Raw genomic sequence first — 57671 nt, 5'->3', positions numbered from 1 at the left:
GAGTCACCAACATTTGCTACACCTACGCCCTGAGGTCCAGTGAAGTTATAATGAGCTCCACCATCTTGTAGAGATTTACCTGCAGATATACAATCATCTACCATAGATGAAAGGAATGGCAGTGGTGCTCTTTCGCCGTGGGCAAGGTCAACGCAGTTATCGGCATTAATGAGGAGTTTTACGAAGTACTCCATTTGTGTCTGATAGGCTTCAAGGAATTGATCAAAGGTTATGAATGTAGTTACATCACCCGTTACAGGTCCAAGTTGTTTTCCATCAATGAAGCCGTTATTAATGGTAAGTTCCAACACCTTAGCCATATTGAAAAATGCTGCATCATGCCAGCCTTCTGTTTTTCCGCCCTTTTGCGGTTCAACACATCCGATAATACCGTAATCCCTTGCATCTCTTAGTGAAATACCGCGGCTTACTAATGAAGGAATCACAACTTCATCATTATAATAAGCTGGCATACCTAATCCTAATCGAGTGACTTCAGCTGCCTTAAGCATTAATTCCTCAGGAGTTTTGTTCCAATATCGAATGGAAATGGACGGCTGCGGTAATTTTGTGTGTGCTGTTGCTTCCAAACAAGCATATGATAATTCATTCGTCGCATCTAATCCATCAGGGGTTTGACCACCAACAATTAAGTTTTGGAACATTGGATATCCACCAAACGCTTTTGTAGAACCCTCATCACGAACTTTGTTGACATCGTTAAATTTTACCCATAGGCAGTCAAGAAGCTCTTGTGCCCCAGTCTCGTCCAAAATGCCATTTGTAAGATCATTTTTATAATAAGGATATAAGTACTGATCAAAACGCATTGGTGAGATAGAATGTCCGTTTGATTCAATTTGGATTACGGACTGTACAAACCAGAATGATTGTAAAGCTTCCTGGAAGTTTCCAGCTGGATTTGCAGGTACTTTTTCGCAAATGCTAGCAATCTGGTATAATTCCTTGATGCGAACTGGGTCAGAGGTCTGAGATGCTAAAGCTCTTGCCTCCTCAGCAAAACGCTGTGCGAAACGAATGACGGCTTTTGCAGTAATCATTACGGCATCAAGGAAGTGTCCTTTTTTAATGGCTTCTGGATCGCCTTTTCCAAGCTTAGCCTTTGCCTCTTCTGCATCCTGAATAATGCCATTAAAACCTTTTTCTAAAACCTTTACATAATCAACACTAATATGGCCTACACCATTAAAGTAATAGTTTCCAACTGTAAATACGTTAGCGTTCATCGCTTCAATTGTTTCCGGAAGCATTAATTCTGTAGCGAGTTCATTCGTTGTTTTTCCATTCCAATATTTAAAGACTTCACGGAGCTGTGTTTTTGTTTCCTCTGAAATTAAGAAAACATCACCAGTACGTTTTGCTAGTGTTTCAAATTCCGCTTCTAGCCATTTATTGGAGAACTCAGGGAAAATCGATGCCGCACGCGGTTTAGTCGTTAAGTTACCAACGATTAATTCATTATCACGAATGACAATTTTCATTTTTGTAAGGATGTTTTCTAAAGCTTTAGCTCTTCTGATCACCATTGGCTGAGCTTCTGTTTGTTTAAATGATTCTGTAATAAGGACTGCTCTTTCTGCTTCAATCTCCGGTGTAACTGAATATAAACCATCAATTAATTTCTGAATACGTGTAGAAGACTGGCTTTGCATATAAATAGCTCCTCTCAGAACAATATATTAGTAGTTTCATAGATTATTTTAGTTAAAAGAAACATGTGTAACCTTTACAAAATAAACGTGATTTTGTATTATATAGATTGATAATTATTGTATTTTTTTGATGTATATCGAATTTTTGCAAGAGATTTTTCCCGAATCTCTTGTTTTTTTATGCAACGCTTTTATGATGACCTTTGTCGGTACCATCACCAGTATTATCGGTACCACCTGTTTTCACATTGAAACTTGGGGCAATCAATTTTTTATAAATGGCTCCACCCAAAATGCCGCCGACGATAGGTCCAAATATTGGAACAATGAGGCCATACATATTTGGTCCAATTGCATCTGTGTTCCATCCAGCTAAAAGTACGAAGATTCTTGGACCAAGATCACGGGCTGGATTCATAGCGAAACCTGTTAGCGGACCAAATGCAAGTCCACAAATTGCGATTGTGACACCAATAGCAACTGCAGGTAACCCAGCTTGCGGGGCACCACCATTTGCTGCGTCAGTTACTGCAAAAATGACCAAAAGCAACAAGGCTGTGATGGACATTTCCACCATAAACGCTTCAAAAAGAGATAAATATTGTGCTGGAAAGGTACTGAAAATCCCAGCGGAGGCTACACCGCTTTCTGAGGCTCTAGTAATTCCTTGGTTACTTTCAAACAAGCTAATGGCATCTCGATAAAGATAATAGACTGCAGAAGCAGCGAAGAACGCTCCCAAAATCTGCGAAATAATATATGGGCCTACCTTTTTCCAACTAAAACCGCCCCAAACTGCTACACCAATTGTAACTGCCGGGTTAATATGAGCACCTGAGACAAAGCCAGCAATATAGATTGCTATAGTAACAGCGAGCCCCCAAACGATCGAAAGTTCCCAAAATGTTACAGTTACACCCGTTGTTACCATAGACGCAACTGCCCCAACTCCGATAAAGATTAGTACAAAAGTACCGATAAATTCCGCAATACATTCTCCCCAAATTTTGTCTTTCATCAGAACCTACCCTTTCTTATTTTGAATGTGTTCCATAAGCATTTAGATAAATATTTCTGATATCATCTTTTGTTGGAATACGAGGGTTAGTACCTGTACATTTGTCCATGAGTGCATTGTCACACATGCTTTCTAGCTTTTGATGGTATTCTTCCGGACTAATGTTCAACTCGCTAATCGTTAAAGGTGTTTTCGTCTCTTTTAGTAAAATTTCGACTGCATAGATTAAACTATGTACACCTTCGGAAACGGATGAAGCAGGGAGGTGTAAAATTCTAGCAAGCTCCGCATATCGCTTTGCTGTTTCCGTTTCAATATCGCTTTCCAGATTTGCATTGTAACGAATGACATAAGGGAGAAGAATTGCATTTGCTCTTCCGTGTGAAATATGGAATCCTCCACCTAAGGCGTGGGCCATACTATGATTAATTCCAAGATAAGCATTCGTAAATGCCATACCGGCAATACATGAAGCATTATGCATCTTTTCTCTGGCCACGATATTTGATCCATCTTTATAAGCCGTTAACAAGTAGTCAAATATGAGCCGTACTGCCTTTTCCGCCAAAGCGTCTGTGTAATCAGATGCCCCAGTTGAAACATACGCCTCAATCGCATGAGTCAAAGCATCTATACCAGTATCAGCAGTTATTATTGGTGGCGCTGTTGTGACAAATCGAGGATCTAAAATTGCCACATCTGGGATTAAGTTATCATCAATCATCGGGACTTTTTTATCCCCAACTGTAATAACTGAGAATGATGTCACCTCTGAACCAGTCCCACTTGTAGTTGGAATGGCAATTAATTTCGGCTTAATCCCTTCTCCTCGTAACTGTTGAGCCAGCGCAATAATACTTTTCGCAGCATCAATTGTTGACCCGCCGCCGAATGCTATGACAATTTCCGGATTAAGATGAAGCATTTTCAATACACCTTCAGCCACGACTTCGACTGGCGGATCCGGTTTAATATTAGAAAAGACTTCATACTCGCTAACGCTGCTTGCCAACACTTGTGTTAGTTTGTCTATAAATCCCGACTGAACCATAAATGGATCGGTGATTACTAGTGCTCTCTCACTTTCTATTGTTGTTAAATATTCGAGAGCACTCGAGGTGAAATATATTTCTGGCTTAATATAAAAGCGTTCCATATCTGTCCTCCTTTCCGAATTCTTCAGTCTACTGCATAATCATTAATCGACTTGAATTTCATCAACGATACCAACAATCGCCATGTCCGCTGAAAGTTTGGAATCCTCGTATATGGAATCTCCCCAATCAACAAGAACAACATCTCCAACTCCAGCTCCAACCGCGTCAATGGCTACCATTGCGGGCTCATCAACTAAGCTCTTTTTTTCATCCAATGTCTTAATAACCATCAGTTTTCCACCGACAAGCTTTTCAACTTTTTGGGTGGAAACAACGCTGCCGATCACTTTTGCTAGAAACATGTCCTTTGGACCCCTTTTCAGTTATTTATCCCTTAAATTAAACTGCAAGTTGTTGTAGTATCATTTTTACTAGATCTTCTACGTTTTGAGTTGATAGATTTAAAGTATTACTAGCTTCTGAATTGCCACCCTTTAAATCCGCTAATTCTTTCACACCGTAGGAAACTTTTCGAATGTTTAATAGATTTTCCGGTCCAACATTATCAGAGGTTGAGCTTCCTCCAATTGCACCACAGCCTAATGTGAGGGCAGGGAATAGATTAGTTGTCCCACCTATACCACCTAATGCACCAGGTGTATTGACCATCATTCTTGAAACAGGCACTTGCAAGGCAAATTCCTTCACCACTTCTTCAGTTTCAGTATGGATGATGAACGAATGACCTTTTCCTTCATTCATTAATAATTCAATTGACCGCTGAAGCGCGGCTTCCTTATTTTCCTCAACATAAAACGCTAGAATTGGTGCAAGCTTTTCACGAGAATATGGGTTTTTCATGCTGACAGTCTTTTGTTCAGAAATCAACACCTTAGTTCCTTCAGGAATCGATAATCCGGCAATAGCTGCAATCGTCTCAACACTTTTACCAACAATTTGCGGATTCATCGTTCCGTTTCCTCTTAGTAAAAATGAACCTAGTTTTTCTGATTGTTCCGGTGACAGGAAGTATGCTCCTTGCTTTTTCAATTCAGCTTTAACTGAATCTTTGCTCTCTCGCTCGACAATAATCGATTGTTCAGAAGCGCATATTACACCGTTATCAAACGTTTTACTTTCGATAATTCGCTTTACGGCTAATTGAAAATTGGCGGTTTTTTCAATGAATGCCGGTCCATTTCCGGGCCCTACACCAATGGCAGGTGTTCCAGAGCTGTACGCAGCTTTTACCATTGCTTCTCCACCTGTTGCAAGTATTAACGATGTATCACGATGGCTCATTAGCTCGTTTGTTCCTTGTAGAGTGAGGATATTCATACAACCAATTAAGCCTTCAGGTGCGCCAGCCTCAATTGCTGCTTGATTTAAAACCTTTACTGTTTCAGTAATACAGTTTTTCGCAGATGGATGAGGTGAGAATATAATTGCATTTCCTGATTTTAATGCGATTAATGCCTTATAGATTGTTGTTGAGGTTGGATTTGTAGAAGGAATCAAACCTGCGATAATCCCAACTGGAACTGCAACTTCCAACACTTTATTTTCCTTATCATCTTGAAGCACTCCCACCGTTTTCATGTCCTTAATTCTGTTGTAAACGATTGTGCTTGCAAACTGATTTTTCAGGACTTTGTCCTGCCACTTACCAAAACCGGTTTCCTCAAATGCCAATTTTGCTAATCGCTCGGCGGCATCATCGGCAGCCTTTGCCATTTTTTCAATGATGGTATCAATTTGTTCTTGTGAGAAGGACTGATATTGTTTCTGAGCTAATTTCGCCTTTGAAATCAAGCATCTAGTTTCTTGAATGGATTGTAAATCCTTATCGATAACATCCATAATCTTTACCTCCTTTTGCAAAGTTCTATGTCGGTTACTTATTTAAATACGAGGGAAATCCCATTTGTTCGAATATAGTCATTTGCCAGAGGGGTAATAATTGCTCCAGTTTTAACCGCAATTCTCTTTTGATTTCCATATCTCTTAAGATCTGCTACTGAGATTATCGAAGAATTGATAACTTCTTCATTGATATGTTCTCGCTTTATTTCTTTTTGAACTGAACTAGCAATCTTGTTGGGTTCAACAATTGTTGGATTCAGCTTGTTCTGGACGACAACTTTAAACTCGGACAAATCAACGATTTTCAAACCAAATGATTGTAATTTTCGCTCATACGTTGACAGCATGTCATTATAGGATTGATTTTTAGCAAGTTCATTTACGATATTCACTGCATTATTTGGATCATAGCTATCACGGACTGCTATGATTTCCTTTTTCATCATAATCGCCCGCGCAATTCCAGTTGTAACAAGATTATCAGCTATCCCTAATGAAACTTTTGCTAGCGTGTTTCTTGTTAAAATCGGAATGAGAATTAGATCCGCAGTAGTAATGGCTTCTTCTAATTCCTGATGGTTGTGGACCAAACGGCCCTTTAAACTTGAAATGGCTGCTTCATTAATAATGGCTCTCGCACTTTCAGACATGACAATGTCACAATGATTGAATTGAAAATCAGTCATTAGCTTTAACAATATTTCAGCATTGACGGATCCACCGCTTAAAAAAATGACTACGCGCCGATTGAATACAGGCATCATTTCTTTAAGCAAGTTTCTAATTAAATCTTCAATATTCACTTATTCGACCCCCAATCTAACCAGCATACATCGCAATTCCAATTGGAGTTACCAAAAGCGGGTTTTCCGGTTTAATGGTTCTAAGTGACGTGTATTTTTCAAACACTTGTTCAATCCCAGTTAAACAACTTGTCCCACCTACTAAGTAAAGCTCTTTAATTTCCTTTGGAATATTGCTCATCGTAATATGGGCCATTTTTTCAATAACAGGACGAACGATTGGTAATATTAATTTTTCATTTTCCTTACTCTTTTTAAATCCTTCAGCTTCAGTAAATGGAAGATTCATATTTCCAGCTACGACAAGTGTTAAATGAGTGCCTCCTGTTGCTTCATCAACTGAATAGGCGACTTTGCCATTATTCATCACTGAAATTCCAGTTGTTCCACCGCCAATATCTACGACTGCCCCTTCTTGAATATTCAGCACGCTCGCAGCTGCCTCAGGCTCATCAACTACTTTTGTTACCTTAAAACCAGCACCTTCCACAACATTGGAAATGACTTTAATATTACCTGACATAATCCCCGGAGGAATTGCAGTTGCCGCTTCATATAGCTCTATACCAAGCTTCGCTTCTACTTGTTGCTTCAGTCTTTTCAAAATATTAATAGCCCCAATAAAATCTACCACAATGCCATCTTTTACAACGTTGGCAGATTCTATTGCTCCAGTAACTGGATTGTTATCTTTATCGAGTACGATAATCACAATATTTGAGGTTCCTAAGTCAACACCGACTTTAAGTTCGTCGAGATTACAAGGACAATCGATTTTCTCTTGTGCCATTTTCATTTCCATATCTTTAATGAGAGCATTCACTTTATCCATCAGGTCTCACCCATTTTTTCCAATGATTCGAACAAGTTCATTGTTTTTGATATCACAAGCATTAGCCTCGTCCATATCTAAATGCAGTTCTAATGCTGAATTGCTTGTTACTCTAATAAGAACATCGTTAAAGATGACTTTCTTATCACCGATTGTTTCTACGTCTACCAAATTTCCGTCTTCTAATCCAAAACTAACAGCATCTGCCTGTGACATATGAATATGCCTTTTTGCACAAATGACCTTTTCGTTAAAAACCAGCATCCCTTTAGGTCCGATCACACATAGATTCTCAGAACCTTCTATTTCACCAGAACAGCGAACAGGAGGTTTAATTCCTAGCGTGAATCCATCTGTTCTTGATATTTCTATCTGACTTTTACTTCGAACCGGTCCAAGGATTCGAACATTTGGAAAACAACCTTTCTTTCCGGCAATACAAACTGTTTCGTTAGCAGCAAATTGTCCAGGCTGTTTTAAAGGCTTCTTAACAGTCAATTCGTAGCCTTTCCCGAATAACACTTCAAGGTCCTCTTGTGACAAATGAACGTGACGGTTAGATATTCCCACTGGTATACGTTGACTTCTGTCTTTGACTTTTGATTTTTTCACGATTTCCGTTACGATATCTTTTAATAACAGTTCATTAACTTGCATTTATATTTCATCCTAACTATTCGTTGTCATTCCCGTTATGGATACACCAGTTTCTAGGCTGACCCTTTTCACGCGGACACTTTGCATCTTTACAAATATTGCATGATGCTTTTTTCTGTTTGCTAACTTTGTCCTCTTGTTCTTCTTGTTCTTCTTGTTCATCGCTTTCCTGAGGATCTTCGATAAATGCATTTATTGGTGAAGGATCAATTTCTATTAATCCCTTATTTTCTTCGTCCATCGTACTGTCTTCAAACTCTATTTCGTTCTTAGTACTGTCTTCCAGCTGTATTTTGTTAGTACTTTCTTCAAGTTCTATTTCTACCTCAGAATCTACTTCTTCGGATTCTTGATTACTTGTACTTGTTTGCCCTGAAATAGATTCCTCTATTTCTGTAGCTCGTTCTATTTTTTCCGAAAAAATCATTGAGCCGATTCCTTCATTCGGACGCGGAATTACAAGGGTATTAAGAACTGTGTTAATTCTTCCTGCACTGATTTTGGCTGCATCAATTGCAGACTTTACCGCGCCTACATCACCTTGTATTTTCACGGTAACGATGCCACTTGTAACTTTTTCATAACCTATTAACTGGACATTTGCTGACTTCACACAGGTATCCGCTGCCTCGAGAGCCGCAGGCATTCCAAGAACTTCTATTAAACCAAGGGCATTTTGAATCATTAGAAAACACTCCTATTTCGGCAACGCTCTGCCAATATATATGCCTACGAACCTGTTACTTGTAACAAAGTTGAGCTAAAGGTAAATCTCTCCTTATTTTTCATATAAAAAGAATTACTAAAGCACGTTCTACCTTTAGCTCTTAGCATTTAAAGGTTTGGCTTTGTTACCGATACTGGATTTTGCCCCATTGAACGTAAAACGTTTAAACCAACCTCACGGGCAGAAAGAAGTGATTGACGAACCGCTCCTGAATCTCCTGTAATCGTTACAATAATTTCATTAGAACGAGCAGTTCCTTTATCGGGGCTCGCATAGGTTACGATATCGACATTAGCCGTTTTCATGGCGGTATCTGCCATTAATAACCCAATGGCAGCCGGAGCACCTACGATGATTCCAAACGCTTTGCCTAGCGGAGCATTAAACGCCTTCTCTAAAGCAAGACTAGCTCTTGCAGTGTAATGCAATTCTAAATGGCCAGCGTCACATCCATACACATCGCCAAACGTTTTTTCTATTTCTTGAAGAGTCACTTCAACCGCTCTTCTTGCATCAGATACATCTTCTGCCGCAAAGATAATGGTTGCCCCATGGCCTGCCCCGCCTTTTGTATCCCTAGCAAGTTCAATTGAAACAATTTCCGTATTAGTGGCTTTAACAGCTTCGTCAGCAGCCATAATATGTGGACCCGCTCCTGTCCGTGCACTAACAAAACCAATCGAACGATATTTTGGATCTAAGCCCATATATTCATGAAGATGACGGTCAACATTGGCAATAACTAAGCCAATCGTATCCCCGATTGCTGTTCCTACGTATTCTGTAACTGGTACCTCAACAGACACTTGATCATCCCTCTTTTCTGTTATTTCTACCGTTTGTTTATTAGATTCGGTATTTGCGATAATTCCTTCGTCTCTTAATTCCTGTTGCGCTCTCTCCAAGACTTTCTGAAATAAATACTCATCCATGTTGATTGCACCTCACTTTATTCTTTAGTGAATTTTGGTAGAATGTTTTCAACATCAACATGTGGTCTTGGAATAACATGTACGGAAACAATTTCTCCTACGCGTTTTGCAGAAGCCACACCTGCATCTGTAGACGCTTTAACTGCTCCCACGTCTCCTCTTACCATAACTGTTACAAGACCTGAACCGATTTTTTCATAACCGATTAACGTAACATTTGCTGCCTTTACCATTGAATCCGCTGCCTCAACTGCAGCCACTAAACCTTTTGTTTCGATCATTCCTAATGCTTCTTGTCCCATTATCGTGCACCTCCGAATAATTTTAATTGTGCTTACATTTGAAATTTTACTATCATACCACTTTGTTTCTTTTTAATATTTCGACCTTAAATTGCAAAAATCACTCATCTGTAAGTTGTACTTTTTTGATTTAAGTCATATTAGTACAATTTTTAAAGAAAGCGTTTCCACTTCAATCAATACTCTGAAATTGAAATTATCAAAAAATGTTCATTGTCAGTTCAGATTATTAAATACAATGTATGTTAAAATTTTCACATACTGCAATTAGCTAGGAGGTCCAACTATGAATAGTACAAAAAATCTCCATTTAACCGACCTCATTGATCAGGAAACATTAAGAAATGTCCAAGATAAATTAGCTAAAGTTGTTGATATACCTGTAATAACCGTTGATGCTAAAGGTGCCCCTGTTGGTAATCAAAGCAATTTTACCCCTTTTTGTAAGTTAATCCGTTCAACTCCTAAAGGCTCTGAGCAGTGTATCTCTTGTGATGCACAAGCTGGACAAATTGCCATTTTGGAAAGAAAGCCAAGGATATATGACTGTCATATGGGGTTAAAAGATTGTGTTGCACCAATTATTATTAACGATCAGTACTTCGGCTCCGTTCTTGGTGGTCAGGTTTTAATCAAAGGAAATCAATCGAAGGATATAATAGATACGAAAAAAATCTCAGAAGAATTTGATTTGCAGATAGAGGAACTTGAAAAAGTAATTGAAAAAGTCCCGATGGTCTCGCAAGAATACTTAGAAAATTGCATTGATTTTTATAACTTTCTGGCCAATCATTTTGCCCAAATGGGAATGAATCGATTGACTCAAGAACGTTTGCTCCAGGAAATTCAGGCAAAACACGTCCTCGAACAAAAAGCAAAAAGCATGGAGCTCAAAACCATTACAGCCCAAATTAATCCGCACTTCCTCTTTAATACTTTAAATTCAATCGCGAGAATGGCGTTAATAGAGGATGCTCCAGAAACTGAGGAACTAATTTATAATCTATCAGACTTGCTAAGATACAGCCTAAAGAATATCGAAGAATTTCCTGTCATTAGGGAAGAGATTAATAACGTAAAACGCTACCTGTTTATACAGACTCTCAGATACAGTGACCGTATTACATATGAAATAGATATTGAAGAGAGTGTGCTTGGATATAGAATTCCTTCGATGGTGCTCCAGCCTATTGTTGAAAATGCCATCGTTCATGGATTAGAAGCCAAAAAAGACGGCGGAACCGTGATGGTTCATGGCAGTAAGGTTTCTGATAATAAAATTGTAATTGAAGTCAAAGATAACGGCGTTGGTATTCAGTCCGATTTATTAAAGACTTTAAACGAAATGAACGAAAATGATATTGGTAAAATTGGTATTGGGTTACTTAATACGAATGAACGTATTAAGCATTACTACGGTATGGATTATGGGTTACATATCAAAAGCATCCCTAATGTAGAAACAATTGTCTCTATTACACTCCCTTGTATTAAAGATTCCCAAAAAGCAATATAATCACGAAAGGAGTAGGTATCACCTATGCTCAAACTAATGATTGTTGACGATGAACCACTAGAAAGATTAGGTTTACGCAAAATTATCCAACGTGATTTCCATAATATTGATCTTGTTGAGGATTCAAGAAATGGTCTTGAGGCCATCGAGAATGTCAGGAAGTACCGCCCGCACATTATCCTTATGGATATTAGCATGCCTGAATTGAGCGGGTTAGAAGCACAACAGGAAATTATCAAGCTTTTACCCAATTCAAAAACGATCATTTTGACGGCACATAGTGATTTTAACTATGCTCAAGATGCCATTAAAAATGGTGTTTTTGACTATTTGTTAAAACCAGTTAAGCCTGTTGATTTAAATAAAGCCATTAAGAAAGCTATCGCTGCATTACCTTCACCAAAAAACACTAACAACAATCCAGACAAATCAGATGACCTTGATGCAAATATATTAAATAGCGCTATAGAGTATATTGAAAACCATTATTTTCAAGAAATTTCATTAAATGCTGTTGCAGAGCATGTTCACTTAAACCCACAATATTTTAGTAGATATTTTAAAAAAGAAACAGGTATGAACTTTACAACCTATGTTTCAAAATTACGAATCGAGAAAGCAAAAACTTTCCTCAGGCAGACGGATAAACCAATCTATCGCATAGCGGTTGATTTGGGCTTTTCTGATGCAGCTTATTTCACTAAAGTATTTAATAAATTTGAAAATCAAACCCCTTACCAATATAAAATGGAAATGAAACAACTTGTTTAATATAGAGAAACGAAGGAACTAGAGTGTGCTGTGCTATGTCGTACTGTGCATCTCCATGTTCCTTTTTTGTTTGTATACGGAAAGGTTTTTTTTGGCCACAGTGGCATGGCACTGGCCAAGTGGGCCCTGGGGACAAGTGGGCCATGGGCCATGGGGACAGGTCCCTTGTCCCAGTAAAACAAAGGATATCATTGGGGAAAGTGAACCTGGGTACACAAGGACAGAGGTGGGCCACAGGGACAGGTCCCTAGGATGGGGGGTGCATATTGGAAAAATTTAGAGAAACGACAGAACCATCCCCTTGTTTCTGTATTACTCTGCTTTTCTTTGCTCCCATTCGCACATTAGATTTTTGTGATATTCCTTTGGATTTTCAATTAAAAACCAATCAACAGAATGGGCTGTCGTTGGCAACCATTTCTTACGACGGATTCTAATCTTTTCGTGGTGCGTATAGTGGGGATAAATAACAGTAGCCTTTGAGAAACTTTCTGTGCTACCTTTAAAAAACTGAATGTCTTCTACTTCATGCCAATAGACCTTGTTTCCATTTAAATCAATGACAATTCCTTCCTCATCCCAATAAAATCCTTTCCCTTCCCTTCTTTTTCTCCAAAGGTGGAAAGACGCCCCTATTATCGACGTTGAAAAAGCAAACATCAATATTGACCAAAATGCTAATCTGAAGGCAAGAAAACACAAGATTAATAATAAGATTCCAACTACCATAAAAAACAATATTGGTACCATTGATATTTTGTACATTCTAGTTGGGGTCAAATTAACAGCTCCTCATAAAAGTCGTTTCCCATTGATGAATTAAAATTATCTATCATTATTTAATTTTATTTTAGATTTGTTTTATTTTTGATAAAGACATTGTCTTTTTATTGACGGTTCGATATGGATTCGGGCAATTGGGGTTTGAATTTACCTGGAGACTGTTTTCAGGGGCTAGGTAAATTCATTTGGAGTTTGAATTTACCTAGGGGCTGTTTTGAGGCGCTAGGTAAATCTAACTCTCTATTTTTCTTTTATGTTGGGAATGCAAAGCTTGTGTGTGGCACGGTTGGCGGGGGTTGTGCATTGGAGGAATTTAGGTAGACGACAGAGCCGTCCCCTTGTTTCGGGAATATTTGGTATGATTAGGAAAAGGGGTTTAATTAAGGGGAGATTTTTGTGTGGAGGAATTTAGAGAAACAGAAGATTCCTGTTCATGTTTGGAAATTGCTGATGTATGTTATGGCGGTTTTCAGCAATAGCCTTCTATATAAATTGTCAGAGAAGTTCGGTTTTGAGTGGATATTTGCTTCATTGACTTTGGGGTTATTTGCGTTGTTTGTTCGGGTCTGGCGGCGATTTACCACGAGTGGATTTGGGCTTGTATTCTTAACGACGCTTGGATTATTTATGGTTAATTCTATTTTTTATTTATTGATGCCTCCCGTTTTTACCATTTCATTTAGTTTGTTATTTGGGATTGTTTTGTTTCCATTTTTCAGGGACAATCGTTATGCGGTTTTAATGTCGTGGTGGGTTGTCATATTTAATGTACTGATGAATTTTAGAGTGCCAAATGAATTGTTGTTTTGGCTTACTTTTTTAACAAGTGGGATTGGGGCATTGATCGGGTTTTATCAAGGGGCGGTTTTGTTTAAGCGTTTTTTCACTGTTATTTTCTCGTTTAGTGCTGGCGGGTACCTGTTAATAATATTGATAAGCAAAGCTTATTTGAATAGTTTGTTCGTATTATTAGCTGTTGGTGCATTCGCTGTGGTTGCTTATTTGTTTAATCAGCGGGCACGGTAGCTCGTTTATCGTTACCGTTCCCTCTTTTTTGAGCAGGGATGGGCACGATAGCTCGTTTACAGTTACCGCTTCGCTCTTTTTTGAGGGGGGATGGGCACGATAACTCGTTTATCGTTACCGCTTCGCTCTTTTTTGGGGGGTGATGGGCACGATAGCTCGGTTATCGTTACCGCTTCTTTCTTTTTGAGGTGGTAGTGGGCACGATAGCTTGTTGGAAAAACAGAACAACCGTCCCCTTGTTTCGTTCGATCCTTGCCTAATCCTCTTTGTATTTGTCCTTCACAGCACCTGAACCAATTCCTGCTCCGACCATTAAGATGAGTGGGCCGAAGTTCCAGATGAACGAGCCGCCCATCAACTCGAAATCGAAAGCAGTAAATTTATTTAGAAGTATGATTCCTATTTTTATTATTAATAGAATGGAACCGATTAAAAATATGATATCAAATAGGGACTTTAATTTCGGATGCGCTAATTGCTTACTATCTTGGATTACCTTCTCCTTCAACTCTTCATCGCTCCTTAACATTTCATCGATTGTGACACCGAAAAGATCACTTAGCTTTATCAGGATTTCAATGCTGGGATAATTTTGACCATTTTCCCATTTTGAAACGGATTGCCGGCTGACAAACAACTTCTCTGCCAATTCTTCTTGCGACCAGCCTTTATTCTTTCGTTCACTTTTCAATTTTTCAGCAAATATCATTTCTGCAATCACCTTTCATCAATCTAGTCCTATTATGGCTTCACAATTTGCAAAAAGTAAAGATAGCGTTAGTTGCATCGCGCCGCAACCGCTAGTTGACATTGATATATCAGCGATTTTGGAGGGTTAGCGTGTTCGTGTGGGGTGTTTGGAAGACAGAGGAATGTTCGACTTTTTGGGGTTCTGTTTAATTAAGTAGCCAACGAGAGTTATTGATTGCTTGGTTTCGATGTCGTTCTGGAAATTAAGTAGCCAATGAGCTTTATTGATTGCTTGGTTTTGATGTCGCACTGGAAATTAAGTAGTCAATGAGACTTATTGATGGCTTGGTTTTGGTGTCGCACTGAAAATTAAGTAGCCAATAACCCTTATTGATGGCTTGGTTTTGGTGACGTACTGAAAATTAAGTAGTCAATGAGACTTATTGATGGCTTGGTTTTGGAGTCACACTGGAAATTAAGTAGCCAATAACCCTTATTGATGGCTTGGTTTTGATGTCGCACTGGAAATTAAGTAGCCAATGAGCTTTATTGATGGCTTGGTTTTGGTGTCGTACTGGAAATTAAGTAGCCAATAACCCTTATTGATGGCTTGGTTTTGGTGTCGCACTGAAAATTAAGTAGTCAATGAGCTTTATTGATGGCTTGGTTTTGGTGACGTACTGAAAATTAAGTAGTCAATGAGCGTTATTGATTGCTTGGTTTTGATGTCGCACTGGAAATTAAGTAGTCAATGAGACTTATTGATTGCTTGGTTTTGGAGTCGCACTGGAAATTAAGTAGGCAATAAGCCTTATTGATGGCTTGGTTTTGGTGTCGCACTGGAAATTAAGTAGCCAATGAGACTTATTGATTGCTTGCTTTTGATGTCGCACTAAAAATTAAGTAGTCAATGAACCTTATTGATGGCTTGCTTTTGATGTCGCACTGAAAATTAAGTAGTCAATGAACCTTATTGATGGCTTGGTTTTGATGTCGCACTGGAAATTAAGTAGCCAATGAACCTTATTGATGGCTTGGTTTTGATGTCGTACTGGAAATTAAGTAATCAATGAGCCTTATTGATGGCTTGGTTTTGGTATCGCACTGAAAATTAAGTAGTCAATGAGCCTTATTGATTGCTTGGTTTTGGAGTCGCACTGAAAATTAAGTAGTCAATGAGCCTTATTGATGGCTTGGTTTTGGAGTCGTACTGGAAATTAAGTAGCCAATAACCCTTATTGTTTGCTTGCTTTTGATGTCGCACTGGAAATTAAGTAGTCAATGAGCCTTATTGATGGCTTGGTTTTGGAGTCGCACTGAAAATTAAGTAGCCAATAACCCTTATTGATGGCTTGGTTTTGATCGAGCACTGAAAATTAAGTAGCCAATGAGCTTTATTGATGGCTTGGTTTTGGTGTCGCACTGAAAATTAAGTAGCCAATGAGCTTTATTGATGGCTTGGTTTTGGTGTCGTACTGAAAATTAAGTAGCCAATAACCCTTATTAATGGCTTGGTTTTGATCGAGCACTGAAAATTAAGTAGCCAATGAGCTTTATTGATGGCTTGGTTTTGATCGAGCACTGAAAATTAAGTAGCCAATGAGCTTTATTGATGGCTTGGTTTTGTGCGAGCACTGAAAATGGAGGTTCACAGGGACAGGTCCCTCTGTTCATCCCTATTTTTGTTGAGCAAGGCTGGCTCGGTTTTGTGGGGAGAATTTGGTATAATTAGATATTATGGTTTTTTAAGGGGTTGGATGTTTGTGTGGAAGAATTTAGGGAAACAGCAGAACCGTCCCCTTGTTTCCAAAGGAGTTGGTTGTTGTGGCGACCATTGATGAATATACAGCGGAGATGTTGGACCAGGCGGCGCGGGATTTGAAGGGTCTGCTTCGGCCTGAGGTTGAGGAGCATGTGAAGTTGGTGCAGAAGGGTTTGATGATTTATCGGCAGGGCTTGGTGCATCAGCTGCGGTTTGACGGTGATCATGCGTACGGCTCTGTGCAGGATGTGACGCCTGTTTACGTACGGTTGGATTTGGACGATTTAGCTGGAAGTGCTTGTTCGTGCCCTTCTACGACTTTTTGTCGGCACCGATTGGCAGTATTTTTCCAAAGTCTTGCGCAAGCGAGGAGTGTCGCGCATTGGGTTGAGGAGTGGCGACGTCCGATTGCGGCGAAGAATGTTGCGGTGTTGTCTGGTTTGAAGACGGCGCGGGATTTGTTGAAGTCGAGTAAGCGGCCGGAGGCGAATTTCGAGGGTTGGCTGGAGACGTTTTCGCAGAGTTTTGAGTCGATTATGTACGGGCAGGGTAAGCCGAATCCTTATGTGGTGAGCGATTTGTTTGCGGTGTATTGGCGTAGGACTCAGGCGGATGCGCCGGTTGAGCAGGAGTGGCGGTATTTGTATGAGCTCATCGCGGGGGTGAAGTCGTTCTTGCTTTTGGGTGAGTTGAGTCGGGAGTTTGGGCATACGTCTTATATGGTGGACCGCTATTATCGCCATTTGTTTCAGAATTTGCTTGAGGATGCGGAGAAGGCGATGAAGAGTTTGGCCGTTTCGACGATGCCGTTTGCCTTTGATGATTTTATTGAAAAAATAAAGAATGAGGCGCGGCAGCTGCTTAGTGTGAATAAGGTGGTTGAGTATGAGGGTGTTCACTTGTACCGCCAGTTGTGGAGTGGCTTGCTGAAGAAGTCGGAGTGGCGAAACGAGGAGCGGCAGTGGTTGTATCAGGCGTTTGAGCAAAATGAAGATGATTTTGCGTTGAATATTGCGCTTTTGCATCAGCAGGTTTTGGCGCGGAATGATGAGCAGGCGCTGGCGCAGCTCGATGAGTTGTCGGTGCGGATTATGCCGTATATGATATTTTGGCTTGAGTCGATAAACGCAGAGAAGGATTGGAAGCGGATTGCGCCGTTTGTGGAGTTATTTGTGGGGCGTCTGCATGAGTATTTGAAGCTGTTGGATGACTATGAGGCGGGTACGGATTTTACGGGGATGGCGCTTGATTTGATTCGCCCCTTTTGTGAGGCGTCTGGCCGAAGCGATATGCTGGAGCGGACGTTGTTGGTTTGTTTGCCCTATAGTTATCGTGTTTATGATTCGTTTTTATATAGAGAAGGTGCGTTTGCGAAGTGGGTTGAGTTGCAGGTGCTGATTGGGTTGGAGCTTGAGTATTTGGATTCGGAGCGGCTGAAGGAGATCGGCAAGCGTGATCCAGCAGCCCTCCTCCCGCTTTATCATCAGGCGATTCAGAGCAGTATTGATTTGAAGAATCGGGTTGGCTATCGTGCGGCGGTGCGGTTGTTGAAAAAGGTGCGGACGTTTTATAAGAAGCTTGATCGTTTGGATGAGTGGGAGCGGTTTTTTGCGTTGCTTCAGGTGCAGACCCGGCGGTTGCGGGCGTTTCAAGAGGAATGTATAAGGGGGAAATTGCTCAATGCTTAGGTCGAGGTATATAAAAGTTGAACTTTTCCCTTTGGATGATGGGCGGTATTTTTTGAAGGGCTTGGCTCGAAATGGCGAAGTGTTTCCGGTTGATTTGTGGAAAAAATTGTTATTTTTTCATCATAAGGAAACGTTTTACGGCACGATGGTTGAGGTGTCGAGGATTGATGGCGTGGAAGGTGTTCTGGTCAATGGCTGGGAGCTGGTGACGCTGTTTAGCGATGAGCCGTTCAATCGGTTTATTGATTGGGATTGGGATGATTTGTCGCAGGTTGGCTTGGCGGCGGGTCCGGCGTTGTATGATGCGGTGGTTGAGCATGATTGGCTGCCGGATTTTGCGGCGTGGGAGTCTGGGGCCGTGTTTCGCTGGGCGGTGCCGGAGCGTGTGCTGGACGAGTTTGGTCCGGGGTTTTGGGAGCAGAAGCTGGTGGTGCGTGGCGGCGAGGTTTTTGTGGTTGAGGATGATGAGGTCGGTGCGGATGGTGCTGGAGATTTGGGCGTTGCCGGGGATTCGGTGGATACGGAGGACTTGAGCGGTGTTGGGGCTGCGGGCGTGACGGATGCTGGGGGTTCTGGTGTGGAGGCTCGGGGCGTTGCGGGCGTGACGGATGCTGGGGGTTCTGGTGCTGAGGCTCGGGGCGGTGCGAGCGTGGCGGATGCTGGGGATTCTGATGCGGAGGCTGCTGGCGTGGTGAGTGCGGGCGTGACGATGCCTGGTGGGTCTGGCGCGGAGTCTGTGGGCGTTGGGGCTTCGGGGTCGGATACGGATGTTGTGAAAGACGAAAGGCTGGAAGTCGAGCGGCCACTGCTTGATTTTATCAAAGATTGGTATAATGCAGCGCTGGATGCGTATTTAGAGCAGGATGCTGCGATGAAGCAGCTGTTCGGTGAGAAGCTGCAGCACTTGCGGGAGCAGGGGATTTCGGCACGGGCGCTTTCGCATTATTTCGATGAGGATAGCTGGCGGCAGTGGATTGGATTGAGCGAGGATGCGACGCCGTTCACGGTTGGATTGCAGCTTGAGGAGCCGGCTGAGGCGCATGAGTCTTGGAGCTTGAGTGTGTTTTTGCGCGGGAAGTCGGGCGACGAGGAGTTTGGGTTGTTTTCTATCGGTGATATCGAGGGCGGCTCGGTGCCGCGGGAATGGCTTCCGTTTGTTGGTCGAATTGAGGCTGAGGAGAAGCGCTGGATTGGGCTGTTTCCGTGGCTTGAGGGTAAGCGTGGGCGTTTGACGACGGTGTTGACGGAGAATGAGGCTTGGGAGTTTTTGACTGAGGCGAGTGAGACGTTGGTGGCGCTTGGAGTTGAGATCCTCCTCCCTGCTTGGTGGCAGGCGATGAAGAATGCGAATTTGAAGGTGAAGGCTCGGGTGAAGGGTTCGTCGAGTCGCGGCCAGTCATTTGTGGGGCTGTCGGCGCTTTTGGATTATGATTGGCGTTTCTCAATGAATGGCGTGGAGCTGTCGGAATCGGAGTTTCAGCAGATGGTGAATGAGAAGCGGCGCTTGGTGTTTGTGCGCGGGCGTTGGATTAAGCTTGATCCGCAGTTTATCCGGCAGATTCAGGATTTGATGAAGAAAGCGGACAAGCAAGGGCTACATGTTCGCGATTTGTTGGAGCAGGAACTGCTGGCTGATGAGAATGGCGAGCATGATGATGATTTGGAGAATTCGAAGGCGTTTGCGAAGATTCAGATTGATTTGAACCGGCAGTGGAAGCAGCTTGTGCAGCAGCTGAATGATACGAAGGAGATTCCGCTTGCTGATGTGCCGAGCGGGTTTGTTGGCGAGTTGCGACCGTATCAGCAGCTGGGTATGAGCTGGCTGTGGTTTTTGCGGCGGGTTGGCTTTGGTGCTTGTTTGGCTGATGATATGGGCTTGGGCAAGACGGTGCAGCTGCTTTCGTATTTGCTATTGGTAAAATCAGAAGGTTTGGCTGGTGGTGGACCAGCGTTGATTGTTTGTCCGACGTCGGTGCTTGGGAACTGGCAGAAGGAGATTGAGCGGTTTGCACCTGAGATGCGGGTGTACTTGCATTATGGGCCAACGCGTTTGAAGGATGAGGATTTTAAGGCTCGGGCTGCGGGTTGTGATTTGGTGTTGACGTCGTACGGCTTGACGCATTTGGATTTTGCGGAGTTTGATTCGGTTTCGTGGAGTACGATTGCGATTGATGAGGCGCAGAATATTAAGAACGCGGCGACGAAGCAGTCGCGGGCGGTGCGGAAGTTGCGAGGCGGGCATCATATTGCGTTGACGGGGACGCCGATGGAGAATCGTTTGAGCGAGCTTTGGTCCATTTTTGATTTTACAAATCATGGGTATTTAGGTGGTTTGGCGCAGTTCCAGAAGCGGTTTGTGGCGCCGATTGAGAAGGATGGCGATAAGGAAGTCGTGGAGCGGTTGCAGGCGTTGATTCGGCCGTTCTTGTTGCGGCGGACGAAGCGGGATCAGGATGTGGCGTTGGATTTGCCGGATAAGTTGGAGCAGAAGGAGTATTGTCCGTTGACGGCGGAGCAGGCGTCGTTGTATGAGCAGCTGGTGAAGGATACGTTTGCGGAGATTGAGTCGCTGAGCGGTTTTGAGCGGCGGGGCTTGATTCTGCAGATGTTGGGGCGTTTGAAGCAGTTGTGTAATCATCCGGCGCTGTATTTGAAGGAGGCGCGGCCTTCAGGGGTGTTGGAGCGGTCTGCGAAGCTGGAGAAGCTGGTTGAGTTGGTTGATGCGGTTTTGGCTGGCGGCGAGAGCTGTTTGATTTTTACACAGTATATTGAGATGGGCGAGATGATTCGCAAGGTTGTGCGGTCGCGGTTTGGTGTGGAGGTGCCGTTTTTGAATGGGTCGGTGCCGAAGCAGCAGCGGGATGTGATGATTGAGCGGTTCCAGGCGCGGGAGTTTCCGGTGTTCTTGCTGAGTTTGAAGGCTGGCGGGACGGGCTTGAATTTGACGGCGGCGAATCATGTGATTCATTACGATCGTTGGTGGAATCCGGCGGTGGAGAATCAGGCGACGGACCGGGCGTACCGGATCGGGCAGGATCGGTTTGTGCATGTGCATAAGTTGATTTCGACGGGGACGCTCGAGGAGAAGATTGATGCGATGCTGGAGAAGAAGCAATCGCTGAATGAGCAGATTATCCAGAGTGAGAGTTGGATTACGGAGCTTGGAGATCGTGAGCTGGAAGAATTGTTGAGTTTGGGGTAACTGTGCTGTAGTGGTGGCGCTTTAATGCGGTAGTGTGTTGGGGGACAGTCCCCCGGTGCGGTGCTGCGGTGATGTGGCGGGGGACTGTCCCCCGCCGCTTTAGTGCGTTACTTTATTGTTTTGCCTTCTCCTGTTAGTATTTTCATTTGGTTGTTTTCATAGCCTATTTGGTAGGTTACTTTGTATTTGCTGTAGGTGGTATCGCCGTCTTTTGTTTCTTCTGCGGTAATAAATGCTGTTGCTGTTACTTGCTCCCCAGAAGCTGAAGTCATTATGTCGTCAACTGTGACGGCTTCGGTGTTAATATAGCCCTTTCGAAAGGTTTCGTAGGAAGTTTTTGTTTGCCAGTTGCTGCCTAACAATGCATAGGCGGTAACATAATCACCATAATCTAAGCTTTCATAGAAATAATTAACTAGGTATCGCGCCTGATCTTCTATCGAAAATTGCTCTTCCTCAGATGCTGTTGCATAACCACCATCATCACCCATTGCTATGGATGGAAGTGTAGTGAGCGGATTTGCTGCCCAACCTTCCACTAGATTAAGAAAGTTTGAGACTGGAATGCTGAAGCCAATTGAGCCCACCTCTGTTCCTGCGGAATTGACGCCCAACACCTCACCTGTTTTACTATCAATTAAAGGACCACCGCTATTTCCCGGGGCAATTGGAGCCGAGATTTGATAAACATCTTCATAATGGAATGGCGCAATATCTAAATCGCGGTCATTTCCACTAATAATCCCCGTAGTTACGGTATTTTCAAGTCCCAATGGTGTTCCGAGAGCAAGAACTTCATCACCCACTTCTGCTTTTCTATTTTTAGCCAGCTTTAAAGGCTCTGTTCCTGCCAAACCTGCCACTCGAACGAGTGCCACATCTGTTTCATCGCTAATCCCAATGACTGTGCCCTGTAATTCGCGGGAATCTGCGGTTTTTACCGTGACATCTTTGGCATTTGCGACAACATGAGCATTTGTGATTACATCACCTTTATCGTTAAAGAGAAAACCTGAACCTAGCGAACCATCTGGTAGTTCAATTTTAACTACGAGCTTTTGGACGTCATGGATGATTTCCTTTAACACTGGAGACGTTTCCTCTACTTCTTTATTTTTATCAGCTAAAATAATACTAGATTTCGTCGGCAAACGTTCTGGAATGTTTTCTTTTATATAAAAATAGGAGTAGATTCCTGCGCCCCATATGGCTAGAGTTGCCGTGATGCTAATTATCCATTTCCAATTCAATTTCATCGTTCTCACCTACCTTTTAGTCCAAGTACCATTTGATATTATTGATTTCAACTTTTACATTTTCGTCTACGTAATAGATGATATCTTCGAAGCTACCTGTTTCTCCTGGCTCTAGATAATATGGATAAACAGTTGTGTAACCTGTATCTGAGTATTCACCAACTGCATCGAACACGGTGTATTCAATTTGGATGGAATAGATGGAGGTTGTCGCGCTATTCTTAACCTCCCCAGTTAGATAGGCGTCACCGTATTCATCGAGTTCAACATTAAAACTGAGAACATCGACAGCAGCTGTATGATTTTTCAAATCCTCTTTCGCAGCAGCTTCCATTGCCTGTTCAATTCGGTCCTGTTCCGCTTTTTCAAATGCAGCTTTTTCCGATTGTACTCTCTCTTTAAAAGCGAGCAATTTCGCTTCGTCTTTCGAATAGGAGAGCCCGCTATCTATCACGGAAAGGGCATTATCAAAGTCTTTATTTTGTAGGTATCCTTCAGCTTGGTCGCTTGCCAACTGAATGATTTTATTCGTAATTTGCGTTTTAACAGCATTGGCCTCGTCTGACGAAAGTGAGGCAACAACGGTTAGCTTGCCTCCAAGTTCCTCGATTGTTTGGAGCCCATCGATTTCCTGTTTGATTTTTCCAACCGTAATACTAACCTCTTTTTCTTTAAGCTGTTGTTTAAATGGCTTGAATAGCGGGCCCTTTGCTTTGGTTAGCATTTGAGATAATGTGTTTAATTCCTTGGTGGCGTCGTCGAACTTTTTCGTTCTTATGTACTCAGCAATTTGGTTGATTGATTTGGAATAGCTTTGAGCTGTCTTGACCGTTTCTTTCTCTGTTTGGAGCAGCTTATAATCTGGCCGTAGTTGAATCCCTTTGTCTAGCGCTTTTATAGCCTTTTGGTATTGGCCTTTAGTTGCTGCCTTTTCTGCCTCCGTTTTAAACTCCTTTACCTGTTGGTTGATGGTGGTTTCATGGTTGTAGTACGCAAATACACCGCCTGATACGCCAAGTAGGCTTACAATCGGGATAATAACAAATAGATATTTTTTTAGTTTTTGAGAAAAACCTGGCTTGTCCTCTGGTTGTGTATTTCTTTGCTGGGAACGTACCTTTGATTGTGTTTGTGTTTGTACAGCTGCTGCGACCTCTACTAAGGTTTCAGAATTTGGATTTTGTGGTTCTTTAGCTGGTTCTGTCGGCGGTTCTGTAAGTATTTCTGATTGTTGTTCTGTTTGTTGTTCTGTTTGTAATTCCTTTAGCTGTTTGGATTGTGGCTCTTCTTCGTTTTGTTGAGCTTGTACCGTTTGTTTGTTTAAGTATGGTGCATCTTCCATTCGCTCGTCTTGCAATTGTGGATTTTGATTTTCTGGTATTTGTGATGTTTCCGTTTCGTGTTCGACTGACTCCGTTGAATATGTATCTTGGCTTATGCTTAGACTTGCTCCACAGGTAGAACAAAAACGTGCTCCCTCTGGCACCTTTGACCCACATTGGTGGCAGTACATATCCCATCCCCCCTAACCTAAATTGATATATTAATAGGTAAATACTCCTATTACTAATTTATCATAATGCTAAAAATTGGGTAACAATAATGACTTTTTTAAAAAATAATATAGCGCTTTAACGTGTTACCGCACTGGGGGACAGGCCCCCAGTGCGGTGGTGTGGTGAAGTGGTCGGGATTTTAGTGAGGCTTTCTGAGTAGGAGATTGGCTGCGAGGATGCCATTTTTGTGGGAATATAGAATGATAGATCAAGGCTTTTTATATTAGGTTTAACTTCCACATCAAATAGCAAGGGTATAATATGGTGTACCCTTGCACTGATTTTGTAGCGGACATCACTTCCGCTATTTTCACAAAAAAATGATGTTTTGGTATGCTAACGGACAACAGGTTCTTTATTTAATCATTAATTTACTTATTACAGTGGTTTTTTAATAAATAAGGTATTCGGTGTCCTCTAAAGTCAAAAATAAGGGTTATTTTATAGAAATAAGGTCCTTCATGTCCTCTTAATACCCCAAAGCTAAGTCCCTTCTTCAAAGTCTACCGTTTCACGTGTTGAGTTTGGAAACTAAACCTGTTACGAACAATACTCTCATTTATGAGCCAGGCCTATTGGTTTAGCAATCGATAGAGTACCCCTTCATATTTAAGGTCGAGTAGTGCTGCGATGATGAATAGGATGACGATTGTGATGGTGACGGGCTTTTTGTTGTTTTTTATCCAGTTCAATTGTTTTCCCTCCGCTGGTGATTTCCATTATGTAATATGATTAATATCTTATCACGAAATTGAAAGCCCACCAAAAAAGTATGGTGGGCATCGTTTATTGGGTTTATTAGCTTGATTTGCCACCGTTTCGCTTTAGCGCTTTAAAACCGTGGGGGACTGTCCCCCACTGCTTTAATGCTTTAAATTGTTGGGGGACAGGCCCCCGCTGCGGTGCTGCGGTGATGTGTGGCGACGGCGGTTGACGACGTTGATGGCTCCGGAGGCTGAGATGACGCTGCCGGTGATGAGGTCGGAGTCGTCTTCGCAGAGGAATTTGATCAGTCGTGCGATGTCTTCGCCTGTGCCTGAGCGTCCGATTGGTGTGTTAGCCGGGTCGTGCGCTTCTGTTGTTCTTGCAGTTAAGATGTCGCTCTCCTTCATGTCACCTTGGATGTCGCCTGGGCAAATCATGTTTGCGGTAATGCCGTGAGCCGCTTCTTCAATCGCAATGGTCCTCGTTAATGAAACAAGTCCGACTTTGGCTGCGCCGTAGGCGGAGCGATAAAGCCAGCCCGGTGTATGCTCGGCATCTTGAAAACCGTAGGTGATAATTCTACCGAAATGTTGTTTTCTCATGATTGGGATTACCAGTTTAGCAAAGTGATAAACTGAATTTAAGTTTCCATTTATGATGTCGTACCATTCATCATCCAAGTAATCGACGAGCTTCTTCTGTTCGTATACATAAGGACCAGCATTATTGATGAGGTAATCGACGCGGCCGAAACGTGTCATAGCTTGGTGGACAATGTTCTCAATGTCAGCTTTTTTTGTAATGTCCCCTTGGATAAATTGGAGGCGATCTTTGTATTGAGACCACTCTTCGATTAGTTCCTCAACTCTGGCTTTGTCACTGCGATAGTTGACGGTGACAGAGCAGCCGCTTTTCAGAAGCTCCTCTGTTACCTTTTTTCCAAGACCTTTGGAACCTGCGGTGATAATTGCATGCTTCAACCTATTACCCCCCTTTTAATATCGAGATTGTCTTTCTAGAAGGGTTAGAAATTCCAGACGTGCGCTGGCATCGTTCGCGTATAAACCCCTTACTGCCGTAGTGGATGTTTGAGCTGTCGTTTTTTTGATGCCGCGGCCGCACATGCACATATGCTTGGCCTCGATGACAACCATAACCCCTTGTGGTTCGAGAATTTCTTCGATGGCATCCGCGATTTGATTCGTTAAGCGTTCCTGAACCTGAAATCTTTTTGCATAGCCCTCGACAAGTCGTCCTAGCTTTGATAAACCTGTGATTTTGCTGCCAGGAATGTAGCCAACATGGGCCACTCCGAAAAATGGTGCAAAATGGTGCTCGCACATTGAGTAAAATTCGATGTCCTTGACCATGACGATTTCTTGATGGTTAACATCGAAGGTCTTTTTGAGATGCTCTTTCGGGTCTTCTTTGTAACCCTCCGTGTATTCGAGAAACGCTTTTAAGACTCTTAGTGGCGTTTCTTGGAGCCCATCGCGGTTTGGGTCGTCGCCGCAAAGTGCCATTAAATCTTTTAAGGCTTTCATGAAATTCTGGGCTTGTTCTATGCTTTTCCCGTCTTTGTTTAATTTTTCTAGTAGTTCAAGATTCTCTTCAAACATTGTGTGATCGATAGACATGCGTCCTGTCTCTCCTTTATTTCATTCTCCTATTGGTAAGGCTTCTGTCGTCTTTATTTTTAATAATAGGCGCTGTTAAATGTAATTGTTTATTTCCGCTCCAGGCACTTCGCTTTCCACGGGCCGTGCGGTGAGCCTGTAGTCTCACCTGTCTCGCTGCTCCCGTAGGAGTCTTCGTGCCTTCCGCTCCAAACAACAAGTGTAAAAAATCAACATCGAGCCTTAACACAGCCTAAAAATAAATATGATGGTTATTTTATCAAGAATATTAGGTTATTAAAATTAATTAGCTTGTGAAGTTAGTAGCTAGGGTTGGCTATGGGGTTGAACGTGTGAGTACATTTGTCTTGGAGTCCAAGCGTTTATTTAGTTTTTTCATATATTAATAGTGGAGGTGATGAATAAATGGTTAAGATTTTTATCGATCCGGGACATGGTGGTTCAGACCCTGGTGCTGTGGGAAATGGTCTGCAGGAAAAGAATCTTACGTTACAAATCGCTTCGGCTATTCGCAATATTTTACTGAATGAATACGTAGGTGTAGAGGTGTTGATGAGTCGGAGCGGCGATCAGACTTTGAGCTTGTCACAGCGGACGAATGCGGCAAACAATTGGGGCGCAAATTATTATCTATCGATTCACATTAATAGTGGCGGCGGGACAGGCTTTGAGAGCTTCATATACCCGGGCGTTGGCGCGCCAACGACGACGTATCGAAATGCGGTACACGATGAGGTTTTGAAGCTAGTTTCTTTTAATGACCGCGGGAAGAAGACGGCAAATTTCCACGTTTTGCGGGAGACTCGAATGGATGCCGTTCTGACAGAAAGCGGGTTTATTGATCATATCAATGATGCTGCGAAATTGCGTTCTGCTAGCTTTATAGATGCGCTGGCGCGGGGGCATGCGAACGGTTTGGCGCGGGCATTTAATTTGCAGCGGAAGCCGCAACCTGCTCCGACTCCGAATCCGTCGCCGAATGTGCTTTATAAGGTGCAAATCGGGGCGTTTCGGGTGAAGGAGAATGCGATAAAACTAGCGGACGAGGCGCGCGCCAAGGGCTTTAATTCCACCATCTTGATTCGGGATGGACTGTATAAAGTGCAGCTCGGAGCGTTTCGATCGAAAACTAATGCCGATGCACTTCTGGCGCGGGCGAAAAATGCAGGATTTTCAGCGTTTATTGTAGTCGAGTAGTGGTTGAGATATTTTAACGCTTTAGTGCAGTGGGGGACTGTCCCCCACTGCACTAAAGCGTTAATGGGATATTTTATTCCCTCTTTCTAGTGCCTTTTTATTGTTACTTTCAGCATGTGTCGGTTTAGAAGAGGCTTCTAGTTCAACGAAGGATAATTCAAAAACAAAAACTGAAGAGCCTGGCTCTACTAAATCATCTAACAGCAGAATGTGACTACACTTCTAGGTTCAGCTGAATCAGCTGGTCAACCACTTAAAATTGCAGCTGGTGATAAATACTCGAAAAATGCACGTGTCGGGAAAGCCTCTTTTTTTGTTTAGCACTTTAACGTATTGGGGGACAGGCCCCCATCGCTTTAACGTGGTAGCGCAGCGGGGGACTGTCCCCCATTGCGGTGGTCCCCCATCGCGTTAAAGCAGCGGGGGACAGGCCCCCGTTTCACTAAAGCCATTTGGTTACTAGGTTTATGATGACTGGGCCTAGTAGGATGATGAATAGGGTTGGGAAGATGAATAGGACCATTGGGATGAGCATTTTGACTGGTGCTTTCATGGCTTGTTCTTTGACGGCTTGTTTTTTTTGTTCTCTCATTCTTTCGGTTTGGGCGCGCAGGACTTTGGTCATGCCGATGCCCATTTGGTCGGCTTGGATGATCGAGTTGATGACGCTTTTGAAGAATTCTGAGGGAATCCGGTTCCGGAGTTCTTCAAATGCGTGTTTTCTTGATTTTCCAAGTTTCATATCTTCAATTGCTAGCTTGAATTCTGCGGATAGCGGGCTGCGCATTTGTGTGCAAACTCGTTTCAAAGCACCGTCTAGTCCCATGCCGGCTTCGATGGAGACGTTGACCATGTCGAAGAAGTCGGGCATGTCTTTTTCGATATTTTTGACACGCTTTTTCTTTTTGGCATTTAAGTACATGTTTGGGTAGACTAGCGCGAACATTCCAGCGATAATGGCGAACATGGTGCCTTTGAGATGGTCCTCGCTGCCGATGGCAAACAGGAGCAGGAACACAGTAAAGGTAATGGCGGCAATTGCCAGCTGAAGCAGCAGGAAGTCAACGGCCTTAAGCCCAAAGGGCGACCCTGCCTCGTAGAGTCTTCTTGTCATTTGCTCTTGCTTTTGCTTGCCCATGTTTTTGTCGACGACTTGCCGTAGTTTTTCTATTAAAGGTTCGAGTAACCGCTCTCGTAACGGCATGGTGTGGCTTGCGTCCCCTCCTCCATCCTCTGCTGGTGCATCCTGTTCGAGAGCCGCGAGATAGTTGCGGTCGCGGCCAATGAATTGGAGGCGTTTTTGGATGGTGCGCTTATCCTGCCCTATTTTTCCAAAGGCTTGTGAGAAAACGAGTGTGCACAGTATGAATAGTAATAGACTTAATAGTTCAAGCATGTGGCTACACCTCGATGTTGACGATTTTTTGGATGACGAACCAACCGATGACACCTGAGACGAGGCCAACGCCGAGGAGGGTCCATCCGAGCGGGTGGGCGATCATCGGGTTGAAGTATTCGGGGTTCATCATGTTTAGGAGGACGCCGAGGATGGCGGGCAAGAGCGAGATGATCCATGCGGACATTTTGCCTTGCGCGGTTAGGGCTCGGAGTTCTTCCTTGATGCGGACGCGATCAGTGATGGTTTCCTGAATCGTGTCTAGGATTTGCGTTAAGTTGCCGCCGGTTGTGCGCTGGATGATGATGGCGTTTGCGACGATTTTGATGTCGTCGGTCGGCAGGCGGTTGATTAGGTTGGCGAATGCTTCCTCGAGCGGGATGCCGAGGTTGATTTCGCGCAGTGTTTTTTTGAATTCGGTGCCGATTGGGTCGGGCACTTCCTGGGCGATGACTTGCATGGCCTGGAGGAAGCTGTAGCCAGATTTCATCGATGTTGCCATGGTGCCAAGCGCTTGGGGTAGCTGGGTTGTGCAGCGGGCCAGGCGCTTTTTGATTTTTCTTTTTACGTAAATGGGCGGCAAGATTGGGCCGATGAGAGCTGATGCAATGACGACCGGGAGCGGCAGCTTTAGGATTGCGGTAATGCTGGCTGCAGCTATGGCGGTCAGGATGCGGAGCGCCTGGAATTCCTCCGTTTTGAGCGGAATGTTGGCGGCTTCGAGCTTTTGCTCCCATTTGGTTGAGTGTCTGTTTGATGTGAAGTTTTTCGAGAACTTGGTTAGTAGGGCTTTGAGCTCGGTTGCGTTTAGGCTTCTGCTTCGTTTTTGTGCTTGGTTGTTCGGATTTTGGTTTTGGTCCTCTTGCTCATGCGGTGCGTCTTTTGGGTAAAATTTTTCGAGTCGGTCGACGAGGCTCCGTTTCGGTTGGAAGAGGAGCATGCCAAGTGAGCCGAACAGGATGGTTAGTGCTATAAATAAAAGCCAGAACATGCTTGGTTACCCCCTTTCTTAAAAGCAGTCGGTTTTTTGATTGCGAGTTTTTTGCGAAAGCATGCTTGATACAACCTCACGCAATGTAGCCGGTTTTCTTAGACTGCTAGACTTTTTCTCGAGCTTGCCATGGTTACCATCTTTCGCCGAACCATTCGCTCGGTAGAACGATGCCGGAATTTTCGAGTTTGCTTGCGCACATTGGACGGATGCCGGTCGGAGTAAAACGGCCGACGACTTTGCCGTCATGCGTGATATTGTCCTGCTGGTAGATGAACAGGTCCTGCAGGGTGATGGTTTCGCCTTCCATGCCGACGACCTCGGTGATGTGCGTGATTTTGCGCGAGCCGTCCTTTAGTCGCGATTGCTGGACGATGAGATCGATGGCGCTTGCGACCTGGGAGCGGATTGCCCTGATTGGAAAATCAAGCCCGGCCATGAGCACCATTGTTTCGAGTCGTGCCAGCATGTCGCGCGGTGAGTTCGAGTGCCCAGTTGCGAGCGAGCCATCGTGCCCGGTGTTCATCGCTTGGAGCATGTCCAGCGCCTCTCCGCTTCTGATTTCGCCGATGACGATTCGGTCCGGGCGCATCCTGAGTGAGTTTTTGACGAGCTCTCTGATGGAGATGGCGCCTTTGCCTTCGATGTTCGGCGGCTTCGTTTCGAGTCTGATGACGTGTTCCTGTGAAAGCTGGAGCTCGGCGGCGTCTTCAATCGTGACGATTCGTTCGTCGTGGGGAATGAACCCCGATAGGACGTTGAGTAGCGTCGTTTTTCCCGAGCCGGTTCCACCGCTGATGAAGATATTTAGTCTTGCTTTTACACAGGCGTCAAGGAATTGCGCCATTTCTGGTGTCAGCGTGCCGAAGCCGATGAGGTCTTCGATTTGCAGGCGCTTTTCTGGGAATTTTCTAATTGTAATCGTCGGGCCGTCGAGTGAGAGCGGCGCAATGATGGCGTTGACGCGTGAGCCGTCCGGGAGGCGGGCGTCAACCATTGGGCTGCTTTCGTCAATTCTTCGCCCGAGCGGCGCGACGATTTTTTCAATTACTTGCAGAACATGCTCGTCATCGCGGAAGCTGTAGTCGGTGAGCTGGAGCTTGCCGTGCTGCTCGACGTAAATTTGATTCGGCCCGTTGACCATGATTTCCGAGACAGATTTGTCGTTCAAGAGCGGCGTGATTGGCCCAAAGCCGATGAGCTCGTTCATGACCGAGGTGACGAGTTCTTTCTTCGCTTCAAAGGTTAGGCGCTCGCCCTCTTCGCTGAGAAATTTCATCGCCTCTTGTTCGATGAATTTTTCCATTTCCTCGTCGTTGGCTTCGATTAGCTGCTTTTTGATTTCGGTAATCAGGTGCTTGTGCAGCAGGTTTCTGAGGCCGTAGTCCTTCGTTTTTTTGACTTCCTTTTTTTCGATAATTTGCTCGACGTCTGATTGAACTTTTGGCGAGACCGCATTTTTTTGGTTTAAGCGCTTGAGTAAGGACATCGCTGGCGACCTCCTGATGGTGTGTTAGTTTGGTTTGAGTTTTTGACGAACTACTTTTCGGTTTTTTTGTTCACTGTTTTGGTGGTGCTGCAAAGCCTTCCGAAAATAGGTAATTTTGTATTTTTTAATGTTGTGGTGCTACTCGGTTACGATTTTTTTGATTTTTTGAGATTTATTGTGATTTTTTGCTTTGCCGGTCTGATTTTTGCTTAGATTTTGCGAGTTTTGTTCAATTTTTCATTTTTTAATCTGAATTTTTCAGTTAATTTTGCGAAAATAGCCAGATTTTTCTAATTTTAATAGTTTTGAGTTGAAATAAATGCACAGGTTTCTGCATATATGCACGCATAGTTGCGGATATGCTACATTTCAAAAAATTTATGCACGACTTTTTCAATATATGATACAAGTTTTAAAATATATGCACAGCTTTTGAGAGCTAATGCACAAGTATTTGTGAATATGCACATGTTTTTCCTGATATGCACAGCTTTTGAGTGATATGCACAACTATAGCCTTATATGCACAGTTTGCTAATTAACTAATTGATTAACGTATTCGATACGAAAAACTTGTAATTGTGATTCAAATAGTATTGGATACGCGCTGAAAATTCACCTATTTTTTCGTCGCTTTAATTATTTCCTGGAAAAGGATGTTACTTATTTTTTTTAAAAAGAAACGGAGTGAAGCGTTTTTGCTTTGGCTTTTCGGTTTTGATTTTTCCAGGTGAGACAAGGCTTTCGGCGAACTTTAGGGTCGTTTTGGCGACTTGGGTGCGCGCGGCTGAGATGACGAACGGGATGCCTTTGTTGATGGATGAGATCACCGTCATATAGTCGCTCGGGATGCGCGCAAAAATCGTTTTGCCGAGGACGTTTTCGATTGAAGCAAGGTTCATGCCCTTCATTTCGGCGTCGCGATTTAGGACGATTTTGATTTTTTCCGTAAAGCCTAACAGCGCCATCGTATCGAGTGCGAGCTTGCCGTTCTTGAGTGCCGGCAGGTCGAACGAGGTGATGAGCATGATGTCGTCGGCGTAGTCGAGCGCGACGAGATTTGTTTCGACGAGGCTCGGCGGCGTATCGATGATGATGACGTCATAACGCTTCTTTAGTTCTTCGATTAAGCGCGAAACGTGATCGCCGCTGATGAGCTCGGCAAATTCGGGCAGTGGTGGAGCGGCGATGAATTCGACGCCTGAGCTGTGCTTCATCATGTACGGCTCAACCTCGCCGTCCTTCTCGTCGAGCGATTCCTTAACCCAGTCGTAGATGGTCGCCTTCGGCTCTTTGTCAAACAAAAGTGGCACGTCGCCGAACTGCAGGTCAAGGTCGATGACCGCCACAGCAAGGTTCTTTTTGGCTAGTGCGGTGGCAGCGTTCACGGCTAGTGTGGTTTTACCGACCCCACCTTTTGTGCTTAGAAAAACGATGATTTTGCCATCCTTTTGTTTCGTTGCGCTGGTTGGGTATTGGCCGTTTTGCTCGCTGTTTTCTAATTTGAGCGCGATGGTCTGCTCTGCTTTTTCAATAGCGCTATGGAATTCACTCACGGTTGGTGTCGTCGGTAAGATGTCGACGACACCTGCGAAGAGTGCCTGCTTTAGGTCGATTTGCTGTGATGGGAGCATGAGCAGAACGACGGTAGCATTTCGATTTTGGTGTATGTGCGTGAGTTCGCGTGCGATTTCGTATGGGCTTCGCGGTTGAAACGGGCCGATGATGATGATAACCGGCGTGCAGCTTGCTTCAAGTTCTTGCTTTAGGTCGGCTTCGGTCGCGAAAGATTTCGGTTTGGTTCTCGTTGCTGGTGCTAGGCTTGAGCTTGTTGATGTTGCGCTTTTGGTTGCAGTTGTGTTTGTGTTTGTGTTTGTGACTGCTGCGGTTGTGCCAATATTTGTGCTCTTAATTGCAGCAGTAGTGTTTGTGCCTGTGCTTACGCCTGGCTTGGCTTGGAGCAGTTCGCTGATTTCTGTTGCAAAGGAGAGTTTTGTGCTTAGGACAAGGATGTTAGTCGTCATTGGTGGTCTCCCCTTTTGTTGTTGTCGGGTCTTGCTTGGCCGCATCCGGATTTTTGCGCAGCATAAAGGTTAATGAACCCTTCACAGAAACATTTGTGAGCGCCAAGGCTTGGTCGGGTGTGACTTCGACGGTGACGGTCGGGTATGTGAATGTCGTTTCCAGCGCCGGATCGATGTTTTTGATTGTTTTATCAGTTTGGCTGCCCACAGCGAGTACCTTGATTTCCTCGAGGAGAATCTCAGTCGTCGATGGATTTTGGGCGCTTTCCGGAATAAAAGCGATGATGTCGACGAAGTTGCCAGGGCGGATTAAGCCTGAGAGCCCTTTGACGTGGTCGACCGCAATAGAGATTGCCCGCTTATTTGGTTCTATTTTCAGCTTTTCTTTTGGCTTGGCAGATGCTGTTTCGGCTTTTGATTGGTTTGTTTGGTTTGTTTTACTTGATTGATTCGCAGAAGCAGTATTTTCTGGTTTAGCTGTTGATACTTTTGATCCCTGCTCCTCTGTGCTTAAGTAAAAGTAAAATAGTATGGTGAAAATGGATGCTATGAGCATGGACAGCATCCAGATTTTTTTCGGTTTCATCTGTTCACCTGCTGTCTGGGTTGGTTATATACTTAGAATTCGCTTTTGATTTGTAAGTTCGGCTCTTTAGTGACCTATTTGAACCTTGTTTCATATAAATAGGGCACTAATTGAGGCTTTAAGTGCCCTTATTCATCTCTAGTTTCTTAAAAGAGGACGCTAATAGAAGCTTTAAGTGTCCCGCTTTTCTCGGTGAATCTGAATTAGGGTACTAATAGCTGATTTTGGAGGGCTCGGAGCTAGCAACTGAGTTCCGAGCATGTAACCCTCCGAAAATAGCAAATTATCTTGTCAGCTTGTAGCCATAAGCTCCGAAGTTTAGAGACCCTGAGTCGATTTCACCTGAATCAGCGGCCTCAATGAAACGGCCGACGATTACAGCGGATTGGCTGCCTGATGAGACGTTTTCGATAAAGAAATTAGCAAAGCCGACGATTTTGACTTGTTTAACTTGGTTTTGCTGGGTGACGACTGGCTCGAACACGGGCACCAACACGATGCGTGGGCAATCGACGGGATGGTTGAGATACGTCGATGTCGGGCAGGCAGCGATGCGGAAGTTTACCGCTCGTGATGTCGGTCCAGCGAGATTCCCAGTTTGCGTGTCGATGATTTGGTTGACGCGCAGCTCATTTTCATAACCATTTTTGAAATCCTCTTCGTATAGCTTTGCTCCCGGTCCGGCCAGGGCGAGCGCCCCGAAGTTTCCAACGGTGGCGTCCTCAACCTTGAGATATTTTATATCGCCAAATGCGATTTGGCTCGTGTACTCGATGCCGACCGGGACAGCTCCTCTGCCGGAAATGAGCGTGCCGATTTCGACGTTCGATGCCGCGTCGACCTTTGCTTCGTTAAAACCAAGTGCTTTTGCGAAAAATAGATCGATTGATTTTTCTGCAGTAACGGTAATCCGATGATTATTTTCATTAAAATTTATGTTAAAGAGAATAGGGTTGGTTTCATTTAATACAATGGCTTGATTGGCTTGTGCCGTCGCTTGATCAGTCGAGGTTGGCAGCTCTTGGGCGCCTGCCAGCGCAGCAGCGTCAGTAATGTCCTGTAGTTTTTGTTTTTCCATGTACAGCATGCCGCCATCGATGACGAGAGCAGTGATGCCGAGAAAAACAATCATTAACAACGCCATGATAATCATGACGGCACCTTTTTCTTCTTTTATTAGTCGGTTCATTTATTCCACCCTCATCACAGTTTTACTTTTAACAGTAAAGGGGTTGGGTAGTACCATTTCCATCAGCGGGACGGAGATGGTCACCGGGTAGGTTGTCGCGACGGTCACAAACGTTCCGCGCTTGCGCAGCTCCTTGGGCGGCGTGATGGCGACGGTGAGTTTGGTGACGTCGTCGACCTGAGCAGCCGCTTTGGTTGCTGTCGTGATTTCTGCGTCGGTCGCACCAAGGCTGGCGATGCGCGCGCCCTCCTGTGCCGCATGGTTCGTCGTCAGGTACGTCTGAAAAATCCGACCAAAGTCGATGATAGCAAAGACGATGAGCAGCAGCATTACTAGGCTTAGCGCCAGTTCAACCGTAGCTTGGCCTTTTTGGGAACGCATATGACTTGTCGCTGGTTGGTGTTCTTGGGTTCGCATCATTTTTGAACTCAAGTGGTTCATGCGATATTGACTCCCAGCTGGGTGACGGTTCCGAGAACAATCGCCACACCATATGGAAAGGCGTGATGATACTCAGATCGGTCGAGCCCAGATAATGTCTTTATTTTTGTAAAAAAAATGATTCGTTTTAGGGTGCTAAGTAGTTCTTTTTTTCCTATTAAAATCATGAGCGCGATGATGCCGCCGATGATTGCGGTGAATAGGAATGCACCGAAAACAAAGGCGGTGCCCTTTAGTGCGCCGATGGCAGCTAGGAGTTTAACGTCGCCGGCGCCCATTCCATCAAGTAGATATGGGATGAAAAGGAGGCCAAGGCCGAGCAGTAATCCTAGCCCGCTGAATGAGAATCCGGCCCAGCCAGCGGTTATCGTGTGATAGGTTAGACCAATTGCCATCGTTGGAAAAGTGATGATATTTAAAATGCGTCTATTTTTTAGATCAGTAACAAAAGAGACTACGAGAATGATGAGTAATAGTATGTTTAGTAGCATATTTCACCTCGATAGACATGCTTAAGACGCCTGCTTCGGTGTTGATGAGGAGGCGTCTAGTGTTCGATATGGAGCGCTGGCTTCGGTTCAGCGCTATGGATTGTAAAAACCCCCACCTTCAATGCGGGATTGAGGGTAGGGATTTGAGCTGCTATGTGAAATATTATTATCCTGCTTCAGGGGTTCCTCTAAGTTCGTCTAGAATTTCTTGGAATTTCGTGTTGAGTTCATCACCAAATGCCCCTAGAAGCGCTACTACCGCAAGCGCGATTAGCCCTAGGATTAATCCGTATTCTGTCATACCTTGACCTTGTTCTTCGATGAAAAGACCTTTGATTTTCTTCATCATAATTGTTCACCTCATTTTATTTTTGGCAAACAACGATAAGTAACACTACAGTTTCGGTAACTGGCTGACTTCGGTAGCTTTCGTTAGCTCTTTTACTGACTCGGCGATTTGCTGACATGGTTGTCCTATTTTTCACCTTGAAATAGATTAGTTGATTGGCTGAGTTTATTGCACTTTGTGAGGTCACTTTTGAATGCACCCTTAATAAACTACGAATTTTGGCTAGTTGTGATGACTTATGTACGATGTGGTTCGCAGGTTTCTCATAAGCATCGGCCGTCTGCTTATTATGTTTTGGGTGATTTGGTGCGGTGTGGTTCGCGATTCTAAGTGTCCTTTTTGCCTTTCATCTGATCTGATTTTTGGCTATTTTTTGGTAATCACTGTTAGCACTTCAACAGATTCGGTAACTGGCTGACTTCGGCGTCCCCGTAAGCCCCTATAGCTTTGCGTCCCAAGATTTCTCAAGGTTTGCCTTTTTCGTTTGTTTGCTATTTTAATATATCATTGTTATTGGTAAAATTCACTATGGAGAATTATTGAAGGAAGGGCAAAATTGTGAAAATTTTAAGAAATAATTTTGAAATCGAGCTTCCGTTGAGAATTATTGTTTGCGATCGTTTTTGGCCACGGTTTAAAGGGTTGATGTTTCGTATGGTGCCGATTGTTGATGAGGGGATCTTACTAGTTCCATGCAATTCGATCCATATGTTCTTTATGTTTTTTTCGATTGATGTAGTGTTTCTGGATGAGAATGATGTGGTAGTTGCTGTCCGAGAGAAGGTTAAACCGAATCGGTTGATATTACCAGTCGCGCGTGCGGTGAAAACCCTGGAGCTCCCGGTTGGTGCGGTCGGGAAGCATACCATTGGGGTTGGAGACAGAATACTATATTGATATATTTTGGAGATCGAACATATACAATATGTTCGGTTTTTTTGTGAGGATTTTATATTTCTCGCTTTAACGCGGTGGGGGACTGGGGGACAGTCCCCCAGTGCGTTACTGTGGTAAAGTGTGCGCGTTTTTTGTTTTATGTCGCCATTCTACTACCAAGAGATTGATAACGATGCTGATGTAGACAGCGATAGGAAAGCTTAGCGATGGGTCCATCACTATGCTTAGTGGTCCGATTAATATTCTAAAGGTAACGAATACCCAGGTTATGGCGTAGCTGCGTTTTATCCAGGTTTGATGGGCATGTATGTTGCGTTGTTTGGCATGAATAACTGCAATTGCTGTTGTCCAGAGCCAAAATGCATCAAGAATTATAAAGGCAATAGTTGAACTCATCCCTCCCGTTGCGTATACAGCTAGGTAGGGTGATGCTAGTACATTTAAGAAGATTGCGATAGCGTAAACGGTGCCTATTTTGCGATGAACGGCTGGATTTTTCCGACTCGCTTTAGTTAGTTGGTAAGGTCCGATTAACAGGGCGACGATACCTAAAATGATGTGCGGGTAGAAGAACCAAGTCCAAATGTTTAATGAAAAGCCTGACATATGTAAGATTTTTTGTTTTACCAATTCAGTTTGTTCCGGGCCAATCCAGAAAAACATAACAAGGATATAGATCGTTAGGAGTATTGCTGGCGTATACAAGTATATTATCGTGCGATTTAGCTTCGTTTTAGTTTTTGAATTTGTAGATGTTTTTGTAGGTGAGGCCATTCTGTTCTCTCCTTATAAAAGGAATGTCATTCGTTTTGTTTCTATGATTTGTAAATAGAGACGTCGCTTTTTTACTGCTTTAAAGCAGCGGGGGACTGTCCCCCGCTGCGGTGTCGCGGTAAAGCTTTCTGTGCTTTAACGGGTTATGATGGCGCCTTTCATTTTGATTTCGAAGCGGTGGATGGCACGTTCCATGGTTTGGAGCGGATTTTCGAGTATGTCTCCATGCCCTGGGGCGAGGAGCTCTGGGTTATAGGTTACAATCTTTTTTGCGCTTTCGAGTGCAGTTGGTTTGCTCCAGGTGGCCCATCCCGGAAACGGGAACAGTTTTTTTACGTCACCGGTTACGGCTGTTCCGCCCCTAGTTTGAAACGAGTCACCTGCAATTAACGCCCTAGTCCTTTTATCTAGATAGGACATTGAGCCCGGTGTGTGGCCTGGGGTTTCAATGGCTTGGAGTGAACCTATTTGATCTCCATCTTTTAGCGTCTCATCTGCTTTTGTTTTTATTTTTTTCGGAATACCACCCTTGATTGGGGTTTGGTCTTCGTGATTATCAAGGGTGAGATCTCCGGTCAAAATCCGGTTGTCACGGGCGGATATATAAACTTTCAAGTCAGGAATTGCTTTTTTTATTGCATCAAGAGACCCGACATGGTCTTCATGTGCATGCGTAAGTAGAATTCTTTTTATTGGCTTTCCGATTAATTCTGCTGTTTGTAGGATTGATTTCGCACTGTATGGGAGTGCTGCATCAATCAAGGTCAAATCCTCATCTTCCTCCACCAGATAACAATTCACCGGAAAAAAATGTGGAACAAATGTGATTTGGTACAAGCAATTGTTTTTGGTTATTTTCAAAATGAAGCCCTCCTTTTTTCCAATAACTTAAGATATTAGGAAAAAACTCGGTTTATTCGGGTTTTATGAGGCATTTATAAGGTTTTTACTGTCCCTATGTAATAAAATGTTCAAATTGTTTTTACGGAATTGTGAATTCAATCACACATGCCACTATTTTGCTTTTGGTTTTGGTATATTTACAGTGTGAAAAGCAAATAAAACATACGCACTAAGGAGATGTTGAAAATGGTTAAATTTTTACGAGAAAACACTATTGCCGCAGGGATTCTAACAATCATTCGTTTGTGGTTAGGATATAATTGGATGACTGCTGGTTATCATAAATTAGCTGATGGTTTTGATGCTTCAGGTTTCTTGAAAAACGCTGTGGCAAATCCTGTTAAAGGTCCAGACGGTAATATGGTTTATGGTTGGTATGTGAACTTCCTAGAAAGCTTCGCATTACCAAATATTGAATTGTTTAATTTCATTGTTCCGCTTGGTGAGTTCCTAGTTGGTCTTGGATTAATGCTTGGTTGCTTAACAACTGCAGCAATGTTCTTTGGTCTTGTGATGAACTGGTCATTCTTCTTGGCTGGAACTGTGTCTCATAACCCAACTGATATTTTCTTTGGAGTACTAATCTTATTCGCTGGTTTCAACGCTGGTAAGTTTGGTTTAGACCGCTGGGTAATTCCGTTCATTCGCAAAACTGTTTTCAAGAACGGCGGGGATGTAGGTAAAGCGGGCAGCAAGACAAAAGCAGCTTAATAAGTCATAGTGTGAATTCGCGAGTGAATCGCGTTTAGAATAGGTACAACCCCTCTGGTTGCTAATGTATGGATGGTTCCTCCCCTTTCCCTCCCATACAATGCACTAGTGGGGTTTTTGTTTGTTTGTATGTGCGCTTTAGCGCGGTGATGTGGTGGGGGACAGTCCCCCGCTTCTGTGCAGCTTCACCGCAGTGGGGGACAGTCCCCCGCTTCTGTGCAGCTTCACCGCAGTGGGGGACTGTCCCCCACTGCGTTAAAGGAATATGTGGGTTTGGTGGTTCATATGATTAGTAGAAAAGGGGCAATGCGGTGTGGTGAAGGCGTGTCTTGTTTGTTCAGCTGATACTAGAAGGGTGATTCGGCGAGGTTTTGAGTTGGTGTATGCTGATAGCAAGGATCCGTTTATCCAGGAGATTTTCGAGCGGTATGGGGTACCGTTTTTTGGAGTAGGTGCAGTTTGTAATCAATGCTTGAATAAGTTGGCCAATAACAAAGCGTATTTTATTCCAGCTTTGTTTTCGCCAATGATGCGGGGAAAGCTCTAGAGTTTGGACATTATATTGTTCATTTATAGATTGGACTCAAACTCCACTTTGCAGTAATAATATTTAACGCTTTAACGCGATGGGGGACAGTCCCCCATCGCGTTAAAGCGTGTATGTGCGTGTTTCGTATGGTTTTAGTTCGAGCTGAGCCAGTGGCTCGTGTTGTGCTACTTCATAGTTGTGGAGTAGCATTTTTTCGTGTTGCAGCAGCATGCCCTGCTCCGCTTGAAAGTAGGCTATTTCCGCAGAGAGGTTTGCAATGATGATGATTTTTTCGTCTTTGTCATTTTCACTACCCGTAAGTGTCCGCGTATAGGCATAGATTTGCGGGTGGTCTCTTTGAATCAGTTCATAGCTGCCGTAGGTGAATACCGGCATTGATTTTTTCAGCGCAATCATTTTTTTATAGAAATTTAGGATCGACGATTCTTCGGCTAGTTGGCGCTCAACATTGATGTCAACGTAATTCGGATTTATTTTTAACCAAGGCTTGCCAGCGGTAAAACCAGCATTCTCTGCTTGAGACCATTGCATCGGCGTGCGAGAGTTGTCGCGGCTAGAGTCCCATACAATCGCCATGATTTCCTCATGAGGGGCACCCGCTTGGCGCTTATTGTGATACAGATTGCGTGTAGCCACATCATTGTAATCTTCAATTGTTGAATAATGAACGTTGGTCATACCGATTTCCTGACCTTGATAAATGAACGGCGTGCCCTGCATCAAAAAGTACATCGCCGCAAAGACTGTTGCACTTTCACGCCAATATTGTTTGTCATTGCCCCAGGTAGAAACCATCCGGGGCTTGTCGTGATTTTCAAGAAATAAGGCGTTCCATCCTTTGCCTTCTAGCCCTTTTTGCCAGCGAGTTAGGACTTCTTTTAGTCGGATAATATCGAGATCTTTTTTTGTTTCAGCATCCCAAAGAGCCATATGCTCGAATTGGAAGACCATATTGAATTTGCCTTGAGTCTCGCCCACCCATTGTTCGATATCATTCGGATTGTCGATTGAGACTCCGTTTGCCTCGCCGACAGTGACAATATCGTATTTGGCGAAGGTTTGCTGCTTTAGTTCCTCGAGATGTGTGTGGATGCCGTCGACATTCATCATTTTTGGGAACGCCTCGACGTACTGTTCCCCGTTTGGATTTGGCATGTCATGTAAGCCAGGTTCCTTTTTTATATGGCTGATAGCATCAACACGGAAGCCGTCAATTCCTTTATCAAGCCACCAATTAATCATTTCATAAAGTGCTTTGCGAACTTCTTGATTTTCCCAATTAAGGTCTGGCTGTTTGCGCGAGAACAGATGAAGATAGTACTGATCGGTGACTTTGTCGTATTCCCAGGCTGAGCCGCCGAATATGCTCTCCCAATTATTTGGGGGAGCTGTTGGTGTTACTTGGGTCACTTCTGTTACTTGGCTTTCGATTGTTTGGGAGTCATCCGGCCGTACTGCAAGCTCCGTAGCGGCTTCGATATCAACTCTGTAGTCAGATTCTGCGGTTAAATGGGCTTCGTGTTGGTTTGTAATATTGGCGCTATCCCCCCCTCGCCCATCACGCCAAATGTACCAATCCCGCTTGGATGAGGCCTTTGAAGCGCGCGATTCAATGAACCACGGGTGCTCATCGCTCGTATGGTTGATGACAAGGTCAAGGATAAGCCTCATATCGCGGCGATGAGCTTCTTGCAGAAGTTGGTCGAAATCAGCCATCGTCCCGAATTCTGCCAAGATTTCATTGTAATTTCTTATATCGTAGCCATTATCGTCATTCGGCGAGTCGAACATTGGACATATCCAAAGGAGGTCAACGCCGAGTTCTTTTAAGTAATCAAGTTTTGAGATAATGCCTTGGATGTCGCCAATTCCGTCTCCATTTGTATCCATAAAGCTTCTTGGATAGATTTGGTAGGCAACTGCCTCTTTCCACCATGTTTTTTTCATGTGCTTACCTCACTGTTAGAATTTGTTTTGTTATGAATGGCATTTTGTAATAGGTACTGTACGTGCGGGTCTCTGGAGTGATGTTTCTGGATGCATTTGGCTGTAACCGGTTGGTTCACTAGACTTAACTGGACTAAACTAAACTAGGCTAGACTAGACTGGATCCTTTGTAAGTATGTGTTTCAAGTGAAGCGAATATCTCGTCATGTCTATATTACGCTAGTGCCTAGTTAGTTGTTAGCGTTTGCTGATGATTTTCATGTCACTAGCGTTGCCTTATTTATTTCAGTTGAAACGTAAGGCTTTTCGACTTTTCTTGCAGGCGAATGGTGTCTATTTGTTTTTATATATAAAGTAATGAAATAGTGCAAACTGGGGGTCTCTCTTTTACATAGGATAAGGCAAATTTAGTTGGAAGGAGTGTTAGCGGTTGAGCAAGCTAGGGCAATCGGCTTGCTTGGCTGCTGAGGAATTGTAATCGATTGGGGTCAGATTAATAACAATTTTCTAAGGAGAGATTTCTAATGGTTAGCTTTTGGCGAGAGAATGGTTTTGCAGCGGGAATTTTGACAGTCATACGGCTTTTTCTGGGCTATTCGTGGCTGATGGCGGGGTACAAAAAACTAGTCGGAGATTTTGATGCTTCTGGTTATTTGATAAATGCAATTAAAAATCCGGTTAAGGGGCCTGACGGGAACCTTGTTTATGGCTGGTACGTGAGTCTTCTGGATGGTTTTGCGCTGCCAAATGTCGATGTGATTAATTGGGTGATTCCTCTAGGTGAGTTTTTGGTCGGATTGGGGCTCATACTTGGTTGTTTGACCACCGCGGCGATGTTTTTTGCGATGGTCATGAATTTTTCATTTTTTATGGCGGGGACGGTTTCACATAATCCGACGGATATATTCTTGGGGATGATTGTGCTGTTTGCTGGGTTTAATGCCGGTAGATTTGGATTAGATCGTTGGGTGATTCCGTATCTTCGACGGACAGTGTTTAGTGAGGAGCATGCTAGGTCGAAGTTTGGAAAGTAGTATGGGGTTTGAAATTTAAGTTTTTTTTGAATTGGAGCGGGTGTCCAAGATTCCCACTCTTTTCTTTAACGCTTTACTATGGTGGGGGACTGTCCCCCACTGCGGTGTTGCGTTAACGTGTTGGGGGACTGTCCCCCACTGCTTTAATGTGATGGGGTGTTGGATATTTTTTTATTTGTTGGTAAATATTATAGGTGGAATATAATGGACTTTTTTTGTTTGCCTTTATGCTAACTGAATTGGGTAGGGGTTTTGCGATGAATAATTTTTCGAATGAAAATACCGCTAGGCGTTATAAGGCGTATTTAAGTACTTTTGGGAGTACACAAATTCACCTAAGAAATCCATATATTATCGCTTGGTGGTCAGCGGCTTTTCCGGGTTTCGGTCATCTTCTTCTTTCAAAATATCTTCGCGGATTTGTTTTATTTATGTGGGAGGTTATTATCAATCTACAATCTCATGTGAATTTAGCAATGATATATTCATTTCAAGGCAAAATTGATAAAGCCAAAGATGTTTTAGATACGCGCTGGCTCCTTATATATATCCCTGTTTATATTTTTGCGATTTGGGATAGCTACCGAACAACTGTCGATTTAAACAAGGTGTTTATTTTAGCAGAAAGAGAAAATCATCGATTTAATTCCTTTAGTATTGGAACGATGGAGATTAACTATCTTGATAAACGAAAACCTTCACTAGCTGTCTTTTGGTCAATGTGTGTTCCAGGTTTAGGGGAACTTTATATTCATCGTATTATTACTGCTTTTTTCGTTATCATTTGGTCGGTTGTATTTTTCTATCAGTCTCATGTGCTTGAGGCGCTTAATTTACTATTCATAGGAAAGTTGCAGGAGTCAACCTCTGTATTAGTAGCTGAATGGCTATTATTTTTGCCCTCTGTTTATGGATTTTCTGTTTTTGATTCCTACATAAATACTGTTGAAAATAATAAATTATTTGAAAGCGAACAACGGACTTATTTTAGATCGAACTATCAGCATCCTCATTTTACAATTAAAAAAGGGACAAAGGTGACTTGAGTTATGCAAATTTTCTCAACCTTCGAGCATACAATTTACTTAGAATTAGCCATCTCGGAGTTGGAACAAAAAGGGATTCAAAAAGAGGATATTTTCGTTGTGTTGTTGGAAAATCGGGTGGAAGAACGCCGATTATTCGATACGCTTGACCGCGCAGATGGAATCTCGATGATTGATATCGGGATGGCGCTTGCTACTGCATTTTCCGTGATTGGGGCAAGTATTGGGTTTATTTTAACTTGGGGACCCATTTTCTGGGGACTAATTGGGGCTAGTGGTGGTTTTTTGCTTGGTTTTCTTATTAAATTGGTCATATTAAAGGTAATTCGGAAACGACAAAGATTGCTAAAGGGAAAACAAGGTGAGGTCATCATGATTGTTGATTGCGATGATAGTAGAACAGATCAAGTTGAAAATATTCTTTGGGACCATTTTGCGTTAGGAGTGGCAAAGATTAAGACTAGGCCATAGAATTACTTTCACACTGTAAAGTGGCGGGGGACTGTCCCCCATCACTTCACTGCGTTACTGCATTGGGGGACTGTCCCCCGCTGCTTTAACGCTTTGTTTTGGTGAAGAGGTAGAAGGTTTCGTTTTGTTTGTATTGAATACCACCGGCTGGATTGTTTTTGCAGAGTTGTTGCTTTGATTGTAAGTTCTTTTCGATTTGCGTTATGTGTTTTTCTAGATTTGCTTCGCTTATTTCGTATTTCTTTTGTTTTTTGTGGATGATGGCTATTAGTTTAAATTGTCCACTCGTTATTGCATCATGGGCATCATTATGGTGATTATTTGTTAACAGATAACCGCCATTTATTATGTACCGACCACAGGCCTTTGAGATGCCACCAGCAAAAAGGGAGATGAGTAGATCATATTCATTATCGATAAGGGGTAGCTGGGTTGTATAATCTTGATTGATAAAACGAATATATGAAGATTGTTTGTACTTCTTATGACTATTGATGAATTGTTGTACATCTGTTTGGTCCGAAAAGAATTGGATGGCATTGTCTGCGATATCAACGAATACGACATGTTGGAAATAAAAAGCGGGAGTGACATGAATATTGCAGCCTGGGTAAAGCACTGTTTTTATTTGGTATTTCTGATTAATTGCTGCAAACAGGTCTGCCCTTTCAAATTCTAGGTCTGTATAAACGCTTTTGTATTGTAGAGTCATTTTGTTGATCATAATGTTCCTATTCCTCCTTGCTATTACAAAGGGATTCACTATTCACTCCCCCATAGCATATCACATTTTTCTTTCTGCTTTCATGCAGTGAAGCAGTGGGGGACTGTCCCCCGCCACTTCACTGCGTTACTGCATTGGGGGACAGTCCCCCAATGCTTTAGTGCGCAAAAGGGGTGCCTGACAAGCGTCAGGCACCCTAAGTAGAGGATGATCGCGGCAACCATTGATTCTATATATGGGTGGAAATATTGAATGGACCAAAAAAACATAAACGAAATTTGATTTATGCTTTGAATCAATTAGTTCAATAGTACCTTGCGATTTGTTGGATTAAACAATGTTATTATGTACGTTTCTCTAAGCTCTCGGTACCGTTTTTTCCTTTTGACAAATGATTGAGAAGCAGTCATCGTGACTTGGGGGCACTGTAGGCGCTGCCTCAATGATGAATTGCTCAACTTGATTTATGCGTAGAGTCAATTCATCCAATCTTTGATTGGAACGTCCCAACATGGCAATTAAGCTTTCAATTAAAAGTTCTAACTTTTGATTTTGCTCTAATGACCTGTCAATTTCCACTCGATTCATACAATGCGGCCTCCTAGAATGGCAACTCTACCGCATCCGGTGCAGAGCCATGGCCAGATTGATTTGCAGCTACTGCTCCTGCAACGAGAGCAGAATTGGGCTGATCACTCGAAGCTTGTGTCGTTTGAGCCGTTTGAATCCCATGAGTGCCTTGATCTACTGGATTCACTTGTGTTGATTGATTTCCTTGCAACACTTGAGTTGCCGCACTAACCGATGCTGTTTGAGGTTGTGCAGTGATTTGATTTTGAGATTCTTGTTGGATGGATGTATCAGCGGCTGTTTGAACGCTAGCAATGACTTGTGTGCTAGCCACAGCCTGAGGGGCAGCTGCCCCGTTGTGTGAGTCCACAGCTTGCCTTTGCGGTGGTGCAGGAACAGGGATAGACGCATTAGCTGATACTTTTTTTCCAAGAAATTGGACTGAGTCAGCTACTACTTCGGTTAAATAAATCCTTTTGCCATCGTTGTTATCATAATGGCGGGATTGAATTCTCCCGGTTATGCCAATGACAGAGCCTTTTTGGCAAAATCGAGCAGTGTTTTCGGCAGTTTTTCGCCATAGGGTACATTGGACGAAATCAGCTTCGATTTGACCATCATGATTTTTAAAATGGCGGTTAACCGCTAATGTGACATGCGTGACCGGGATGCCATCACCAGTCACCCGTAAATCGGGGTCTTTCGTTAATCTGCCAACCAGCGTTACTTGATTTATCATTTCTCATCTCCTCTCTATTTTGATAAATCCATTCTCCTATTTTTTTCTTTAAAGGTAAAATTAGCAAAAAAAATTTTTTCATGCAAAAATACCCCTTAAACCTCCAAAATCCCCCTAGAAAAATCAAATTTCGCTGAGAATTTATCCTTGATACTGCTAAAATGGCCTATTTTGGATTTATTTTTCGACAAAGTGAAATTTTGGCTTTTATTGTCCATATGTTATAATTTGAGCAAATTTCATGAAGGGAGGACTTAGAATGAAGACATTTAAGCTGATTTCATTAGAGGTGTTTGAAAATGATACATTCCGGGAAATTGAACTGGTTGATGGTTTGATAATCAATAAAGAAGATGAGAAAAACACTTGGCTCATTGAAATTTATACAAAGCCCGAGCAAATCAGTTTTTTTGAAAAAGCAATGCAAAATCAAGAAGACCGAATTATCCGCGTCGTCATCACTAAGAAAGACAATGACCCCGTTTCCTTCCATATCAAAACGCGTTCCATCACCAGATTAGAAAAAAATGTCAGCATTATGCTCCAAGGTAACTTAAAGCGAACCTCCCGGAAAAATTATTCGGAGATTCTGTTAAAGGACTTGTTAGATCAAGGTTTAAACGGCGACACTCTCCTCGAGGAATTTAAGGAGAAAATGAAGAGTAAACCGTACTTGACCCCTACAAATAAATCCACTTCACATTGAGGATGAAGCGACCCTCAATATTTATTTTTACAAAAATCAAGACAATGGGCGTCCCTTTCAAAAAGGAATCGCCCATTTTTTCTATCTGTCTTTATTGTTACGGTCGTTTGCATCATTTCTGTCCTCAATTAAATCTTCGCCTCGACCATTATTGTCTCTCATTATGTCACCGTCATTATCGGTGTTTCTGTCGCGCGTATCAAGGGTTCTATTTCCATTGTTTACACCATTGTTTATGTCATTGTCACGGAATCTGCCGTTGTTCATTCCGTTATTAATGTCACGACCATTGTCATTGTCGTCGAGTACGCCATTATTATCTCTATCGCGATTCAGAATTCCGTTATCGCGGTCGTTGAAGTTCTTTATTTCCGCACCATTATTATCGTCTTCTGGAGGCGGGTCATCCGTATCAGCACAGCCAACTAACATTGTTGCAGACAGAAGAGTTCCCCCAATAATCGCAAATAACTTCTTTTTCATATTGTAAAAGCCCCTTTCTTTTTGTAAAAATTGACCTTGTTTCACTGGTCTGCAGTTATGTTTCCCGATTGACATCAGAAACTTTACAACGTATTTTTTCCAATTCATTTACAGGGGTCATTTGTCGAGTCCGCTTTATGGATTTAGTGCGTTTTTGCAATTGGGATTTATCTGAGAGGCGTTGAGGAGGGCTTTGTGGATTGGATTTACCTGGAGCGCTTTTTTGCTCGTTCTAGCTCGTGACCGTTTTTCGATTTTGAGGCTTGATTTGGGCATGTGGAGCCTGTCTATGCTACCTTATTTCGATTTTAATGCTCTGTTTGGGCACATAGAGACTATCTATGCGACCGTTTTTTAGTTTTGGGCTTTGATTTGGGTACATAGAGATTGTCTATGCGACCGTTTTTTAGTTTTGGGCTTTGATTTGGGCACATAGAGTCTGTCTATGCGACCGTTTTTTAGTTTTGAGGCTTGATTTGGGCACATAGAGCCCGCCTATGTTACCTCTTTTCGATTTTGAAGCTTTGATTTGGGCACATAGAGCATGTCTATGTAACCTTTTTTCGATTTTGAAGCTTGATTTGGACACATAGAGACTGTCTATGTTTCCGTTTTTTAGTTTTGAGGCTTGATTTGGGCACATAGAGCCCGTCTATGTTACCTTTTTTCGATTTTGAAGCTTGATTTGGGCACATAGAGACTGTCTATGTTTCCTTTTTTCGGTTTTGAAGCTTGATCTGGGCAAAATGTAAATTCATTTACGATTTGAATTTACCTGGGGAACTTTTTCTCACGCTAGGTATATTCATTTACGATTTGAATTTACCTGGAGCATTTTGTCTCATGCTAGGTAAATTCATTTGCGGTTTGAATTACCTGGAGCACTTTTTCTCACGCTAGGTATATTCATTTACGATTTGAATTTACCTGGGGGACTTTTTCTCACGCTAGGTATATTCATTTACGATTTGAATTTACCTGAGGGACTTTTTTGCACGCTAGGTATATTCATTTACTCTTTGAATTTACCTGGAGCACTTTTTCATACACTAGGTAAACTCATTTGCGGTTTGAATTTACCTGGAGCACTTTTTTACACGCTAGGTAAATTCATTTGCGATTTGAATTTACCTGGAGCACTTTTTCTCACGCTAGGTAAATTCATTTGTGATTTGAATTTACCTGGAGCACTTTTTTACACGCTAGGTAAATTCATTGACGATTTGATTTACCTGGAGCACTTTTTTGCACGCTAGGTAAATTCATTTGCCCTTTGAATTTACCTGGAGCATTTTGTCTCTTGCTAGGTAAATTCATTTCAAGTTTGAATCTACCTCGGAGTAGGTTTTTTCCACAAAGTTACTTCTGAAACAACAAAACGGACATCAACAAGGTGATGTCCGTTTACATTTTGGAGCTATTCTTGTTTTGGTCCGAGTGCGAAGGTCATTTCGAGTTCGCAAGCGACTTCGCCGTCAACTGTTGCGACTCCTTTACCTTTGCCGATTGAACCGCGCACACGGGTCATTTCTACTTCAAGGCGAAGAGTATCGCCTGGGCGAACTTGGCGCTTGAAGCGGCAGTTATCGATGCCACCGAAGAATGCGAGACGGCCGCGGTTTTCTTCCTTTTTAAGCATAGCCACTGCGCCGACCTGCGCTAAGGCTTCTACGATTAGAACGCCTGGCATTACAGGGAAATCTGGAAAATGCCCGTTGAAGAATTCTTCGTTAGCGGTTACGTTTTTGATGCCGACCGCGCGGACGCCTTCTTCAACTTCTAGGATTTTATCAACAAGTAAAAATGGATATCGATGTGGAATAATTTGTTTAATTTCATCTACGTTTAACAATTTTATGACCTCCTCATAATATTTGGTACTATACATCATTGTACTAAAAATACCCGTAATTGAAAAGGAAGGGTGCATGTCCCTTCCTTGGCTAGATCATTCTTTGTTGATGAGGTCGACAATGTGAGTCCAGGTGGATTGCTTGAGGACTTCCCATGGATTGCCACCGCCGATGACGCCGTAACCCACCATCGTCCCAGCGACAAGGCTGAATACAAGCAGGAGAAAAATAATGACGATGCGCAACCAAATTGGGATTAAGCGGATCCGCGTACGCTTTAGGCTTTTCTGCTGCTGTTCTCCTTGCTGATCGGCCTCAGCCTCAGCCTCGGCATTTCCTTGTTGAACTCGATCTTTTTTGATTTGCTCTCTTGTTTGCTGAATTTTTTCCTTTATGCCCACCAATGGCGCCATCGTTCCCGCTTGCTGATCGTTTTGGTCCAGGTTTGAAGGTGCAGCTTGCTGAGCGTTTTGATTCAGGTTTGGTGTTGCTGCTTGCTGTGCCTTTTGGTCCAGGTTTGGTGTTGCTCCTTCTTGAGCCGCTGCACCCGCCTGTTGAGCCTCTGCTTTCACTTTAACAGGTACTGATGGTTGTGGAGCTCCTGTTGGCAGAGCGCCTTTATTATCGGTCGTCGTGGGTGTGGGTGGTTTAGTTTGGACCGCGACGGCTGCGTCCCTGCCAGCTGGTGGCTGCGATTTTGCCGTTTCAGGTTTAGTATCAGTTACTGACATTTATTTGTACTCCTTTAGAGAAAATTCCGATTTCACTATCCTTATTTTATTCTATTATAAGAAAATTTTGCGGAATAGACATTAGAATTTGTAGAAAAAGGTCAGAAATTTAATCTCCGGGTCGTTTCTAGGCCGTTCTGTGGGGTTTTTATTTTATCCTGAAAAATAAAAAAGCTCAGCATTTCTTGGTTATTTTTCCAAAAAACACCGAGCTTGAATTTCTTTATCCGAATCTTCTTGAAGGTATTTTGTCGATGTTGTCTAACATGATACCTGTTCCGATTGCTACGCAATCCATTGGGTTTTCAGCGACAAGGACTGGTACCTTAAGCTCTTCAGCTAGTAGCATATCGATGCCGTGAAGTAGTGCGCCACCGCCTGTTAGGATAACGCCGCGGTCGATGATGTCAGCAGATAGTTCTGGTGGTGTGCGTTCAAGAACGCTTTTTGCCGCCTGAACGATGACTGCAATTGATTCGCGAAGGGCTGCTTCGATTTCAGCCGAGCGAACTGTGATCGTGCGTGGAAGTCCTGAAACCATGTCACGGCCGCGGATTTCCATTTCCTCGTCACGTGAGCCTTGGAATACTGTTGCGATGTTGACTTTAATATCTTCAGCAGTACGTTCACCGATTAATAGCTTGTATTCACGTTTGATATAATGAAGGATTTCCATATCAAATTTATCACCGGCCATTTTGATCGATGATGATGTTACGATATCTCCCATTGATAGCACTGCGATGTCAGTTGTTCCACCACCGATGTCAACAACCATGTTACCGCTAGGTTGGAAAATATCCATGCCCGCGCCAATCGCAGCTACTTTTGGTTCTTCTTCTAAGTAAACTTTTTTACCGCCACTTTTTTCAGCAGCTTCTTTGATAGCTTTTTGCTCAACGCTTGTAATGTTGGTTGGGCAACAAATTAAGATACGTGGCTTTGATAAAAAGCCTTTCACATTGAGTTTGTTTATGAAATGCTTTAACATGGCTTCTGTTACGTCAAAATCAGCGATGACTCCATCTTTCAATGGACGAATAGCTACGATATTACCTGGTGTCCGGCCGACCATACGTCTTGCTTCTTCACCAACGGCTAATACTTTATTTGTATTTTTATCGATCGCCACCACAGACGGTTCATTTAGTACAATTCCACGGCCTTTAACATGAATTAACACGTTTGCCGTACCTAAGTCGATTCCAATATCCCTAGCGAACATTTTATTTCGTTCCTCCTTGAAACATTTGGCCAGTTCCAGCTACTTCTGTACAACAGTTGCCTTCACTGCTTATCTTTACGAGCACAGTTCTGTCCTAATTTTATATTTTAACATATTTTGTCCAAAAGGGATAATGAAATTGTCAAAATAAGTATTATTTTTGAGGAGTTTTGTCAAAATTAGTAGAAAAATATTTGTTGACAAGTTTTTTAGGGTGATTTTTTGAAAAATAGTGCAGTTGAAGTGCCTTTGAAGTGAATTTTGCGCAAAAAAAAGAACCAATGCTTGTTACAAGCTGGTTCTCTTCATTATTAGCCGTCATCTCCGTTTAAAAATTTCCAATAGCTTTCAGGAGGTTCTTTGGTTTGTTTCATTGTGCGCCGGTTGCCCTTTACACACAAATGTGGTGCTACTGCACCGGTTCCTCTTCAAATTCCTCTTTACGATATTTAAGTTTCGTTGCTTCGCCACCCCTTAGATGGCGGATTGATTTATGATAATCTAAGATTTCCTTCACTTCATTAGCTAGATCGGGGTTGATTTCTGGAAGTCTTTCTGTCAGGTCTTTATGGACTGTACTTTTGGACACGCCAAACTCCTTCGCGATTACGCGAACTGTTTTTCTCGTTTCCACGATATACTTTCCAATCTTGATAGTTCTCTCTTTGATGTAATCGTGCACACCACTCGCCCTCCCTAAAATTGAAGATGAGAAGCGTGAAATGAGATCCGCTTTTCGAAAGCCCTGATGCTGTCAATCCGCACGTGATGTCTCTGGGATTTATCTGAACTGGTTTTTGTTTGGATCATTTACCATGCGGCAGAAAGCGTTTACTTTCTGGTTTTGCGTAAATTAATCATATCTCCAACTAAATTCGCTGCCTGCGTACGACTCCTCACCTCAAACACTTCCTTTGTAAGGTTTGTAACAGTTTATTAAGTCGCGGACGGGAATATGCACAAAATAGTGAAACAGGACGGATAATTTTTGGAAAATTTTGATTATTGAAGTGAAATTGCTTGATTTTTTGAAAAATAAAGACCGAATGCCGCCACGAACTTAGTGTTGAGCAGTTTTATCGAGAACGCTGGACGGAACAATAGCACAAGCGCCTTGATCAGGGGCGACAGGGCAAGGTCCGCCCTGCAGGAAATCCTAATTTCCGGAAGGGATAGTAGGAAAAGTTAAGTGGCTCGTTCAGGAGCTACGGGCGTAAGACGAATCACGCAAGAGATGATAATCTCTGGAGGGATTTGGCTTAGACCATCGCTCCTAGCCCATTCACTAAACAACAAGCTTGTGACCCCGAGCTCCTAGGCCGCTTTCGCTAGACGTGTATAACGTGGTGAAACTTATCCACAGCATTAAAATTTATAATCTCCTAAGCAACAAAGAAAGCCCGCAAAGGAGGCTTCCTCTGCGAGCTTATGTGCTTGATTATGAATTCATGCTTGATGCAGCTGGTTTTTTACTGTCTTCGGCAGGCTTGTCACCTTTTCCAGATTCAGCGTCTTTTTCAGAATCAGTTGACTTGTCGTCTTCTGATTTACCACTGTCATCAGTTGGCGTGCTTTCTTCTGTTGATTTTTTATCATCAGCAGGTTTGCCTTCATCTGTTGACTCTTTGTCTTCAGATGGCTTTGAGTTTGTTGTTGATTCTTTTTCTTCTTTTACATCTTTATTGTCAGTGGCTTTGTCGTCTTCTGTTTTGCTGTCATCTTCTGCAGCTTTATTTGGCTCCACTTCAGCATCTTGAAGAGCGTTAAGTGGCTTGTTGATAAAGTCTACAGGATTGACAGGCACGTTGTCCTTGCGGATTTCGAAGTGAACGTGTACGCCAGCATCTTCGTTATATAAGCTTTTTCCAGCAGTTGCCAAGCTTTGACCTTGTTCGACTTCGTCACCAGCTTCAACTTCGATATCCGTAACAGATGAATATTGTGTTACAATACCTTTGTCGTGTTCGATTTCGATGACATTACCTAGCAGGGAATCTTCTCTGACGTCAGTAACTGTACCGCTTAATGACGCGACAACATCAAAAGCCTTTTTGTCTCTCATCGTAATATCGATACCAGTGTTTGGATGGTACGAGTTCTTGTACTCTACTAATGCAGCGACTTGTTCTTCCTTTTTGCCGTCAAATTCATAGAATTGTTTTTGAATCACGACGTCTTCAGGAGTGCTAACAGGCATCACGAAGTTCTCCATTGTGCGGTTTACTTCGACGGCTGGCTGTTCGTTGATTTTTTTGCCAGAAATGTCTGTTGCGTTGTAGTCCAGATTTTCTGAACCCAAATCTTTACTGTTTTGATACCATAGAATTCCAGTTAGGATAATAGCAGCGCTCGCGAGATAGATTGCTGGAATCACCCAACGTTTTTTGAAAAAGCGCTTTATACTAGAATCCTGAGAAGAAAGTTTCTTTTCGTCCTCTCTCATTTTCATCACCTCTGTCAACCATTGTGAACACAATGCGAGAATAATATACATTTGCTGAAAAAAATTTTTTGGTCTTATCTTTCGACATGTTTGAAAGTTTTATGCATGGATTGCAAATATTTTTTAAGGAGTATTTTTAATGGTTTTTGTTAGGTGGTTTTTCAGGGTTTTACCTTTCGCCTATATGGTGGCGGTTTGGATTATGTCGAGCCTGCCAAGCGATGCGGTGGTAGAGTTGCCCGCGCAAGGCGTGGATCGTTTTATTAAAGAATCACTACATTTAGTAGAGTTTGCGATTTTGTATTGGTTATTTGTGGCGGCTGTGCTGACTTTTGGTGGTGGTGCTGGAGTGGAGTCGGATTCGTCTGCCGGATCGACAGCTGGTTCACAGTCACGCGGGCGCTTTTCGTTAACGGCGCGGGTAAGCTTGATTTGTGCGCTTGTTGCGGGATCGTATGGGATTATTGATGAGATTCACCAGTCCTTTATGCCGTATCGTTCGGCGACGTTAATAGACGCTGTCAAGGACTGGACTGGCGTGCTTATAAGCTGGTATTTAGTGCGAGTCGCATATTTTGGCGATGGCACACGGTTGGGTTGGTTACGGAGGGTTATGAGAGGGTTTGAGAGGTTGTTTGTGAAGGTGCGAGGGTAGGAAGTACAACCTCTTCTTTTACTATCTAGGACATTGCCCATTAATCTATCTACTTTATTGTGGGTATGAGTTGTTATAGGACTGTTTTGAGAACTTCGGGTGGGTTTTTGGCCGTATGGACCCTTCATACGGACACTTTCAAGAGTTTCGAGTGGGTTTTTGGCCGTATGGACCTTTCATACGGACAGTTTCGCGAACTTCGAGGCGGGTTTTGGCACTATGAACTTGCTGGCAGACCGAGATATGGTGTTTATTTTAAAAATCAACAAATAAAAGGCAGTCGCTACGAGGAGCGGCTGCCTTTTCGTTATTTTTTCGCGGTGATTTGGGCGAGCATGGTGTCGGAGGCTGCTATCTCCACGCCCTGATAGTAGTGCTTGACAATGTCTTGATAGTTTTTTCCGGCGGCGGCCATACCGTTGGCGCCGTATTGGCTCATTCCGACTCCGTGTCCGTAGCCCTTTGTGTTAATGATGATGTTGTTGCCTTTTACGGTCCAGGTGAAATCAGATGACTTCAAGCCGAGCTTCTCTCGGATTTCTTTTCCGGTTAAGGTTTTACCATTGATTTTAACCTTGGCGACGCGCTTACCTTTTGTCCGCTCGATAATTGTGCCGACGGAGTCTTTGCTGGCTAATTTTACGCCAAGCTTTGCTTCGAATTCCGAAATGGTAAAGATTTTTTGATCGGAGAATTTAGGAGATTGTTTATCCCACGGACTTTCGACACTTCTTAAGTATGGGAAAGAATTAGACCAGTAATCCTCTGAGTTTTCGGTGTAGCCGTTGCTCGTTGAAAAAAAGGTGGCTGTAATTGGTTCGCCATTGAAGGTGATAATTTGGCCAGCTGTTTGAGCGACAGCTTCCTTTATTTTTTGGATTTTCCAGCTATAATCGGATTTCCAAAGGCTCCTTAGCTCTGTGTCGTTCTTGTATACTTGGTGGAGTTCGGTGTCAGCGGTGTCTGCTCCTGCTGGAAGACCGACCCGATTTTGAGTGACCATTTGCTTGACGATGTATGTCCTTGCCGTTAGGGCTTGGGCTTTGAGAGCCTCTAGCTCAAAATCGGCAGGCATTTCGGCTGCTACCACTCCAATCACATATTGCTCAAGGGGCAGCTTTTCCATCGCCTGTGAGGCAGTTCGATAGACAGCTACCTCAACACCGTAGTCGGTTGGCTGCTGCTGGCTTGCCACAGTCTGACTGTTGTTTGTTTGTGTTTTAGGTTGATTCTGATTGTTAGCTAGCTTTTCGCCGAGTTTTCCGCTTGCCTGATCCTCATTAAAAGGAAGCACTAGTATGGTCGGTACTAGGAGTGTTACTACAATCAACAATGCCGTGACTACGATGTAAACTTTGACTTTTGTCATGTACGAAGCCTCCATAGAAAGGGTAACGCCAGCGGTGGCTCCTGCTCATCTTTAACGCGTTGCAGTAACGGGGGACAGGCCCCCGGCGCAGTAGCGCATCACAGCAGTGGAGGATTGGGGTTTTAAGGTTTCTATTCCCCTTCCTCCATTACCGCATCGTTTCATTCAATCTTATGGTGTGGGACAGGCTTTTATGACAAAAATCAGCTATTTGAGTCGGATGACTTTGAAGAGGTATACGGCAATTGAACCAAAGATAGCGCCGAAGAAGATCGGTAATTCCCACACCCCTAGACCAAACTCACTTCCTTTGGCAATTTGAATGCTTTGAACGCTGATATAACAGAAAGAGAACGCGATGAAAAATTTCATGAAGCTCAATAGCGAGCGTGCGTATTTATATTGGATTTCAGCATTCTGTTCGATGAAATTTATATAATTGTAAATATGTGGATACTTTTCAAGAATGGTCAGTGGAAGCCACAGCAGAAATCCGATAGTAGGAAGAAGCCAAACTTCAGTTTTGCTGCCCCAGCGATCCACTTCGCCGGCCGCATTAAAATGTCCGGGGAATTTATCTGGTAAAGTTGGCCACTCTATAATGATGTAGACAATACAGCCAATGAGCAACAGGAATGAAACGATTGTGCTTAGTTTTTGGAGCGGTGTAAAAGGAATATCAAGTTTTGGACGGTTTTCGGTGAATTTATTTGAATTGTAGTCCATATGAGGTGCCTGCCTTTCTTATGAATTAATATTTATCTGGGCTTAGATTTATTATAGCTGATTTGGGGAGTGGTAACTGATTTGGGCTGGCTTTTCGAAGCAAGAGTAGATAGCCACATCAGTGTTGCTAGGGACTGCCACTACGGCACGGTGCTACGGTGATGCACCCGGGGACTGGCCCCCAACACGGTGATGCGGTGATGCACCGGGGGACTGGCCCCCTGCACTGTAATGCGGTGATGCACCGGGGGACTGGCACCCGGCACGGTGATGCGGTGATGCACCGGGGGACAGACCCATTAGTCTTGCATGAGTGTCTTTAAATTGAATTTATGTATTTTTTTTACATTCACTCAGAGTTGTTAAATGAAAAAACGGGAACATGGTTCTATAAAAGACCTTGTTCCCATTTTTTTACTTATTTAAAATGTCTTATTTCTTACGTTTTTCTTTACAAATGGCGAC

At 43.2% G+C, this 57671-nt stretch carries 55 protein-coding genes and 1 riboswitch (1 of these 56 running past the window's edge); of the genes, 14 read left to right on the top strand and 41 right to left on the bottom strand.

Translation table 11 applies throughout. The features are described 5' to 3' along the window. The 11 genes from FXW34_RS13115 to FXW34_RS13065 all read right to left on the bottom strand — a co-directional run. A protein-coding gene (locus FXW34_RS13115) for a glycyl radical protein (protein ID WP_147534464.1) crosses the window boundary here: on the bottom strand, positions 1-1673 show its 5' portion. Its footprint begins 865 nt before the window's first position; the window shows 1673 of its 2538 coding nt (coding positions 1-1673); it begins with the start codon at positions 1671-1673; its stop codon lies off the left edge, out of view. Positions 1674-1851: 178 nt separating this feature from the next. Continuing rightward, a complete protein-coding gene (locus FXW34_RS13110; RefSeq protein ID WP_147534463.1) occupies positions 1852-2691 on the bottom strand; it encodes an MIP/aquaporin family protein in 840 nt (279 codons plus the stop codon). A 16-nt stretch (positions 2692-2707) separates the two neighbouring features. Then, a complete protein-coding gene (locus tag FXW34_RS13105; RefSeq protein WP_147534462.1) occupies positions 2708-3847 on the bottom strand; it encodes a 1-propanol dehydrogenase PduQ in 1140 nt (379 codons plus the stop codon). A gap of 42 nt (positions 3848-3889) precedes the next feature. Further along, positions 3890-4150 carry a EutN/CcmL family microcompartment protein gene (locus FXW34_RS13100; protein ID WP_147534461.1) on the bottom strand — a complete coding sequence of 87 codons (261 nt, stop codon included), beginning with the start codon at positions 4148-4150 and terminating at the stop codon, positions 3890-3892. A 37-nt stretch (positions 4151-4187) separates the two neighbouring features. Then, positions 4188-5648 carry an acetaldehyde dehydrogenase (acetylating) gene (locus tag FXW34_RS13095; RefSeq protein WP_147534460.1) on the bottom strand — a complete coding sequence of 487 codons (1461 nt, stop codon included), beginning with the start codon at positions 5646-5648 and terminating at the stop codon, positions 4188-4190. Between the two features lie 38 nt (positions 5649-5686). Then, positions 5687-6454: a flavoprotein gene (locus tag FXW34_RS13090; RefSeq protein WP_147534459.1), complete on the bottom strand. Its 768-nt coding sequence runs from the start codon at positions 6452-6454 to the stop codon at positions 5687-5689. A 16-nt stretch (positions 6455-6470) separates the two neighbouring features. Continuing rightward, a complete protein-coding gene (eutJ, locus tag FXW34_RS13085; protein ID WP_147534458.1) occupies positions 6471-7286 on the bottom strand; it encodes an ethanolamine utilization protein EutJ in 816 nt (271 codons plus the stop codon). A gap of 6 nt (positions 7287-7292) precedes the next feature. Next, positions 7293-7943, bottom strand: a complete 651-nt coding sequence (locus FXW34_RS13080; protein WP_147534457.1) for a phosphate propanoyltransferase — start codon at positions 7941-7943, stop codon at positions 7293-7295. 16 nt (positions 7944-7959) lie between these two features. Then, positions 7960-8628, bottom strand: a complete 669-nt coding sequence (locus tag FXW34_RS23685; RefSeq protein ID WP_147534456.1) for a BMC domain-containing protein — start codon at positions 8626-8628, stop codon at positions 7960-7962. A gap of 149 nt (positions 8629-8777) precedes the next feature. Beyond that, positions 8778-9602: a propanediol utilization microcompartment protein PduB gene (gene pduB / locus FXW34_RS13070; RefSeq protein WP_147534455.1), complete on the bottom strand. Its 825-nt coding sequence runs from the start codon at positions 9600-9602 to the stop codon at positions 8778-8780. Between the two features lie 17 nt (positions 9603-9619). Then, complete coding sequence (locus FXW34_RS13065) at positions 9620-9904, bottom strand: BMC domain-containing protein (RefSeq protein ID WP_147534454.1); 285 nt, start codon at positions 9902-9904, stop codon at positions 9620-9622. A 286-nt stretch (positions 9905-10190) separates the two neighbouring features. Between FXW34_RS13065 and FXW34_RS13060 the strand changes: the two genes are divergently transcribed. Then, the gene (locus tag FXW34_RS13060) at positions 10191-11420 is read left to right on the top strand and encodes a sensor histidine kinase (RefSeq protein WP_147534453.1); all 1230 of its coding nucleotides are present in this window, start codon (positions 10191-10193) and stop codon (positions 11418-11420) included. Between the two features lie 24 nt (positions 11421-11444). Next, positions 11445-12191: a response regulator transcription factor gene (locus FXW34_RS13055; RefSeq protein WP_147534452.1), complete on the top strand. Its 747-nt coding sequence runs from the start codon at positions 11445-11447 to the stop codon at positions 12189-12191. Between the two features lie 312 nt (positions 12192-12503). Here FXW34_RS13055 and FXW34_RS23380 read toward each other — a convergent pair whose 3' ends face one another. Beyond that, entirely contained in the window at positions 12504-12971 is a 468-nt protein-coding gene (locus FXW34_RS23380) for a hypothetical protein (RefSeq protein WP_246141042.1), read from the bottom strand. 399 nt (positions 12972-13370) lie between these two features. Here FXW34_RS23380 and FXW34_RS13045 point away from each other — a divergent pair, with 399 nt between their 5' ends. Further along, a complete protein-coding gene (locus FXW34_RS13045; protein WP_147534451.1) occupies positions 13371-14000 on the top strand; it encodes a hypothetical protein in 630 nt (209 codons plus the stop codon). 256 nt (positions 14001-14256) lie between these two features. On the opposite strand, the gene FXW34_RS13040 is transcribed toward FXW34_RS13045, so the two are convergent. Further along, positions 14257-14709: a helix-turn-helix domain-containing protein gene (locus FXW34_RS13040; RefSeq protein ID WP_147534450.1), complete on the bottom strand. Its 453-nt coding sequence runs from the start codon at positions 14707-14709 to the stop codon at positions 14257-14259. Between the two features lie 1805 nt (positions 14710-16514). Here FXW34_RS13040 and FXW34_RS13035 point away from each other — a divergent pair. Both FXW34_RS13035 and FXW34_RS13030 read left to right on the top strand, forming a co-directional pair. Continuing rightward, positions 16515-18140, top strand: coding sequence for an SWIM zinc finger family protein (locus FXW34_RS13035; protein ID WP_147534449.1), 1626 nt, complete (start codon positions 16515-16517; stop codon positions 18138-18140). A gap of 52 nt (positions 18141-18192) precedes the next feature. Beyond that, on the top strand, positions 18193-21342 hold the full coding sequence (locus FXW34_RS13030) for a DEAD/DEAH box helicase (RefSeq protein ID WP_246141040.1): 3150 nt from the start codon (positions 18193-18195) through the stop codon (positions 21340-21342). A 107-nt stretch (positions 21343-21449) separates the two neighbouring features. Here the strand turns inward: FXW34_RS13030 and FXW34_RS13025 are convergent, their stop codons facing one another. The 4 genes from FXW34_RS13025 to folE all read right to left on the bottom strand — a co-directional run bounded on the left by FXW34_RS13025 (position 21450) and on the right by folE (position 26403). After that, positions 21450-22598, bottom strand: a complete 1149-nt coding sequence (locus FXW34_RS13025) for a S1C family serine protease (protein ID WP_147534448.1) — start codon at positions 22596-22598, stop codon at positions 21450-21452. A 16-nt stretch (positions 22599-22614) separates the two neighbouring features. Beyond that, on the bottom strand, positions 22615-24111 hold the full coding sequence (locus FXW34_RS13020) for an FxLYD domain-containing protein (protein ID WP_147534447.1): 1497 nt from the start codon (positions 24109-24111) through the stop codon (positions 22615-22617). A 906-nt stretch (positions 24112-25017) separates the two neighbouring features. After that, a complete protein-coding gene (locus FXW34_RS13015) occupies positions 25018-25839 on the bottom strand; it encodes an SDR family oxidoreductase (protein WP_147534446.1) in 822 nt (273 codons plus the stop codon). Between the two features lie 15 nt (positions 25840-25854). After that, positions 25855-26403, bottom strand: coding sequence for a GTP cyclohydrolase I FolE (folE, locus tag FXW34_RS13010; RefSeq protein WP_246141053.1), 549 nt, complete (start codon positions 26401-26403; stop codon positions 25855-25857). A 498-nt stretch (positions 26404-26901) separates the two neighbouring features. Between folE and FXW34_RS13005 the strand changes: the two genes are divergently transcribed. Beyond that, a complete protein-coding gene (locus tag FXW34_RS13005) occupies positions 26902-27693 on the top strand; it encodes an N-acetylmuramoyl-L-alanine amidase (protein WP_147534444.1) in 792 nt (263 codons plus the stop codon). A 442-nt stretch (positions 27694-28135) separates the two neighbouring features. Here FXW34_RS13005 and FXW34_RS13000 read toward each other — a convergent pair whose 3' ends face one another. The 10 genes from FXW34_RS13000 to FXW34_RS22940 all read right to left on the bottom strand — a co-directional run bounded on the left by FXW34_RS13000 (position 28136) and on the right by FXW34_RS22940 (position 36836). Continuing rightward, a complete protein-coding gene (locus tag FXW34_RS13000) occupies positions 28136-29089 on the bottom strand; it encodes a type II secretion system F family protein (RefSeq protein ID WP_147534443.1) in 954 nt (317 codons plus the stop codon). 4 nt (positions 29090-29093) lie between these two features. Next, positions 29094-30080 carry a type II secretion system F family protein gene (locus FXW34_RS12995; protein WP_147534442.1) on the bottom strand — a complete coding sequence of 329 codons (987 nt, stop codon included), beginning with the start codon at positions 30078-30080 and terminating at the stop codon, positions 29094-29096. Between the two features lie 133 nt (positions 30081-30213). Continuing rightward, positions 30214-31569 carry a TadA family conjugal transfer-associated ATPase gene (locus FXW34_RS12990; protein ID WP_147534441.1) on the bottom strand — a complete coding sequence of 452 codons (1356 nt, stop codon included), beginning with the start codon at positions 31567-31569 and terminating at the stop codon, positions 30214-30216. Between the two features lie 659 nt (positions 31570-32228). After that, the gene (locus tag FXW34_RS12985) at positions 32229-33593 is read right to left on the bottom strand and encodes a CpaE/TadZ family protein (RefSeq protein ID WP_187118946.1); all 1365 of its coding nucleotides are present in this window, start codon (positions 33591-33593) and stop codon (positions 32229-32231) included. Then, positions 33583-34179: a Flp pilus assembly protein CpaB gene (cpaB, locus tag FXW34_RS12980; protein ID WP_147534439.1), complete on the bottom strand. Its 597-nt coding sequence runs from the start codon at positions 34177-34179 to the stop codon at positions 33583-33585. Before cpaB ends, FXW34_RS12985 begins: the two co-directional genes overlap by 11 nt. Positions 34180-34462: 283 nt before the next feature. Further along, entirely contained in the window at positions 34463-35368 is a 906-nt protein-coding gene (locus FXW34_RS12975) for a pilus assembly protein TadG-related protein (protein ID WP_147534438.1), read from the bottom strand. Then, the gene (locus FXW34_RS12970) at positions 35369-35809 is read right to left on the bottom strand and encodes a TadE/TadG family type IV pilus assembly protein (RefSeq protein ID WP_147534437.1); all 441 of its coding nucleotides are present in this window, start codon (positions 35807-35809) and stop codon (positions 35369-35371) included. Beyond that, the gene (locus FXW34_RS12965; protein WP_147534436.1) at positions 35806-36300 is read right to left on the bottom strand and encodes an A24 family peptidase; all 495 of its coding nucleotides are present in this window, start codon (positions 36298-36300) and stop codon (positions 35806-35808) included. The genes FXW34_RS12970 and FXW34_RS12965 overlap by 4 nt, the downstream gene beginning before the upstream one ends. 166 nt (positions 36301-36466) lie before the next feature. After that, the gene (locus FXW34_RS12960) at positions 36467-36649 is read right to left on the bottom strand and encodes a Flp family type IVb pilin (protein WP_147534435.1); all 183 of its coding nucleotides are present in this window, start codon (positions 36647-36649) and stop codon (positions 36467-36469) included. 16 nt (positions 36650-36665) lie between these two features. Continuing rightward, positions 36666-36836 carry a hypothetical protein gene (locus FXW34_RS22940; RefSeq protein WP_187118945.1) on the bottom strand — a complete coding sequence of 57 codons (171 nt, stop codon included), beginning with the start codon at positions 36834-36836 and terminating at the stop codon, positions 36666-36668. A 215-nt stretch (positions 36837-37051) separates the two neighbouring features. Beyond that, positions 37052-37135, bottom strand: a riboswitch (cyclic di-GMP riboswitch). 72 nt (positions 37136-37207) lie between these two features. On the opposite strand from FXW34_RS22940, the gene FXW34_RS12955 reads away from it, so the two are divergent. Beyond that, positions 37208-37546: a DUF192 domain-containing protein gene (locus FXW34_RS12955; protein WP_246141038.1), complete on the top strand. Its 339-nt coding sequence runs from the start codon at positions 37208-37210 to the stop codon at positions 37544-37546. A 105-nt stretch (positions 37547-37651) separates the two neighbouring features. On the opposite strand, the gene FXW34_RS12950 is transcribed toward FXW34_RS12955, so the two are convergent. After that, complete coding sequence (locus FXW34_RS12950; protein ID WP_147534433.1) at positions 37652-38320, bottom strand: DUF2306 domain-containing protein; 669 nt, start codon at positions 38318-38320, stop codon at positions 37652-37654. A 135-nt stretch (positions 38321-38455) separates the two neighbouring features. After that, the gene (locus tag FXW34_RS12945; RefSeq protein WP_147534432.1) at positions 38456-39181 is read right to left on the bottom strand and encodes an MBL fold metallo-hydrolase; all 726 of its coding nucleotides are present in this window, start codon (positions 39179-39181) and stop codon (positions 38456-38458) included. Positions 39182-39409: 228 nt separating this feature from the next. Between FXW34_RS12945 and FXW34_RS12940 the strand changes: the two genes are divergently transcribed. Together FXW34_RS12940 and FXW34_RS12935 are read left to right on the top strand one after the other, a co-directional pair. Continuing rightward, positions 39410-39934: a DoxX family protein gene (locus FXW34_RS12940; protein WP_147534431.1), complete on the top strand. Its 525-nt coding sequence runs from the start codon at positions 39410-39412 to the stop codon at positions 39932-39934. Between the two features lie 313 nt (positions 39935-40247). After that, positions 40248-40481 carry a hypothetical protein gene (locus FXW34_RS12935; RefSeq protein ID WP_147534430.1) on the top strand — a complete coding sequence of 78 codons (234 nt, stop codon included), beginning with the start codon at positions 40248-40250 and terminating at the stop codon, positions 40479-40481. A 102-nt stretch (positions 40482-40583) separates the two neighbouring features. On the opposite strand, the gene FXW34_RS12930 is transcribed toward FXW34_RS12935, so the two are convergent. After that, positions 40584-42431: a glycoside hydrolase family 13 protein gene (locus tag FXW34_RS12930; protein ID WP_147534429.1), complete on the bottom strand. Its 1848-nt coding sequence runs from the start codon at positions 42429-42431 to the stop codon at positions 40584-40586. A 524-nt stretch (positions 42432-42955) separates the two neighbouring features. Between FXW34_RS12930 and FXW34_RS12925 the strand changes: the two genes are divergently transcribed. The 3 genes from FXW34_RS12925 (at position 42956) to FXW34_RS12915 (ending at position 44982) form a co-directional block, all read left to right on the top strand. After that, complete coding sequence (locus tag FXW34_RS12925; protein WP_147534428.1) at positions 42956-43465, top strand: DoxX family protein; 510 nt, start codon at positions 42956-42958, stop codon at positions 43463-43465. Between the two features lie 257 nt (positions 43466-43722). After that, positions 43723-44511: a hypothetical protein gene (locus tag FXW34_RS12920; RefSeq protein WP_147534427.1), complete on the top strand. Its 789-nt coding sequence runs from the start codon at positions 43723-43725 to the stop codon at positions 44509-44511. Positions 44512-44514: 3 nt separating this feature from the next. Then, entirely contained in the window at positions 44515-44982 is a 468-nt protein-coding gene (locus FXW34_RS12915; RefSeq protein WP_147534426.1) for a hypothetical protein, read from the top strand. An 85-nt stretch (positions 44983-45067) separates the two neighbouring features. Here the strand turns inward: FXW34_RS12915 and FXW34_RS12910 are convergent, their stop codons facing one another. The 3 genes from FXW34_RS12910 to FXW34_RS12900 all read right to left on the bottom strand — a co-directional run bounded on the left by FXW34_RS12910 (position 45068) and on the right by FXW34_RS12900 (position 47015). After that, entirely contained in the window at positions 45068-45706 is a 639-nt protein-coding gene (locus tag FXW34_RS12910; RefSeq protein WP_147534425.1) for a hypothetical protein, read from the bottom strand. 357 nt (positions 45707-46063) lie between these two features. Next, positions 46064-46294 (bottom strand): hypothetical protein, encoded by a 231-nt coding sequence (locus FXW34_RS12905; RefSeq protein WP_147534424.1) that lies wholly within the window; start codon positions 46292-46294, stop codon positions 46064-46066. 13 nt (positions 46295-46307) lie between these two features. Next, a complete protein-coding gene (locus FXW34_RS12900; RefSeq protein ID WP_147534423.1) occupies positions 46308-47015 on the bottom strand; it encodes a single-stranded DNA-binding protein in 708 nt (235 codons plus the stop codon). 259 nt (positions 47016-47274) lie between these two features. Here FXW34_RS12900 and FXW34_RS12895 point away from each other — a divergent pair, with 259 nt between their 5' ends. After that, positions 47275-47721: a YwpF family protein gene (locus FXW34_RS12895; RefSeq protein ID WP_147534422.1), complete on the top strand. Its 447-nt coding sequence runs from the start codon at positions 47275-47277 to the stop codon at positions 47719-47721. Positions 47722-47802: 81 nt separating this feature from the next. Here the strand turns inward: FXW34_RS12895 and FXW34_RS12890 are convergent, their stop codons facing one another. From FXW34_RS12890 to spoIIQ, 6 genes are all read right to left on the bottom strand, one after another. Continuing rightward, a complete protein-coding gene (locus tag FXW34_RS12890) occupies positions 47803-48204 on the bottom strand; it encodes a hypothetical protein (protein WP_147534421.1) in 402 nt (133 codons plus the stop codon). 1417 nt (positions 48205-49621) lie between these two features. Then, positions 49622-50092, bottom strand: a complete 471-nt coding sequence (gene fabZ, locus FXW34_RS12885) for a 3-hydroxyacyl-ACP dehydratase FabZ (RefSeq protein WP_425457434.1) — start codon at positions 50090-50092, stop codon at positions 49622-49624. A 60-nt stretch (positions 50093-50152) separates the two neighbouring features. Then, a complete protein-coding gene (locus FXW34_RS23375) occupies positions 50153-50788 on the bottom strand; it encodes a DNA-directed RNA polymerase subunit beta (RefSeq protein ID WP_246141036.1) in 636 nt (211 codons plus the stop codon). Between the two features lie 223 nt (positions 50789-51011). Further along, positions 51012-52013: a rod shape-determining protein gene (gene mreB / locus FXW34_RS12875; RefSeq protein WP_147534419.1), complete on the bottom strand. Its 1002-nt coding sequence runs from the start codon at positions 52011-52013 to the stop codon at positions 51012-51014. 409 nt (positions 52014-52422) lie between these two features. After that, positions 52423-52695 (bottom strand): sporulation transcriptional regulator SpoIIID, encoded by a 273-nt coding sequence (spoIIID, locus tag FXW34_RS12870; protein ID WP_147534418.1) that lies wholly within the window; start codon positions 52693-52695, stop codon positions 52423-52425. 756 nt (positions 52696-53451) lie between these two features. Continuing rightward, complete coding sequence (gene spoIIQ / locus FXW34_RS12865; RefSeq protein ID WP_147534417.1) at positions 53452-54456, bottom strand: stage II sporulation protein SpoIIQ; 1005 nt, start codon at positions 54454-54456, stop codon at positions 53452-53454. Positions 54457-54805: 349 nt separating this feature from the next. Between spoIIQ and FXW34_RS23635 the strand changes: the two genes are divergently transcribed. Next, positions 54806-55111, top strand: a complete 306-nt coding sequence (locus FXW34_RS23635; protein ID WP_342780722.1) for a VanZ family protein — start codon at positions 54806-54808, stop codon at positions 55109-55111. A gap of 307 nt (positions 55112-55418) precedes the next feature. Here FXW34_RS23635 and spoIID read toward each other — a convergent pair whose 3' ends face one another. Both spoIID and FXW34_RS12850 read right to left on the bottom strand, forming a co-directional pair. Next, entirely contained in the window at positions 55419-56480 is a 1062-nt protein-coding gene (spoIID, locus tag FXW34_RS12855) for a stage II sporulation protein D (protein ID WP_147534415.1), read from the bottom strand. Positions 56481-56687: 207 nt separating this feature from the next. Further along, positions 56688-57206 carry a DUF1648 domain-containing protein gene (locus FXW34_RS12850; RefSeq protein WP_147534414.1) on the bottom strand — a complete coding sequence of 173 codons (519 nt, stop codon included), beginning with the start codon at positions 57204-57206 and terminating at the stop codon, positions 56688-56690. Positions 57207-57671: the final 465 nt, after the last annotated feature.

Origin of the sequence: Bacillus marasmi (genome assembly GCF_902168435.1) — a bacterium.
Classification (GTDB): domain Bacteria; phylum Bacillota; class Bacilli; order Bacillales; family Cytobacillaceae; genus Bacillus_BU; species Bacillus_BU marasmi.
Note: the sequence above shows the minus strand (reverse complement) of the source record. Positions and strands in the feature narration are given on the sequence as shown.

What these genes read in the sequence shown, in the direction of transcription:
- FXW34_RS12925 (WP_147534428.1), top strand. Translation starts at nt 42,956, where the DNA reads ATGGTTAGCTTTTGGCGAGAGAATGGTTTTGCAGCGGGAATTTTGACA.
- FXW34_RS12905 (WP_147534424.1), bottom strand. Translation starts at nt 46,294, where the DNA reads ATGAATCGAGTGGAAATTGACAGGTCATTAGAGCAAAATCAAAAGTTA.
- spoIIQ (WP_147534417.1), bottom strand. Translation starts at nt 54,456, where the DNA reads ATGAGAGAGGACGAAAAGAAACTTTCTTCTCAGGATTCTAGTATAAAG.
- FXW34_RS12950 (WP_147534433.1), bottom strand. Translation starts at nt 38,320, where the DNA reads ATGGCCTCACCTACAAAAACATCTACAAATTCAAAAACTAAAACGAAG.
- FXW34_RS13065 (WP_147534454.1), bottom strand. Translation starts at nt 9,904, where the DNA reads ATGGGACAAGAAGCATTAGGAATGATCGAAACAAAAGGTTTAGTGGCT.
- FXW34_RS13055 (WP_147534452.1), top strand. Translation starts at nt 11,445, where the DNA reads ATGCTCAAACTAATGATTGTTGACGATGAACCACTAGAAAGATTAGGT.
- cpaB (WP_147534439.1), bottom strand. Translation starts at nt 34,179, where the DNA reads ATGAAACCGAAAAAAATCTGGATGCTGTCCATGCTCATAGCATCCATT.
- FXW34_RS12890 (WP_147534421.1), bottom strand. Translation starts at nt 48,204, where the DNA reads ATGAAAAAGAAGTTATTTGCGATTATTGGGGGAACTCTTCTGTCTGCA.
- eutJ (WP_147534458.1), bottom strand. Translation starts at nt 7,286, where the DNA reads ATGGATAAAGTGAATGCTCTCATTAAAGATATGGAAATGAAAATGGCA.
- FXW34_RS12985 (WP_187118946.1), bottom strand. Translation starts at nt 33,593, where the DNA reads ATGACGACTAACATCCTTGTCCTAAGCACAAAACTCTCCTTTGCAACA.
- FXW34_RS12990 (WP_147534441.1), bottom strand. Translation starts at nt 31,569, where the DNA reads ATGTCCTTACTCAAGCGCTTAAACCAAAAAAATGCGGTCTCGCCAAAA.
- fabZ (WP_425457434.1), bottom strand. Translation starts at nt 50,092, where the DNA reads ATGTATAGTACCAAATATTATGAGGAGGTCATAAAATTGTTAAACGTA.
- pduB (WP_147534455.1), bottom strand. Translation starts at nt 9,602, where the DNA reads ATGGATGAGTATTTATTTCAGAAAGTCTTGGAGAGAGCGCAACAGGAA.
- FXW34_RS12965 (WP_147534436.1), bottom strand. Translation starts at nt 36,300, where the DNA reads ATGCTACTAAACATACTATTACTCATCATTCTCGTAGTCTCTTTTGTT.
- FXW34_RS13105 (WP_147534462.1), bottom strand. Translation starts at nt 3,847, where the DNA reads ATGGAACGCTTTTATATTAAGCCAGAAATATATTTCACCTCGAGTGCT.
- FXW34_RS23375 (WP_246141036.1), bottom strand. Translation starts at nt 50,788, where the DNA reads ATGTCAGTAACTGATACTAAACCTGAAACGGCAAAATCGCAGCCACCA.
- FXW34_RS13020 (WP_147534447.1), bottom strand. Translation starts at nt 24,111, where the DNA reads ATGTACTGCCACCAATGTGGGTCAAAGGTGCCAGAGGGAGCACGTTTT.
- FXW34_RS12910 (WP_147534425.1), bottom strand. Translation starts at nt 45,706, where the DNA reads ATGATCAACAAAATGACTCTACAATACAAAAGCGTTTATACAGACCTA.
- FXW34_RS12915 (WP_147534426.1), top strand. Translation starts at nt 44,515, where the DNA reads ATGCAAATTTTCTCAACCTTCGAGCATACAATTTACTTAGAATTAGCC.
- FXW34_RS13025 (WP_147534448.1), bottom strand. Translation starts at nt 22,598, where the DNA reads ATGAAATTGAATTGGAAATGGATAATTAGCATCACGGCAACTCTAGCC.
- FXW34_RS13110 (WP_147534463.1), bottom strand. Translation starts at nt 2,691, where the DNA reads ATGAAAGACAAAATTTGGGGAGAATGTATTGCGGAATTTATCGGTACT.
- FXW34_RS13100 (WP_147534461.1), bottom strand. Translation starts at nt 4,150, where the DNA reads ATGTTTCTAGCAAAAGTGATCGGCAGCGTTGTTTCCACCCAAAAAGTT.
- FXW34_RS23685 (WP_147534456.1), bottom strand. Translation starts at nt 8,628, where the DNA reads ATGATTCAAAATGCCCTTGGTTTAATAGAAGTTCTTGGAATGCCTGCG.
- FXW34_RS12970 (WP_147534437.1), bottom strand. Translation starts at nt 35,809, where the DNA reads ATGAACCACTTGAGTTCAAAAATGATGCGAACCCAAGAACACCAACCA.
- FXW34_RS13060 (WP_147534453.1), top strand. Translation starts at nt 10,191, where the DNA reads ATGAATAGTACAAAAAATCTCCATTTAACCGACCTCATTGATCAGGAA.
- FXW34_RS12960 (WP_147534435.1), bottom strand. Translation starts at nt 36,649, where the DNA reads ATGATGAAGAAAATCAAAGGTCTTTTCATCGAAGAACAAGGTCAAGGT.
- spoIID (WP_147534415.1), bottom strand. Translation starts at nt 56,480, where the DNA reads ATGACAAAAGTCAAAGTTTACATCGTAGTCACGGCATTGTTGATTGTA.
- FXW34_RS13000 (WP_147534443.1), bottom strand. Translation starts at nt 29,089, where the DNA reads ATGCTTGAACTATTAAGTCTATTACTATTCATACTGTGCACACTCGTT.
- folE (WP_246141053.1), bottom strand. Translation starts at nt 26,403, where the DNA reads ATGAAAGCCTTAAAAGATTTAATGGCACTTTGCGGCGACGACCCAAAC.
- FXW34_RS13040 (WP_147534450.1), bottom strand. Translation starts at nt 14,709, where the DNA reads ATGATATTTGCTGAAAAATTGAAAAGTGAACGAAAGAATAAAGGCTGG.
- FXW34_RS12920 (WP_147534427.1), top strand. Translation starts at nt 43,723, where the DNA reads ATGAATAATTTTTCGAATGAAAATACCGCTAGGCGTTATAAGGCGTAT.
- FXW34_RS12975 (WP_147534438.1), bottom strand. Translation starts at nt 35,368, where the DNA reads ATGAACCGACTAATAAAAGAAGAAAAAGGTGCCGTCATGATTATCATG.
- FXW34_RS12940 (WP_147534431.1), top strand. Translation starts at nt 39,410, where the DNA reads ATGGTTAAATTTTTACGAGAAAACACTATTGCCGCAGGGATTCTAACA.
- mreB (WP_147534419.1), bottom strand. Translation starts at nt 52,013, where the DNA reads ATGTTCGCTAGGGATATTGGAATCGACTTAGGTACGGCAAACGTGTTA.
- FXW34_RS13095 (WP_147534460.1), bottom strand. Translation starts at nt 5,648, where the DNA reads ATGGATGTTATCGATAAGGATTTACAATCCATTCAAGAAACTAGATGC.
- FXW34_RS12850 (WP_147534414.1), bottom strand. Translation starts at nt 57,206, where the DNA reads ATGGACTACAATTCAAATAAATTCACCGAAAACCGTCCAAAACTTGAT.
- FXW34_RS12995 (WP_147534442.1), bottom strand. Translation starts at nt 30,080, where the DNA reads ATGTTCTGGCTTTTATTTATAGCACTAACCATCCTGTTCGGCTCACTT.
- FXW34_RS12900 (WP_147534423.1), bottom strand. Translation starts at nt 47,015, where the DNA reads ATGATAAATCAAGTAACGCTGGTTGGCAGATTAACGAAAGACCCCGAT.
- FXW34_RS12895 (WP_147534422.1), top strand. Translation starts at nt 47,275, where the DNA reads ATGAAGACATTTAAGCTGATTTCATTAGAGGTGTTTGAAAATGATACA.
- FXW34_RS13005 (WP_147534444.1), top strand. Translation starts at nt 26,902, where the DNA reads ATGGTTAAGATTTTTATCGATCCGGGACATGGTGGTTCAGACCCTGGT.
- FXW34_RS12930 (WP_147534429.1), bottom strand. Translation starts at nt 42,431, where the DNA reads ATGAAAAAAACATGGTGGAAAGAGGCAGTTGCCTACCAAATCTATCCA.
- FXW34_RS13080 (WP_147534457.1), bottom strand. Translation starts at nt 7,943, where the DNA reads ATGCAAGTTAATGAACTGTTATTAAAAGATATCGTAACGGAAATCGTG.